Origin of the sequence: Nitrosospira sp. Nsp14 (assembly GCF_900113575.1) — a bacterium.
Lineage (GTDB): Bacteria > Pseudomonadota > Gammaproteobacteria > Burkholderiales > Nitrosomonadaceae > Nitrosospira.
In genome coordinates this window covers 57,672-115,342 of record NZ_FOPV01000005.1, presented here as the reverse complement: position 1 = coordinate 115,342, position 57,671 = coordinate 57,672, and the positions used below count along the sequence as shown (strand labels likewise).

Sequence of the window (57,671 nt, the reverse complement as noted above, 5' to 3'; positions counted from 1 at the left end):
ACACCGACGTGCCCCGCGTACTCATCGGCAGCAGTGAACCATGGCAGCGCATATGACTTCAGCCAACGCCATTCGCCCTGCGCGTTCTTTACCCGCACACGGTGCTGCAGGCGGCTCCGCTTCCGCACCGCCTGCTCCAGCGCCGCGATATAGCCGGGCGCGTCGTCGGGGTGGAGAAAGGATTGCCACCCGTTCGGCATGAGTTCGCAGGCGGACATACCGAATGTGTCGAGGAAGACCTGGTTGAGGTAAACCACATGACACTGGGCGTCCACCTGCCAGATCAGCGCGGGCGATGCCTCCGCCAGGGCTCGGAACCGTGCCTCGCTCTCGCGCAGGTTCTGTTCGGCGCGCTGGCGCTTGGTAATGTCGATCACATACCCGACGCTCTCGCCCGCGTCGAGCTGCTTTGCGGTAAACAACCCCCACCAGCGCGAGCCGTCGTCGCGGCGGAACTCCTGCTCGTAGGAAACGGTTTGCCCGGTTGACTTGAATTCGCGGATGGCACGCAAAGCCAGCTCCCGCCATTCCGGCGGCGTCACAATATTACAGTGGCCCAAACCCGCGCGCTCATCGTGCTGGTCGAACCGGCTCATTTTCAGGAAAGCATCGTTGGCTTCGGTAATCCCGCCGCCACCGTCGAAAAAAATAACGCCAATGGTGTCGATCTCGAGCGCCCGCCGGAAGCGTTCCTCGCTCTCGCGCAGCGCCTCTTCCGCCTGCTTGCGCTTCTTCACATGCATGGTTACGTCGATGCCGTGTCCAAGAACGCGCTCGCAGGTGCCGTTCTCGTCCAGCAGCGGCAAATAGACGAGATCGATGTAATGCTCTTCGGCCGGACTCCCATCGCCGGGGCTTAACTTCACCGGAAGCTCGAAGCCGACGAACGGTTTGCAGGTGGACATGACTTGGGTGAGCCGGTCCTGGAAACCGCATTCCGCTGTCTCCGGCAGCGCCTCAAAGGCCGGACGGCCGATCAATTCGCGCCTGCCGACAAGCTGGTAATACGCATCATTGGCGAATTCGAAAATGAAATCCGGGCCCCGCAGCACGTGCAGGAACGAGGGCGCGGTACGAAATACCTCTTCCAGCAACTCGATCCGCTTCGCCTGCAGCGCCTCCTTAAGTTGGACCCGCTCGGCCTCGCGCCGGCGCGCATTGACCAGGTCCGTTGTGTCGACGACAGTCACGAGCACGCCGCCCGGGGGGGTCTCATCGAACCCCGGTTGGCCGGGCAACGCGCCTGGAACGGGGCTGTATGTGAGCCGTAAAAAACATTCTTCCGGCGCTCCCTTGCGGTTCAGCACCAGCCGTTGCTCATCGAACAGGTGGGACTCGCGGCGCATCATGACGCCTTCGATGATGGGAGCGGTAAAATCCCAGCCCTCCGGCCAGGATATGCGCACCGGCTGACCAAGGGCGTTGGGATGCTTCACGCCCATCGTATCGCGGAAGCGGTCATTATAGATCTGGATGAACTCAGGGCCCCATAGCAGTATGGTTGCCGACGGCAGCAAAAGGATGATATTGACTGCGAGCTTAAGGTGCGGCGGCCAGCTTTCTATTGGACCCAGACCGGATTCAGCCCAGTCATGTGCAAAAATCTGCTCGCCCATTTCACTGCCGCGCAGCCAGCCGGGTATCTCAGGCAGGCTCATGGATTATGGCTACCTCCATTTTTTTTAATAGGTGCTGGCATTTGCCCTTTATAACATTTCCCGATATCGGAAGCCAACTGTCGCGTAGCTTGCAAAATACAAGCATGAGCATTTGTCGGCATGTGAACGGCGGAAGGCATGCGGATAAACTATAAAGAGGTTATAAACCCGCCTCGTTGACGAAGATCAAAGCAAGAAATAACAAAAATTGCGGCGGCTGTCCTCAAGTCCGCTCTTTGGCGCCAGCTGTTCCCGCTTCCGGTTACCGGCAACAAACGACCACGAGGGGAAAATGATGGAAGATGACGAGAATAACCCACAGCGTCCGGTTGTATCCGATTCCTCCAGCGTGCTGGACGCCAGCCGATGCATGAAAGGCGAGCTTGAGCAGACCAGGGGATCGCTTGAAGAAAGAACGAGCCAACTCGAGCGCTCTCTCTCCGTGCTGCGCGCGGCGATTGAATCAACTTCCGATGCGATTCTGTTCACCGACGAAACTGGGCACATCCTCCTCTTCAACGAGCGTTATCTGCAGATGTGGGGCATATCCCGCGAAGTTGCGGAACATGCTGCACAGCATCGGCAACTGCTTGAGTCCCACTGTGAATGCTTGAAGGATCCGCAACAATTCCTGCAGAATACCGCTGAAATTTACGCGGCGTGGCCGGAGGGAAGCCACGATTTGATGGCGCTTGCCGACGGCAGGGTTTTTGAGCGGTATTCCAGGGCGCAGTATATCGGGGGCAAGCGCTTCGGCCGTGGCTGGAGCTTCCGCGACGTGACCGCGCGCGCACGCACAGCGGAGGCCCTGCGGGAAACCGGCCAGCGGATGTCCTTCATGGCCGACGCGATGCCGCAAAAGATTTTTACCGCACGCGCCGATGGCTCGTTCGACTATCTCAACCGGCAATGGCAGGATTACACCGGGCTGACTTTACGGGAACTTACGGACTGGGGATGGACCCGGCTGATCCATGCCGACGACGTGGACGAGACCTTGCAGGGCTGGCTGCATTCGGTTGGCACGGCGGAGCCGTATCAAATGGAATGCCGCTTCCGGCAGGCAACCGGCGACTACCGCTGGCATCTGCTTCGTGCTCAAGCGCGGCGGGACGTTAACGGAGCAGTCTCGATGTGGGTGGGTTCGAATACCGATATCGATGCGCTCAAGCGCGCGGACAACGAAAGACAGCAGCTGCTCGAGCGCGAGCGAATCGCGCGAGGCGAGGCCGAGCGCGCCAGCCGCATCAAGGATGAGTTTCTCGCCACCCTTTCTCATGAGCTCAGGACGCCACTCAACGCAATTCTCGGATGGTCGCAGCTGATTTTGCAGGGAACAATGCGTCCGGAGAACATACAGCGGGGTCTGGAGATCATCGAGAGGAATGCGCGCGCGCAGAACGAGCTTATCGAGGATCTCCTCGAAATGAGCAGTATTGTATTAGGAAAATTCAGGCTCGACGTGCACCAACTGGATCTGGCTGCCGTGGCCGAGGCAGCGGTTGAATCGATTCTGCCGGCTGTGGAGGCAAAGGGGATTCACCTTCGAAAAACAATCGATCCGGCGGCTGGACTGGTTACTGGCGATAACAGCCGCTTGCAGCAGGTCATCTGGAACATCCTTTCCAATGCAGTCAAATTCACCCCAAAAGGTGGCACGATAGAGGTGGTCGTCGAAAGGGTGGCGTCGCATCTCGAACTGACGGTCAAGGACTCTGGCGCGGGCATCAAGCAGGAGTTCCTGGCGGATGTATTCGACCGGTTTCGCCAGGCGGATTCCTCGCTCACGCGCAGCTACGGGGGACTGGGACTCGGCCTTGCCATCGTCAAACAACTTGTGACGCTGCATGGAGGAAACGTCCGGGCAGAAAGTCCGGGCGAAGGAAAGGGTGCATCTTTTATCGTCAGCCTCCCGCTCGCCCCGGTTAGCAACCAGAAAATGGCCGCGTCTTTGGCGGCTCCCATGCCTTTCGATCCGGATGGGGGCGAAATGACCCTTAGGGGATTGAAAGTGCTTGTGATCGAAGATGAGCCGGATGCACGCGAACTCATTAAAGAGGCGCTCACTCAATCCGAAGCCGACGTGTTCACCGCTGCAAGCGCCGCGGAAGGACTTGAAGTCCTCAAGAATCGGAGGCCGGATGTGCTCATAAGCGACATCGGCATGCCCGAAGAGGATGGATACCAATTCGTTCGCGCGGTACGCAGCCTGCCCGCAGCTCAGGGAGGCCGGACCCCGGCTATCGCGCTGACTGCGTGCGCTCATTCCACAGACCGCACCAAAGCCTTGCTCGCTGGATTTCAACGGCATTTATCCAAACCGGTGGAATCGCACGAGTTGATCGCGACAGTCGGAAGCCTGATCGGATGGACCGGTAGCGAGAAGACAGAGGAAGATGCCCATTCATAACCAACACAAACGACGGGGCAGGCATAACCGGCGGCTGTGATTCGGCTATCTCTGCATACATGGGGAAGCGCGGTATAAGCTGCGCGGACAGTGACTGCGGAATAAAGCCACACGGCTGCCGAACGTGGCACAATAATTTCATTTCACGCCTGACTGGCCGACTCGAGTATGCCCCGGTGGATCCTGATCGCCTTTTTTGCAATGCTGTCGGGAATCGCGGCCGTACTGCTCGCTGCGCTTGCCGTGGGCGAACTTCTTTCCGGCGCAGCGCCCACCCCGGTCAGCACCTTATCCCTATCCCTGGGCGCCGATTTTCCGGTCGAATCGGTGCGGGTCCCCCGCCATGACAATTCCCGCGACGAAGACGCCAGCGTTCATGCCTGGCTGGTTCGGGGGGAACCTGGGGCCGGCGTGATATTGCTGGTGCACTCGATTCGAAGCAACCGGGTGGAGATGCTGAGCCGTGCCAGGTTTCTCAACGAGCATGGCTATGGCGTTCTGCTCATCGATCTGCAGGCACATGGCGAAACGCCCGGCGAGCGGATCACGTTCGGGGTGCGCGAGTCGGAGGACGTGCAGGCCGCGGTGAATTATCTACGCAACGCATTTCCCCGTGAGCGTATGGGGGCCATAGGCGTTTCCCTCGGCGCAGCCGCCATCGTGCTGGCAAAAACGCCATTGAGACTGGATGCGGTGGTGCTTGAATCGCTCCATCCCACGATTGAGGAAGCCGTCCAAAACAGGATGAAGCTGCATGTTGGCGAAGCCGGGTCCATCCTTTCGCCGCTTCTGCTGTGGCAGTTATCGTTCCGGCTTGGCATTCCCGTTACCGAACTGAATCCCATCGGCCATATAGGCAACCTCAATGCGCCAGTTCTGCTGGTCTCCGGTTCCATCGATCAGCATACGCGCATGGCGGAAACCGAACGCTTGTTTGCCGCCGCCCGCGAGCCCAAGGAGATATGGATTGTCCCGGGCGGGGGCCACTTCAACATGCATGCCTACGCCGGCAGGGAATACGAACGCCGCATCATCGACTTCCTTGCCTGGCATCTGCGCGAGCGCAACGCTGCGCACTGATTTCGCACTTGCCCCCCGAGCGGGTCGCTCAGCAGGTCGCGTTGATTCGAACAGATCGGAACAATTGAAGCCAGGAATGTGGAAACACGAGCCGCGAGGGGAGCCTGTCCCTGAGTGGCCGGCGCCGCCAATAAACAGGCTTTCAGGCGTTTTATTGAGTTGTACTGCGTCGTACTGGGTTGTACTGGTTAATCTGGAGACGTATGATATCGTGTTCGCATCACCGTGGACGCTCTTTTGTTCCGGCTGTGCGTCCCCGGTGCATTCATTCCTGGGCTTCGCTATTGTTTTCCCGGCAAGAACTGCCGTAAACAAAACGTATCTCGCCACGGACCCTCTTATTGATTTTTGTGTGTGAACGTACGGAATGGGCGAGTCGATCCGGCTAGCATATTCGGAAAGTAAATTGGCAAAGGGCATGGAACCGTTTCTTGCAGCCCTATCCTGGCCCCACAACGAATACTTTTCGTGCTGTCCTCCGCTGTCGTTGTTTTTGAACCGACAAAAGGAACATATATGGCAATGATAGAAGACAACGAAGAGAAGCTGCTTCGCTGCGTTGCGCTGCAAACCGCTACCGTTATTCTCCAGGCGCGGCAACGGGCCGAGCATGATCTCCGTCAGGCCAAAAAGGAGCTGGAGGAAAAAGCAAAGCAGCTCGATCACTCTTTGTCGATCCTGCGCGCCACCATCGAGACCACCGCCGATGGCATCCTGGTAACCGACGAGCACGGCATGGTCCTGCGCTTCAATGAGCGCTATTTACAGATGTGGCAGATACCGCGCGAAGCGACGGGTTTTCGCGAGCATTGGCATCTGCTGACTTTCTGCTGCAAGCAAGTGAAGGACCCGCACAGTTTCCTGGCGAAGGCAGCGGAAATCTATACGGCCTGGCCTGCCGATACCTACGATGTGCTGGAACTTATTGACGGTACCGTGCTGGAGCGGTTCTCGAAGATGCAGTTCATCGAGGAGCAGAGTGTCGGCCGCGTCTGGAGCTTCAGGGATATCACCGCGCGCCGGCGCGCAGAGGAAGCGGTACGCGAAAGCATCGACCGCCTGCGTTTCATGGCGGATACGATGCCCCTGAAGATATGCACCACCCGGGCTGACGGCGAAGTGGATTACGTCAACCAGCAATGGACGGATTATACCGGTTTGCCCAGCGAGCGGATGATGGGCTGGCAATGGACTCAGCTTATCCATCCAGAGGATCTGGATGAGAATATCAAGCGCTGGCGCTGCGCGCTTGACACGGGAAAACCGTTTCAGATGGAACATCGCATCCGTCAGATCGACGGCCGCTATCGCTGGCACCTGACCCGGGCCCAGGCGAAGCGCGACCCGCGCGGCCATGTATCGATGTGGGTGGCGTCGCATACCGATATCGACGGCATCAAGCGGGGGGATGAAGAAAAAAAGCAGTTGCTCGAGAACGAGCGCGAGGCGCGTGCCGAAGCCGAGCGCGCAAGCCAGCTCAAGGACGAATTCCTGGCGACGCTGTCACACGAACTGAGAACCCCGCTGAATGCGATACTTGGATGGTCCCAGCTTGTGCTGCAGGGAACCATGAGCCCGGATAACGTGCAGCGGGCGTTGGAAACCATTGAACGAAATGCGCGCGCCCAAAACAAGCTGATCGCGGATCTGCTCGAGATGAGCAGTATTATCTCGGGGAAAGTCAGGCTCGACATGCAGCGGCTGGACCTCTCAACAGTGGTCGAGGCGGCGGTCGAGTCCATTGCTCCGGCCGCTCAGGCCAAGGGGATAAGCCTCGTGAAGAGCATCGGCTCCCCCGCGGGACCGGTCTCGGGGGACAACAACCGCCTGCAGCAGATCATCTGGAACCTATTATCCAACGCGGTCAAGTTCACGCCGCGCAATGGCAATGTCGATATCATCGTCGAGCGGGTCGAATCCCATTTGCAGCTCACCGTGAAAGACACCGGCCCCGGCATTCGACCCGACTTTCTGCCCTATGTTTTTGATCGTTTCCGCCAGGGGGACTCGTCGCTTACCCGCCAGCATGGCGGCCTCGGCCTGGGGCTTTCCATTGTCAAACAGCTTGCAGGGCTGCACGGCGGGACGGTTCATGCGGAAAGCGCCGGCGAAGGCCAGGGCGCATCGTTCTTCCTATCCCTTCCACTCGCGCCCGTCATCGACGCCAAGTCACATCTTCTCGGCGCAGCCTCCAGGTCGCTGCCCCCTCACATGGAGCAGATTACGCTTCCCGGGGTGAAAATTCTCGTTATCGATGATGAAGAAGATTCGCGTGGGCTCATCCATGAAGTGTTGACAAGATACGAAGCCGAAGTGCTGTGCGCGGCAAGCGCCGCGGAAGCGTTGGAAATTTTGAAAAACCAGACGCCGGACTTGATCGTCAGCGACATCGGGATGCCGGAAAAGGATGGTTATCAGCTTATTCGCGAAGTGAGAAATCTGGGTGCTGCCCGCGGCGGCAATATACCGGCCATCGCGCTCACCGCTTTTGCGCGGCCCGAGGACAGGATGAAAGCGATGATCGCGGGCTATCAGACGCACCTCCCAAAGCCCGTCGAAGCGCACGAGCTGATCGCCACCATCAGAACGCTGACACGGTGGATGCACAAGCCGGCTAAATAGCCGTAATAAACACGATCAACAGCTGACTGCGAATTCAGTCCTCGATGGCTCCAGTTGCGCAAGGAATCGCATCATAAGCTGCCTTAGAGGTGCCTTGTTTGAGGTGCCTCATAACCGATAAGCAAGCTGCGCCGAGGCCGCTTTCTCGAATTAGGAAGGCGGATAACGCCTCTTTCGGCTGGAGGCGAAGAAGTTCTTCCGGGACCGCCTATCTCCGGCGAAGGATTTCGTCCGCGCGCACATGAGGCGCACGTGGCTCTGCTGCGCGAAAGCAACTTGCCCAAGGCTTCCTGGGATACTGCCGCCCAGTTTGAGCGTGGGGTGCGCACGACTGCGGCTGCACGACTTCACGACGGCCTTGAACCGTCACTGAGCGGCCATATATTAAATTTATATTACATTACAAGGAATGTGGATATAATCCCCAAGCCGATTTTTTTGAGGCAGGAATGGCACCCATGACAATACCGACAGAACCTATCGGCAGCATTCCCCGGCCCCCGGAACTGCTCGAGGCATTGGCGACTAACGATGCCTTCGACCCTAAATTGGACGATCTTTATAAAGACGCGATACGTGACACGATCGCAAGATTCGAAGCAACCGGATCGCCCGTGATCACCGATGGTGAACAGAAAAAGTACCATAACTTCTGGACTTATTCCGTACACGGGCTCCCGAACACGGCGCCCGATGGCTTCACCATCCCGTTCCAAGCGGGCCATAGCCGGCGCATGCCGAAACTTGTATCCGGTCCATTCCGCTACCGGGTTTACGCCGATCAATATCTGGATGTCGCCATGGGTTATGCGCGGGTACCGGTCAAGCAGGCGGTGATCTCGCCATCGGCGTTGAGTCTGCTGTATCCCGCCGACGAGGTCCCCGGCTATTCGCGCGCGGAATTTATCGACGATTTGCTGAATGAACATGAAAGCGAGGTTCGCCGCTGTCTTGAGCGGGGCGCGCACAAAGTCCAGATTGACTTTACCGAGGGCAGGCTGGCGATAAAGCTCGACCCCAGCGGCAAGCTCTTGAACAGCTTCATCGATTTGAACAATCTGGCGCTCTCGCGTTTCAACCCTGAGGAATTGATGCGGATCGGCGTGCATACCTGCCCTGGCGCGGACTGTGACTCCACCCACAGCGCCGATGTCGACTACGCCGAATTGCTGCCGTGCCTGTTCCAGCTGAAAGCGCGGAATTTTTATATTGCGCTTTCTTCAGAACAGGATCGGGTGCGCGTGCTGAAGATCATCCGCGCCCATATGAAGCCGGAGCAGCGGATTTTTATCGGCGTCATCAACCCGATCGACCCACGGACCGAGACTCCTGAAGAAATCCGGGATCGGGTGCTGGAGGCGGCTGAGCATATTCCTGCTGACCGGCTGGGCACGACCGACGACTGCGGGTTTTCGCCCTTTTGCGACGACACTTCCACCAGTCGCGACACGGCGTTCAAAAAGATAGCGGCGCGCGTACAGGGGACCGCACTGGCATGGAAGATAATCTCCGGTCAATCGGTCGTGGAGACATCAAGCTCGACCTGACGATGGAATATGGCTTGGAGCGTCAGAACAACCATGTCAGAACAACCACGACAGCCAAGCCCGGCAATGACCGGATCAAGAGGTACTCAAAGGTACTGAAAGGTAAGGCGACGACGACAAGTCGCGGCCAGGCGCAGGTGGCAGGTGTATCGCGCCCGGTGGTCCCAGAGTATCGAGAATGCGCAGCCGGCGCCAATCTGCCGGATTACCGCGTTGTGGCCGCCGGCCGAATCAAGGAAGAACGGCGTCGAGCGCCTGGCCGATATCCGTTATGATGTCGTCGACATGCTCTATCCCGACGGATAGCCTGACCAATCCTTCGGTAACCCCGGAGGCTTTCAGCTCGTCAGCGTTCAGTTGCCGGTGCGTCGTAGAGGCAGGATGGCATGCAAGAGATTTGGCATCGCCGATATTTACCAGGCGCAGGATCATCTTCAGCGCGTCTATAAACTGCCCGCCTGAAACTGCTCCGCCTCTGATGCCAAAGCTCAGTATGCCCGAGGCTTTCCCCCTGCTGATGCGGTTGCACAGGCCGTGATATCTGCTATTGGGCAAGCCCGCATAATTGACCCATTCCACCTTGGGGTGGCCTTCCAGGTACTGCGCCACTTTCAGCGCATTCTCGCAATGCCTTTCCATCCTCAAGCCGAGCGTTTCCAGGCCCTGGAGCAATAGAAATGCGCTGTGCGGCGATAAGGCCGCCCCGGTATTGCGCAGCGGCACGACCCGGCAGCGGCCAATAAACGCCGCAGGGCCGAAGGCCTCGGTGTAGACGACGCCATGGTAGGAGGGGTCGGGCTCGTTCATCAGGGGGAAGCGTGCCTTGTGTTTCACCCAGTCGAATTTCCCTGAATCCACGATCATTCCTCCTATCGTGGTGCCATGGCCGCCAATATATTTGGTCAGCGAATGCACCACGATATCGGCCCCGAGCTGGAACGGCCGGCACAGGTAGGGCGTGGAAACGGTGCTGTCGACGATCAGCGGCACGCCATTGCGATGGGCGATCTCCGCCAGCTTGCCGATATCGGCGATATTCCCGGAGGGGTTGCCGATCGATTCACAAAAAATCGCCCGGGTATTGCCGTCGATCTGCCTCTCGATGTCCTCGTAGTCATCGTTTGCCACCATGCGCACATCGATGCCTTGCCGCGGAAAGGTATGCGCAAACAGATTGTACGTGCCGCCATAGAGCTGGCTGGTGCTGACGATATTTTCGCCGGCGCTGGTGATGCATTGTATGGAATAGGTGATGGCGGCCATTCCCGAGGCGACGGCAACTGCGCCTACACCGCCCTCCATCTCGGCGATGCGTCGCTCCAGCACCGCGCTGGTCGGATTCATGATTCGGGTATAGATATTTCCCTCGACCTTCAGGTCGAACAGGTCAGCGCCATGCTGGGTATTATCAAACGTATAGGAAGTGGTCTGATAAATGGGAACGGCGGCTGCCTTGGTGGTGGGTTCGGATTGATAACCGTGGTGCAGGGCCAGCGATTCCAGTTTCATTCGGTCCTCCTTGCTCAGGTTCGTGTGGGGTTTACAGTCGATAATGTAAGGCATACCGAGGCGCAAAGTCGAGGACGGCCAAACTGGAAATGTTAAAGGAACCGCTGAACAAATCCTCGCTGAGCGCGCTGCTGTTAAGATCGGGATGATCATAAGGCGCGCGACGCTGGTCGTAGCCGGGACTACGATGCCGAGGAGCGCAACGCCATGGCTCCCCGGAGCGTTGCCCGAGGGGTCCCGCGAAGCGGGGATCGGGCAGCGGCGGGGATGCCAGACCGCGCCAAAGTGCACGTAGGACGCCAACAGCCCGCTACGGGATCGCAATCTTCCTTTGGAAGACACTGCTTTGCCCTTCGCGGTCTCCCCCGATGTTACCGCAACCCTGATGGGACGTGGCTTTGCGGGCGGTCTGCCTTGTCAGGCTCCGAGCGAAGGGGAACGCCCCCAGAGCGTGGCCCGAGGGGCCCTGCGAAGCGAGGGATCGGGTAGCGGTGGGGATGTCGCGACCGCGCAAAGAACCTATTAGGGGGTTTGCACCCCGCTACGGGGTCGCATCTTCCTTCGGAAGACACTGCTCGGCCCTTCGCGGTCGGCACCATTCGCGTCGTCGCCTTTCGCGCATCCCATCCTGCAAAACCACGTCGCGCCAGCGGAGATTTGTTCAGCGGTTCCTTACAGACGCGTCGGGCTGATTGTTCGGACTGTTTTGTTCAATCGGGGGCTTACCGGTCCCGCAGCGCAGAGCGTTCCGCCTCGCGTGCTTGCCGTGCGTGAAACGCCTCCATTCGCGCAGCTTGCTCAACCCCCTTGGTAGCAGCGCTTTACTTGGTAGCAGCCCCTTAAAGAGCCGCTTAAAGCGGCGTGAGAAAAGACATGCCGCTGGCGCCCACTGCGGTTCCCTGCTCCAGGCGTTTCGCAAACCGGTTTCCTTGCGTTTCGCTATTATCGCCCATCACCCGCGCCACCCTGCTGTTGTGGAAACTTGCCAACTGCTTGTGGAACGGTATGATCCGCGCGGCGCCGTTCTCCGACGCTTCGCCGTACAACTTCCGGTGCAGTCCAGGCAGTCCATGCCAGGGCGCGGCGGGGCGTGCATGATGCGCGTTGTGGTAGCCAAAATTGAGGCAGATGAGGTTCAGCCATGGATGCGCAACCGAAACCGGATTGCTGAATGTATGCAGATGCTCATACGTCCGATCGCCACCATGTTTTACTGCTCGGATGTCCTCGCCCCCAGACAGGACGACCTCGTAATTGTGCTGGAACGCATCCATGAAGCGCAGCACTGTCAGGAACATGGCGTAGGCGAAGAGGTAGCACAAATAGGCCTCCGCCGAATATACAAATAGCGCCGCCAGCAGGCTAAAACGGACGAGAATGATTCCGGCCGTGCGCAGCCTTTGATTTTTCTTTTCCTCAAGGATAAAAGGAGCGACCATGAGCGCGGCATGCATTATGAATTCCACTGCCGGGACATACAGCCATTCGAGCGCCTGGACAATCCTGAGCTGGAACGGATGGCGGGCGAGATAGGGCCGGTAGTCGAAGCGAATGACGTCGACGTGCTCGACATGGTGACGCATATGCTGCGCGCGCAGCTCGGCATAGGTTCCATAGCAGCCGCCGGTAAGCCAGTTCAACAGGCTTCCCGTCAGGCCATTATGGCGCGGCGACTTGAACAGCGCATTGTGCGCACAGTCGTGGATCAGGTACGAGGCGATGACCATGCCGTGCGCCAGCGCGACAGTACCGACCGCCATCAAAACGGGGTTTAGCGACAGAACGAGCGTGGCGCCGCCAAAATAGGCCAGGTGGCAATAGATCAACACCGATAGGTTCGGGAGCAGGCTGCCCTGGTAGCGAAAATACCCATTTTCAATTCTGCTGAACATGATTTAAGCTTTTCCTCTGCGGTGCCGCGGTATAGATACGGTTGCATCGATATAGAAGATACATGCAATAATACATGTAATATTACGATTAATAAAGACGTATAATTTTCCCCACACCGATTGCGGCCACTGTTCGATGCCATGTCCTCCCGTGCAGAGGAAGCAGAACCAGAAATGAATACACCTTGCCCATACCCTGATACCAGGCGCCGAGATTTTATTGACCTGATCAACGATACCGACCAGTACTGGGTAGAGGTGATGGGCGACAGGCTCTTCCACGACCTGAATTACTACGACCTATTTACTCGCATGTGGCTGAGACTGAACAACGATCGCGGCAGCCCCGGTGGCACAGTTGAAGCTTTTCGCAAATCCGAGCTGTACCAGCTCATGCCGAATGTCAGTCAGCGTACGGCAATCAAATACATTCAGATCGCGATCGATCAGGGCTTGCTCATTGAGCGGATGGACCCTGGCGACCTGCGTTCCAGGCGCGTCACCATGTCGGCCGATCTCAAGCGGCGGATCGAGCTGTTCCTGGACTACTCCATCTCGGTATTCGAGACGTTTCCCTTGGCGGCATCGCGGGTATTGCCGGGCACATCGCAGGCTGAAGCCGAACCACCCGCTGGCGGAGCCCCACATGACGCCTGACGAGCTTGAAAAGCTTCACGACCGGCAGCAAGACCAGGCAGCGCATGCGGCAGCAAGCCTGAAGCTGCCCCCGCACGCCGATATTTCAGACTTCGTCGACCTCTCCAGGCAGACCATGGGAGCGGTGATAAAAGGCTTCGGCTCGGTGGCGAATGAGGCCGGAAGCTGGGTGGACTCGCTGCCGCTGCCGTTGCAATTGATGACGCAGCCAAAGCTGACGGTCGATCTGACATTGGCGACCCTGGCCTCGGACGCCCCCTTCGGCCTGAGTCTGGCTTCGCTCTGCAAGCTGGCGAGGAACGGCTTCGTTTACCTGAATCTGCGGGATTACGATTCCGATTTGCGTGATGGGCTGAAAGGTCATATCGCGCAGCAGGCCAAGCTCGAACAACTGCTGGGCGCGGGCGGCGTATACATCGGCAGCGCCGTGCGCAAGGGCATATTCGACGCGGCAATTGCCAAACAGCGAGAGAGAAACGCCCCCTACACACGCAGTAGCGGCAGTAGCAGTGGCAGCAGCGGCGAGGCAAATCATTACGAGGCCTATCGCGAAGAGGCAGCGCAGTCGTTGAAGCAGATTGCTGCCAGCTATTCCCGGCTGCCGGATGACGAACCGAACGTACAAAACGCATATTTCCGGGGCAGGCGGCCCGACGCCGAGGCCGTTTTCTGGCATTACGCCTACCTGCGCGCGGTGGAAGGCTATCTCCCGTATGACATCAACCGGCAACTCACGGAGGCGTTCGATCACGCCCCCCGCTCCATGGAAGGCTTCACCGAGTTCATGCGGCTGGCGCGAATTTTCCACCTCAACTTCACCGCGCCGATCACGGCTTCGTTCGGCACCACCTACAACATCACCCCTGGCGAGTACAAGGAGCTGATCAGGCTGCGCATCTATCCGGATGACCCTGTGCAGCGCGACCCCGAGTATGACGAAATAATAGATCAGTTCCTGTATTGCCTGATGGACCGAAAATCGCCTTTGAATGCGCGCAGCGTCGCGAGCCTGAAACTTCGGCTCAGCAGCGATCCCGGAAAAATCGTATTTGACGACGCCATGGTCGATTCGCTGATCGATGTTCTCCAGCGCAACCGCCTCAAGCTCAAGTCTGCGGCGGAAATCCTGCAGCAGCTGGGGTCGGCATCTTATGTTGACGGCAAGCAGGCCGAACTGGAGGACCTGATCAGCCAATACAACGCGATCGAGTCCGAGTCGATCGAGCTTATCGCAAAGGAAAAAAAGCTGGCGAAGGTGTTTACCGCCGGGGCATCGGGAATGGCGGCGTTGCCCGGTCCGCTGGCCTATTTCGGGTTGGGCGTGAGCCTGCCGTGGCTGGCGGCCGCGGCCGCGTTCGGGCCGCTCACAGCGCTGCTCGCCAATCAGTTCACCCCGGCGATCGCCGAGTCCGTGATCAAAAAAGTCAAATTGCCCCGAAAGCTCGACAAGATGCTCTACCGGGTACACAAAATCATCAACTGACCGCGCGGGTCACACAAGATCACTAAGAGTCACTGAGCACAAGGTCACTGAGGACCAATTGGCAGCGCCCGCTACTTCCCTCTCACCCATCGCGCGGGCTAAACGATAACGATTCGGGCGGCCGGTCAGCACGGCCCAAGACGTGCGACCCAGGACGCGCTCCCGGCTGTTCCCATTATATCAAATCCTCCTCTGTGCCGTAGCGTACAGAAAAAAATCAGTGGGTGTTTAACGATAGAACGGTGCCGGTGCCCCTTGTTCCCCTTGTTCCCCTTGTTCCCCTTGTTCCCCTTGTTCCGTAGGCGAATATCGCGCGCACCAGGCATCGTCGCATCAAGATCAGAATCTGCGGCACGTGGCGTGCGGCAAGACGATTACAAACAATCATCTAAAAAAGGATATATCGTGGATACAACTTCCGTCTGGCGCGCCACCGCGCCCATAGCCGCTTTTGAGATGTTGCAAGAGGAGATCGCTACCGATGTGGTGATTGTCGGCGGCGGCATCACTGGGGTGACGCTTGCTTTAAATCTGGCCGAGCAGGGGATTCCCGTCGTATTGCTGGAAACGCACGAGGTGGGCTGCGGCAGTACAGGCAATTCGACCGGCAACCTGTATGAGACCGTCAGCCGCGGTATCCGCGGCATTGTCGAGCGATGGGACAAAGATGTGGCCCATGCTGTAACGGTAGCCCGGCGGGAGGCGGTCGATCAGATCGAGCGCCGGGTCCAGAAATATGGAATCGGCTGCGGTTTCCGCCGCTGCCCGCTATACCGTTATGCGACGGCGCCGGATGCGACCGAACACATTGAAAACGAATACCAGGGCTCGCTTGACGCAGGGATGGCGGTGCATTATGAAGACACTCTCCCGACTCCCTTCCACCCTCCGCGTGGGCGCGTGATGGTTCTGGATAACCAGGCCCAGTTCCATCCACAAGCTTACGTTCGAGAGCTGGCCCGCCAGGCGGCCGGCCACGGCGGCCGCATCTTCGAATATTCGCAGGTGCTTGAGGTCGATGCGGATCGAAGGGTCATCCGCACTGCTGACGGCAAGGTCACCGCTAAGGAAATCGTATTAGCTACTCACTCCCCCATCGGGCTGCACCTGGTGCAGGCCAAGATGGTGGTGAACCGCGAATATGGACTTGCCACGCGCATCGCCAGGAATTCGTTTCCGACGGGGATCTTCTGGGGCAGCGGAGTGGACAGGATTTCTGCGCGCAGCCTCGACGTCGAGAATGAAACCTTTCTTGTCTGTGTCGGGGAGGAGCACAAGACCGGGCAGGAAGACGCCAACATCAACCTCGACCGGCTTGAAGCGGCAACTGCGGCGCACTTCGACGTGCGCGAGATCGCCTTCCGCTGGTCGGCGCAGAATTACAGCCCCTCCGACGGCTTGCCCTACGTCGGCAAGGACGCTACCGAATGCTTCATTGCCACCGGCTTCCAGACTGACGGCCTTACGTGGGGCACGGTCGCGGCCTCGATCATCGCCGACGAGATAATAGGCCGCGACAACCTCTTCGCACCGATGGTCAAGGCGAGCCGGTTTTCGCCGATAAAAGGTGCGAAGGGCTTCGTGGAAGAAAATGTGACGGTAATGAAATCTTTCATCAAGGACTATGTCACTGACCGACCGGAGATCCCGCTGTCGCAGCTCATGCCCGGTAGCGGCGCAATCGTGAAGATCGGGGGCGAGTCGCTCGCTACCTACAGAGACCCTGACGGGACCCTGGTGACCGTGTCGCCCGTCTGCACTCATATGAAGTGCAAGGTGCACTGGAACAGCGTGGAAAAGAGTTGGGATTGCCCCTGCCATGGCAGCCGCTTTGCGCTCGATGGAACGGTGATCGAGGGCCCTGCGATCGAACCGCTGCAACGCCATTTCCCGCAAAATATCGACTAAACGTTCCACTTGGACCGGCCGCGCTGACCGAATCGATGGTACGACCGCCCGCGCAGACAGCTTGGCGACTTCTCAACCGGGCAACGTGGACTGGGTAGCTTAGGGCCCGGCGGCTCTCAGGTCTGGGGATGCTGGGTATGCGCAGCGGCCGCATTCAGGTCGCCGCTCCGCTGCATGTCTTTTAGCGCCTGCAGCAGCATTTGCTCGAGCACCCTGGCGAAAGCCTGCTTGTGGTGAAAGGTTTCCACCGCTTCGGGCACTGCCATGTTGCCGATAGCGGTATGTACCGCGTGCTTGATGCCGGTCCGGCTGGCCGATTTGCCTCGGGCCGTAACGAACACCGACATCTCATAGGTATCCGTGATGGTCTTGCCCAACATCCATAGTGGCAGCCCACTGTGAGCTGTTTCCACGGCCACCGTTTCGGGGTCGGCGATATTGTTGAGCACAATTCTTATTTCCCCCTCGCCACCCTCCTCCACGGGCGTTATCACGCGCGAATTCACCAGTATCCTGTTGGCATAGTCCTTGAGCGGCACGTCCCCCTTGGGGAAAGGTTCGCCATTGCGTTGAAACTCGACCGCAAGATGCAGGCGCAGGGGTGTGGAGCGCGGCTGGACTTCCTTATAGCTGACTTTCGGGTAAGAAGCGCCTAAAAACGACTTTACGGGCGGGCGCGTGCCGCAACCCGCGAGGACAACCAGAGCGATGCAGGTAACGAGCATCGGGGACAGGCCAAGATTCATTCATGCTCCTATAGATTGGCATCCTGCTGCATCAACAGGCAAAACCGGCGAAACGGATGCAAAGGCCTGTGACAGATAGGGAACAGGCTTCAAGCAAGCGTAACGGTCAGCCCCTGGGGCCCCGCCAAGCGCGACAAAAGGGCGACAAAGGCTGAAGCAGGCCGGAACTCCACGAGCTGAGGCATACCAGCACTTTTAAGATTAGTCATTTATTCCGGATGCTGCAAGCCGTGCGGAAAAGAGAGAGAAACAGGCGGCCTGCGTTGTATCCCACCATTGTCAGCAGGCAGGGGCTCCGCACATTCAGGCGGGGACCGCGGAGGATGCTTTTTCGGTGGTTCAGGACCCGCCAGCCTTGCGCCAGATCTTGGGCACAAGATGCAGTATGATCAAAGCCAGGAGCGTACTTAAAACGGCGGAGGCTCCGCGCCCCAGTCCCGCTGTCATGCCGATCGCGGCAGTCAGCCACAATCCGGCCGCTGTCGTCAGACCTTTCACTGTTTGCTCGCTGGTGCTTTTCAGTATGGTCCCGGCTCCCAGGAACCCCACGCCGGTGATAATTCCTTGAATGACACGCGTCAGATCAGCGTCGGCCATGTTCATTTGCTGGGGAATGAGCACGAAAAGCGCGGCGCCCATCGCAACCAGCATGTGCGTACGCGCCCCTGCCGACTTGCCGCTGCGCTCGCGCTCCCATCCCAACAGCCCGCCCAGTGCCGCGGCCACCCCAAGGCGCAGCATGAGGCGGGTAAATTCGGTAGTGTCCGGCAGGTCGGAAAATTCCGCCATTACCATATTGCCGATTTCCTGCCACAATTCATTCATAAGCACCTCCTTGCCAGCATCTCCCAGTGGAACGCCATATCCGGTATCCGGTTGGAAAATCTCACCCAGGGATTCCGGACTCGAGGCCGACGGTCGCGCATATCCGTCCCCCGCGGTTGCAGGACATACTGCCACCGTGAGGGAAAAGCGGCAGATTCGCATTTCCAACCAACTTATTCCCCACGTCCATCATCGCGGCAACGTTTAGCCAGCCTCCGCCTCCCTGATCCTCCGCGATCCTCCCCGATCCGATCCATTTCTACTGAGATGGGCCGGTGCCGCCTCACCTCTTCTTATCTCGCCTGGTGCTATCCATCCACATTTTGCGGAGGACCTTCCGGTTGCTGCCTATTTATTCTAGATCATCCCTACCTCTTCATTGTTCCCCCACGCCTTTTTACCTGCGCCCCTTTTCATCTGCGCTTCACTTTACCGCTGAGCTGTCGTTAACCAGAGTTGTATCAAATATTCAAGACCAACTCGACAGGGGATACACAAATGAAAGCCGCATCCGCATTTTTGATCGGAAGCACAGTGCTCTCGCTGCTTGCGCCGCTGCCTGCGTTCACCGCCACGCCACAGGCCATTGATCAGGGAACGAACTGGAATGCCACTGCACGCAAAGATTTCTACAGCCGCGACCAGGGTTCGCGCATCATGCCGCTGCGCTGGATCGCAGCCTTGAAACAACCGGGCGGCCAGCCTTTCATGGCCGATAGCCTTGGCCGCTACGGCTATTTGCCCAACGAGGAAAGCCGTCCTGCCGGACTGCCGGTTGGCTTTACCGTTGCGAGCGGAAGCAATGGCCAGGAAATCGGCATGAATTGCTCCGCCTGCCATACCCGCGAGATCGAGGTCGAGGGCGTTCCCTACCGGATCGATGGCGGTCCCGGCATCGTCGATTTCCAGAGCTTCCTTGCCGACCTGGACAAGGCGGTCAATACCGTGCTCACAGATCAGCAGGCATTCGCCGATTTTGCCCGCGCTGTGTTGGGGCCGACGCCAGGCGCGGAGGAAAAAGCGAAGTTGCGCAAAGCGGTGCAGGCTTGGCACCTGCCCTATCATACCCTGATGAAAGGCGCCCTGCCGGCTCAGCCTTGGGGGCCGGCGCGGCTGGATGCCGTATCCATGATTTTCAACCGTCTCACCGGCCTCGATATCGGGCCGCCGCCCACCTACATGATCCCGGAGAATATCAAACCCGCCACCGCTCCGGTCCGCTACCCCTTCCTCTGGAACGCTCCGATCCAGGACAAGACCCAATGGCCCGGCTTCGCCGATAATGGCAATAATATTTTAGGCTTGGCGCGCAATCTCGGGGAGGTTTATGGGGTATTCGGCGTGTTTCATCCGAAAAAAGATTCCTGGCGGCTGCTGGGGATCGATTACCTGCATCAGAACTCCGCCAATTTCCAGGGACTGAATGCGCTGGAAGATCTTGTCCGCAAAATTGGGGCGCCCAAGTGGCCATGGAAAATAGACCAGGCCCTCGCCACCAAGGGCAAGGCGATTTTTGCACGCAAGACCGAACAGGGCGGTTGCGCCGATTGTCACGGAATCCAGCCCGGCGAGACCCGTTTCCCCGACCAGAAGACCTGGGCTACACCCATCCAGGACGTCGGCACCGACTCGCGTGAATACAGCGTGCTAAGCTGGACCGTCAAGACGGGCGTGCTCGAAGGCGCGAAGATACCGTTCCTTGCCGAGCCGCTCAAACCGGTCGATACTGCTTTCAACGTGCTGGGAACATCGGTGATCGGCTCCATTCTTCAGCATTACGTGCCGATACTGCTGAAAGCGGATGACGCTCAGGCACAGAAAAAAGTCGGGCAACTGGGCGCGCAAGCGGAGGCATCGTCAGCCTTTCCTCCCGAAACGGCATCGCTTAAAGGCGCTTTCCGCGCGCCAGCAGCCGTGGTGAAGGGAGCACCTTCGTATGCCTACGAAGCGCGCGTGCTTGAAGGTATCTGGGCGGCGGCGCCCTATCTGCACAACGGCTCGGTGCCGACCCTGGCAGAGTTGCTGAAGCCGGCAGCCGAACGTGTTCGTTCCTTCAAGGTCGGCCCCGCCTACGATCTGGTTAACGTGGGCCTCGCCGTCCAGCAGAGCAAGTTTGACTATACCCTGGAGACCACGGATTGCAGCGACCGCAATTCCGGCAACAGCCGCTGCGGGCATGAGTTCGGTACCACCCTCTCAGCCGAGGAGAAGAAAGCCTTGCTCGAATACCTCAAGACGCTTTAAACCCCTTGTTCCGGCAGCTCCAGCCTTGTTACGGCGCGGGAGCCGCCGGGATTTCACGCTTCAACCGGCACCACCCCGAAAATCCGCCTCGATATTTCGCCGCCGGCATTCCGCTCCAAAAGTCCGCCCAACAGCGGGCCAGCCGGTATCCTGCTTTGGCTCATTATCCGGGAAGTATTACGAACTGCAGGACAGCGCTGAGCAACCGGCCTTATTGCGCGCCCACTCGGGCCGCCGGTTCGCGAGTTCATCATGCTCGGGCTGTTCGTCGTACGGGTTTCGCAATACGTCCATGAGCCGCTCGATCACGGTGGCGTCATCCCGCTCCAGCGCCTCGATCGCCTGCTGCGCCAGGTAGTTGCGCAGCACATATTTGGGATTGGCAAGCCGCATGCGTTCGTAACGCGCGCTCGTTGACACCGCGACCCGCCCATCCAGCACACCCTGTCCATCCAGGCGGGTCCGGGCGACGTATCGGCGCAGCCAGGAGCCGAGCCGGGCTCGGTGCTCGGGCGCAAGAGCCTGCGCCTCATCATAGAACGCGCCCCGCAGCATGCCCGCCAGGGCGGCTTCGCCGCCTGCCCTGTCAATCGTTTCAAATGCGCCGTCCACAGGAATGTTCATCAGCCCACGGAAGAAAAGCGTCATGTCCGTTTCCACCTGCTGCAGCAATTCGAACAAGTCCGCCAGCAAGGCTTCATCGCCCTCGTGTCCCAGCGCAACCAGCCCCAGCTTATCCCCAAGCATGCTGCGCCAGGTTTGCTCGTACGTTGTGGCAAAAACCGTCAGCCCATGCTCCAGTGCCGCCTCATCAGCGATGAGCGGCGCGAGCGCGTTCGCAAGCCGGATAAGATTCCACTGCGCAATCCGCGGCTGGTTGCCAAAGCAATAACGGCGTCCGTGCGCGTCCGTGGTATTAGGGGTCCAATGCAGGTCGAATCCCTCGAGCCAGCCATAGGGTCCGTAGTCGATGGTCAGCCCCAGGATCGACATGTTGTCGGTGTTCATCACGCCATGGACAAAGCCGACCCGCATCCAGTGCGCGATCAGTACGCCGGTGCGGCGGCAGATTTCCTCGAACCATCGCGCATATGTTGCCCGATCTAACGACGGCGATGGAACAATGGAATCCGCCATAGCCCGAGGAAGGCGCAACTCGGCAAAGTGCTCGGAAATCACGTGATCGGCGAGTCTCTTGAGCAATTCCAGCTCGCCGTGAGCGGCAAATATCTCGAAGTTCCCGAAACGCACGAACGAAGGGGCCACCCGGCAGACGACTGCGCCCGGCTCGGCCTGCGGATTGCCGTTATAAAACATGTCACGCACCACCGCCTCCCCGGTGGCGACGAGACTCAACGCCCGTGTCGTCGGCACGCCTAGGTAATGCATGGCTTCGCTGCAGAGAAATTCCCGAACCGACGAGCGCAATACCGCGCGGCCGTCTGCGGTACGCGAGTACGGTGTTCTGCCCGCGCCCTTGAGCTGCAACTCGCGGTGAATGCCGTCCGGGCATAGCACTTCCCCCAGGGTAATCGCCCGCCCATCGCCGAGCTGGCCCGCCCATTGGCCGAACTGATGCCCGCCGTAACGCGCGGCGTAGGGCTGCATGCCGGGCAGGATGCCGTTGCCGGCGAGCACCTGGGCCTCCAGGCCAGTGGAACAATTCGGACGCGCGATGCCGAGCATTTCACCGACGGGGTCGGCCCAGGCCAGCAGCCTCGGTGCTTTCACCGGCGTGGGTTCGACGTGTGTATAGCAGGCATTGCTGACCTGCCGGGAACCATTGCCCGTCTCGGGATCTCCCGGCAACCCTCGGACAAACCGGTTGTCGAATTTCACATCACCCAGGTCGACGAGGTTCGTGCTGGTGCTAGGCTGTAGATTGCTCTGGCTCATTTATTTTCCGGACAGTTCAGAATAAGAATGCAAGGCAATAGTTGACAAGCATAACAGATGAAAATTCAACCAAAGACGCTAGAGTAGACATAAGCAAGTAGAGGAAGGCAACATGCCCAAACTTTCAGAGTACGTAAGAATGGCTGCGGACGAGTATGTGCGGGAACATGGAAACATCGAGCCCAGCGCACGGTGGGTCGCGGATTTCTTTCACGAGTGTGGCGTGCAGGACGAGTACCCGCGGCAAGACCTGGTCGCCTTCGCAGCGATGGTGCAAAAAGAATTAATCAAGCGAGAGGAGCAAGCAGTAAAAAAAACGCGCCTGCAGCTCGACAAGATGATCCACGGGCTGAAGTCGCCGCGCAAATCCTAGAGCACTCGTTCCTCAGGGTCCAAGGCAGCACAATGCCGGTTTGCGCACCATCCCCGACTCGAGTGTGGAGTGCAAAGAGTGCAAGAACGTCATGGCGCGAGCGCGACGCGATCTCGGAACGGGGCGTACATACCACCCAATACTGCTGAATGTCGGATCCTGCTTTTTGCCGTCTACGCAGAAAACCCTATATTTAACCCTATATTTCCCTGTTCTTTTACTCGGCTCCCAAGCATCCCGAAGCCCTTACTGAGGGGGCGGTGGCGGCGGATTCCCGGGCGGGGGTGGCGGCGGCATGGAACCGGATGACGGCTGCTGAGTCTGGAAGTCGTATCCGCCGTATCCGCGGTTCATCCCGTTATCCATTATCTGGCCGGAAACGGGAACGCGATGGCCTTTACCATACATGCACTGGGTATAACCGATGTCGTAGCGCTGCTGCTCCATACTCCCCGAGCCCCTGGCCGTGCCCGATCCGATCAGTGTACCCCCCAGCAGGCCGCTACCGGCCCCGATCGCTGCGCCGCTTGCCCCGCCCATTAATGCGCCCGCCGCTGCGCCCACCGCGGTGCCGAGGGCGGCCGTTCCCACCCCGCTTCGCATGGAGGCCCGGTTTGGCGTGGTCTTTATTTGTTCGGTGGCATACTGCTGGCAGGAGGCATCGTCCGCACGGAACTGGTCGAAGGATTTACCCGAACCAGGCAGCGCCATGATGCTCGGACCGCTGGGTATGGTCGCGCAGGAGGCGAGCAGCAGGACCAGCAAAACAGGCGCTCCACGATGAAAAACTGCGTTACGAACAACTGGCATTGTTTTCCCTTGATTTATTGATCTGCAGGCTGGGGAGGGACCGGGATCCAGCCTTCAGAGCATTGCTTCACGTAGGGGTAGTACCCTTCCGGATTCCGGCAATAGTACCAATAATTGGCAGGTTTCTGCTGACGCGGTGCTTCCTGCCGTTGAATATAAACCGCGGGTGGATACCCATACGGGGCGCCGTAACCGTAGCCTCCATATCCTCCATATCCCCCGTAATAACCCGGGTATCCCCAACCACCGTAATAGCCCGGGTATCCCCAACCACCGTAATACCCCGGGCCCCAACCACCGTAATACCCCGGGCCGAAGCCATACCCCAGGCCGAAACCGTATCCACCCCAGCCGGAGCCTCCGCCCCAGCCGTAGCCATATCCTGGATAGTAGCCCCCTATACCGTAATAAAGGCCCACGCTGGTATGGTGATGATGACCACCGTGGTGGTGATGCCCATCGTGATGATGATGCCCGCCTCCATCGTGGCCACCATGATGCCCACCGTCACCCCCATGCCCATCGGCCCACAAAGGACCAGCGGAGACCAGTCCGATCATGGAAAGGATGAGGCACGCCGGTTTGATCACGCAGACTCCTGTGTTTACGGCTTTTGCCGTGGGTGGCTCATGCTGCCCCGTTGTATGATTTTGGCGTGATTTCGAGAAAAAAGTTCGAATTCTGGCCTGAAATATGCTATTAAACGATGGTGATCCCCTGCAAATAAAGAGGAAAAAGCCGCGGCCGGGCACACGAGTTACGCCTTCGGTCGCCTGGCCCCCTATCCTTGCTATCCCTGCCCTGGAATTATCATGTACATGACCCAGCTTTTGCTGCCGCTGTGGAGCAACAGCGGCGAAAGGTTCCCGAATGCGCTATTCGAACAGGTTCGGGGCGAACTTGTCAGCCAGTTTGGTGGACTAACCGCCTACACCCGCACTCCAGCGCGCGGCCTGTGGCAGGAGAAGGATGGCGGCACCGTACATGATGACATCATCGTGTATGAAGTCATGGTGGAGGATCTGGACGAAGACTGGTGGAGCCGCTTTCGCGAGGAGCTGGAGCGGCGCTTCAGCCAGGAAACGCTGGTGATACGGGTGCAGGAGATTTGGCTGCTATAGCAGTTGCGCAGTTGCCTAGCCGCTGCCGTTCCGTCAGCTCCGTCTCGAGCCGCATTGTCGAGCCGCGCCTCACCGCGCACCGCCCTCACGGGCGAGAGCAGCGGAGCTGCAAGTTTTCACCTGAAGCGTCGGCCGTGTTTTTACCTGGAGCATTCAATCTTAGGGGAAGCGCACCATGATCTCTTCTTCGTTGCCCTCTTCTTCCATTTCCTCCTCGTCAGTGGACTCCTCTTCGCTGTTCGACAAATATTCCGCGATCCGAAGCCGAACGCTCGCGCTGATCGAGCCATTGATCGATGAGGATTGCTGCGTACAATCGATGCCGGAAACCAGTCCCGTCAAGTGGCACCTCGGCCATGTGGCATGGTTCTTCGAAACCTTTGTGCTGCAGCATTATGAAAAGCCGTTCAAGCCATATCACCCGGCTTTCGGCACCATGTTCAGCTCATACAACAAGTCGGGCCAGACCCATCCCGACCCCAAGCGCGGCCTGTTCACCCGACCATCCCTAGGGGAGACACGCGATTACTGCCGCAATGTCGATGACCGGATGCAGCAGGTGTTGAAGCGGCCGCAAAATGTCGCCGACGGCGATGCGAGGAATAAAACGCGGGAAGAAATGCTGCGCATGCTCACCATCCTGGGGATGAACCACGAGCAGCAGCATCAGGAGCTTATTCTGGCCGATGTCAAGCATCTTCTCTCCCAGAGTCCGCTCAATCCGCGCTACGCGCAAGGGGGACCGGCGTGGTCAGCGGTCCAGGCTTCCCCTCCCCCCGCTCCCCCTCCGCTGCAGTGGCGCGACTTCGCGGGCGGTCTGGTGGAGATCGGCTCCGATGGCAACGGATTCAGCTACGATAATGAATCGCCGCGCCACCGGCAGTACCTTGAGCCCTATCAGCTTGCTTCACGCCTCATCACAAATGGTGAGTATCTCGAATTCATGAATGCGGGCGGTTATGATGACCCCAGCTGCTGGCTTTCGGAGGGATGGGACTGGATAAAGGAGAACGGGCAGCGGCACCCGCTCTACTGGCGACGCCAGGGCGACGAATGGCAGGAGTTCACCCTTGGTGGGCTCATGCCGCTGGTTCGGAACCTCCCCGTCATCCATGTTTCCTTGTTCGAAGCCGACGCCTATGCACGCTGGGCCAGCGCGCGCCTGCCGAGCGAAGCCGAATGGGAGCATGCCGCGTCCCAGCAGGAAATAGATGGATGCTTCGCGGACAATAATCGTTTCCACCCTTGCCCCGCCCGTCTCGATCCAGCCAATTCAGGCGCGCTACTTGATCAGCTGTATGGAGATGCCTGGGAATGGACGCAGTCGAGTTATTCGCCCTATCCGGGCTACAACCCGGCCAAGCCCAACGAAAACGAACCGATGTCGGTGGTTTGGGATGAAGCGGTAGGCGAGTACAACAGCCGCTCCATGGTCAACCAGTATGTGCTGCGCGGCGGCTCCTGCGCCATTCCACGGGAGCGCATTCGCGCCAGCTTCCGCAACTTTTTTCCGGCCAGCACCTGCTGGCAGTTCGCAGGCCTACGCCTGGCGCGGGATCTGAAAAAATAACGCGGCTGAGCCTGATTGGGCAACGTGGGTAGGAATCATTCCGCCCCGGTTCGCCCGTCCGCTCTTTGGCAGCGGATCCGGCTATGCTTGATCGCGCCGCGCCTTCGCCGCCTGCATCATGTCGCGCGCGGCAAGGCCGGTGGCCAGCGCAACAAACACCGCCGCCAGCGATTTTCCGGAAAGGCGCTTTTCGAAGCCGGGCGTGAAACGCTGGGGAATCAGGTGATAATCGATAAGGTAGGCACCAGCCGTCACTGCCGCCGAGTCCAGTATCGGCTTTAGAATAGCTGCTTCGGTCCGCGCCGGTGTTGCCTGCTGCGGGCGGGCGCTTTCGTTCCAGTTTTCCGGATGATGCCAGCTCTGGCGCTTTTCGCCCTTGCCCAGCAGCTTCTCGTAAAATAACGCCCAGAATATCGCCGAGGCATGATTCAGCAAAAATCCGGTAAGTGTGTATTTTAGCGATGGCTGGTCCTGACGCGCGGCCTCGTCGCCCCAGATGATGTGGCTGGTGGCGTTGAGAGGCGCGGCATAAGAACCGTCTTCGCGCTTTCCTGCCAACGAAGCGGCTGCGGCGGCCGCCAGCCCGCCAATCGTTCCTGAAGTCACGGCGCGCGCCAGCAGGCTCTGCGGAGCCGCGTCTGAAGCGGCTGTTTGTCCTGATGATTGTTTCATGGTGGTCTCCTTGCAAAGGGGTTTTTGTCAGGCCGCCCACGGGTGTGTATGCATGCAGGCACGGCAGCGAACTTCTAACGCATGGTTGCTTCCCGATCCGGCGGAAGGACAATCTCCTGCCTGCGGTCCGGCTGCGGCTGCAGTTGTGGCTGCAGCTGCAGCTGGGTCTGGGCGGCGGAAGCAGAAGGGCCAGGCTGGGTCACGAGCCGACGTTCCTGCGGGTTCACGAACTGGATGTTCAGTTCGCGGAAGCGCTCCAGAATCCGCCAGTTGAAGGCGCGCTGCACCGGCCACCGCCCCCTGTCCACAGTGCGTATCTGCCCGAGGATGGTAATCATCGCGCCATCGACCTGATCCACGCCCCAAATTTCCAGGTCCGCCAGGATCAGCTCCTTCAGTTGCGGATCGGCGCGCATTTCCTTGCCCACCGCGCGGATGGCAGCAAACACCTCCTCCACGTCCGAGTCCGCCTTCACGCTGACCCGGACGGCGGCATTGCCGAGGCCGCGATTCGTGTTGGTCACGGTTGAAACGGAACTGAACGGCACCACGTGAAGCGAGCCATCCGGCGCGCGTAGCCGCACCGTCCTCACGGACAGATATTCCACCGATCCCGAAACATCTGCGACGGTTATGAAATCGCCCACCTGGATGGCATTTTCCATCAGCAGGAAAATCCCAGTGATAAAGTCCTGCACCAGCTTTTGGGAGCCAAAGCCCAACGCTACGCCAAGGATGCTGGCTCCGGCGAGCAAGGGCCCGATATTGATGCCCAACTGGTGCAGCGCGGCCAGCACTACGACCGTTGCAATGGCGAAGAACAGGCAGGCGCGCAACATGGGTACCAGCGTGCGCAAGCGCGCGGCGCGGGCGATGTCGCCCTCCTCCGACCACTGGTCGACGCGGCTGCATATTGCCTTGTTCAACGCTTTCCACGCCACCAGCGCCAGCATGCACGTCACCGCGATGGTGGCAAGCGCCGAGGCTAGGCGGCGGCCTACCGATCCCTCTCCGAACCAGGCGTGTGTATCCACGCCCCATACCTGCAACAGCAGGATAAAGGCGACGAGGCCGATTATTGACGAGACTGCGCGGTATACCAGCATGTGATATGTGCTTTTCGGTGCCGCCGCCTCAGACCCGGGGTCATCCGCGCGACGCGCCTGCCCGAACTGCTGCTGTTTGTTCTCGTGGTTGCTGATGAATGCGCGATCGATCGCCCCCAGAACGAAGATCGACACCAGGCTGGCTCCAACGATGACGGCCGCCGACCAGCCGAACACATGCAGTACGTGCTGGAATCCGTTTTCAGTTCCGGCGGACCACAGCAGCCAGGCGGCGACGATGAGGAACGTCGCGACAAAAAGCCAGCTGTCGGCGAGCATGCTGCGCCAACCGAACAGTTCCGGGCTGTCCGCGGCCGTCCCGCGTATGGCGGCCGCAGTTGCTTCCCGGCTGTGAAAAACCATGACCAACAGTATTACGTGCACGGCCAGCGCAACCAGCTTGGTCAGCGTGTCATGCGTATTTCTTGTCGCGCCTGTTTCCAGGGAAATGTCGGCAATGGCGGTGCCGAACACGGCGACAATCACAATCCATCGCAGCCAGCGGTTCAGGAAAATCGCTGTGCCGTCACTGATGTGCATCAGGCGCAGCCCTTGGCCAAGCGGCGAAGCCATGAGCTGGATCACGCTTAGCACAAAGCGCGTTGTTGCGTAAGCGCTGACAGCCAGAAGAGTCGGACCGTAAAAAGGCTCGGCGCGTCCGCCAGCCGCGTTCAGGAGCACAATTGCCACCACGAAAAAGACCACCAGCGGAATGAGCCCCAGGACCCAGTGGGTGAGCGCGTAAGGCAGGCGGCGCAACAGGCTCCAATGCCGGTCAGCGGCGCGTGCCTGGGAGACGGGTTCAGCGCGATGGCGTCGTTCCGCCGATGTGGAATGAGCGGCGTCCGTTTTTTTCTGGTCGATGGCCGTCTTCCGCGCCGCGGCGCGCTCCTCGATCAGCTTGCGCGGCCGTCCCAGCGCGCCGCGCAGCAGCCATTCGGCAAGCAATGCCCCTGCGAGCGTGACGATGACCTGCCACAGCGCATCCAGCACAACCGCGCGGCGTTCCGGCACGCCCAGGTTATACCGCCACCATTCACCCACTGTTTTTACTTGCAGAAACATGCGTCCGGTCAAGCGCAGTTGATCGCCTATCGCATTCAGCCGCTTCCCGATCAGGTCGAACACCTGCGCAACCAGACCATTCTTGGTCAGCTCAATTGGCAATGCCTGCTCTTCGGTGGGCGCTACAGCCGGCGCCGGCAGCGTGGATTCAGCCCTGGGGTCAGCCGTCGCGCCAACCGTCGGGCCAGCCGTAGCTTGCGCGATCGCGGCGAGCGTTTCTTCGAGCTCAACCCGCTTCTTTTCGTCCTGGAGAATCGCCAGCGTGCGTTTTGCTTGTGCAGGCGTGACAGATGGTGCGGTGGCCGACGCCTCTCCGGCGGCGCGCTCACCGCCACCGGCGCCAAGGACATCCGGAGATATGGCGATTGCAAGCGACAAAACCAGTGACAACTGGGCCAGTGTCGCGGATGGGTTTATTCGATAAAACATCGGCAACTGGAGAAGAAAGGAAATAGCCACGCAGGGCAGCTAGTGGCGTCAAGAATTAAGCCGACCTATCAATCCGACTTATTAGTCCGACTTATTAGTCCGACTTATTAGTCCGACTTATTAGTCCGACTTATTAGTCCGACTTATTAGTCCGACTTAAGCCGGACTTAAGACGACAGCAGATTCTCCATAAAATAATGGACGAGCACGGCTTGCATGATGCGCCGTTGGACGCATATAGTCAGTGCGCCGGCATACATTGAACTCGAGGCATCGCGCGTCCTGCCACTTCCACCAATGCTTCATCCCGACGCATGGATGCCGGGCAGGCAATTGACGCCCCCGGGACGCTTTGTACGATATGGTACAGACCTTGCGTTACATTTGTTGGAAGCTGGACCCTTATGGATGTGGTGCAGATCGGGCTTGAGGCTTGAGTGGGTCGGAGGTTACCACTCCGGCGCGCCACACCGCGCAACGTGATTGCAACAATAAATTATGGAACGAGAAGAAGATCCCCTTTGGTACAAGGATGCCGTCATATACCAGCTGCATGTCAAGACCTTCTTCGACAGCAACGGTGATGGCATTGGCGATTTTACCGGCTTGATCTCCAAGCTCGACTATCTGCAGGAGCTGGGCGTGACTGCGCTCTGGCTCCTGCCTTTCTATCCGTCGCCGGGGCGCGACGACGGCTACGACATCTCCGATTACCACAACGTGCACCCGGATGTCGGTGACATGGCGGACTTCCACCGCTTCATCAACGAGGCCCATCGTCGGGGGCTCCGCGTGATCACCGAACTGGTAATCAACCACACCTCGGACCAGCATCCCTGGTTTCAGGCCGCGCGGCGTGCCCCGTCGGGCTCCGCCAAACGCGACTACTACGTCTGGAGCGGCGACAACACCAAATACAGCGGCGCACGCAGCATCTTCACCGATACAGAGGGTTCCAACTGGCAGTGGGACGAGGAAGCGCAAGCCTATTATTGGCACCGCTTTTTTTACCACCAACCGGACCTGAATTTCGACAACCCCCACGTCTTTAACGCCATCATGCATGTGATGCGCTTCTGGCTCGACGCAGGCGTGGACGGCATGCGGCTGGATGCGATGCCGTACCTGTGCGAGCGCGAAGGCACCAACTGCGAGAACCTGCCGGAGACCCACGCGGTGATCAGGCGCATGCGGGCTGAACTGGATGCGCACTACCCCGACCGCATGTTACTGGCGGAAGCCAATCAGTGGCCGGAGGATGTGCGCGAATATTTTGGCGACGGCGACGAATGCCATATGGCCTTTCACTTTCCGCTGATGCCGCGGATGTACATGGCCATCGCCCGGGAGGATCGCCATCCGATCGTGGAGATCATGGAGCAGACCCCGGACATACCGGAGAACTGCCAGTGGGCGGTATTTCTTCGCAACCATGACGAGCTTACCCTCGAGATGGTCACCGACCGCGAGCGGGATTACCTGCATCAGACCTATGCGGTCGACCCCCAGGCGCGCCTCCACCTCGGCATCCGCCGCCGGCTTTCTCCCCTGCTTGAAAATGACCGGCACCGCATAGAGTTGATGAACCTCCTGCTCATGTCCATGCCGGGTTCGCCCATTGTCTATTATGGCGACGAGATCGGCATGGGCGATGACCTTCAGCTGGGCGACCGCAACGGCGTGCGCACTCCCATGCAATGGCTGGGTGGAGCCAACGGCGGATTTTCCACGGCCGATCCCGAGCAGCTGTTTCTGCCGCCTATTGCCGATCCGGTCTACGGTTTCGCCGCTGTGAATGTGGAAAGACAGCGCCGCAACGCATATTCACTGCTCAACTGGACAAAACGTGTCATAGCCATTCGTAAGGCTCATCGCACCTTTGGACGCGGTACGCTGCGTTTTCTGCGCCCCGGCAATCGCAAGATCCTCGCCTATCTACGCGAATACGAGGGCGAAACCATTCTGTGCGTGGCCAACCTCGCGCGGGTGCCTCAGGCGGTGGAACTGGATTTGAGCCAGTACAAAGGCCGGGTGCCGGCTGAATTGATGGGGCGTAGTGCATTTCCCCCCATCGACGTCCTGCCGTACCAGCTCACCCTGAGCGGCCACGGCTTCTACGCCTTTCGCCTCGCCACCGACGTGATGGCGCCAGCATGGCACGAGGAGCGCCAGGTGTTGCCGGATCTCGCCGTGCTGGTACTGGTGGATAGCGGATGGGGCACCCTGGCGGGGGACCACGCGGAAAACGGGCCGAGGAACCAGCTCATGGCCGAACGGGCGCGGACGCAGCTTGAGCGTGAAATTCTGCCGGGCTTCTTTCGCTCTCAGCCATGGTTCGCGAACAGGACAGACGTGGAAAAATTCGAGCTGGGCGAAACGCATGAATGGGTGATCGAGCGGGGCGGCTGGCTTCTGGCCATTGTCATCCTGACGCTCGCCAACGGCGAGAAATATCGCTACGCCATGCCGCTGGCGCTGGCGTGGGAGGACGAAGGAGAGAGCCGCCTGACTACCCTGCTGCCTGCTACCTTGGCCAAGGTACGGCGTCGTGCCCGTTTGGGCGTGCTGTTTGACGCATTCTGGGATGACGCTTTCTGCCAAGCCGTGATCTCCAATATGGAGGCGGGTTTGTCGCTTGCGTTCGAGCGGGGACAGGTGCGCTTCCATGGGACCAGCGCGTTTCCCGGGATTTTCCGGGAAGGGAACGCAATGAACGTGACCAGAACGGTGTCCGAACGCGGCCGCCTGCTGGTGAATATGGGCGATCGGCTGATATTGAAGGGTTACCGCTGGCTGCTCGCCGGTGTGCATCCCGAGCTGGAAATGTCGCGATTCCTGACCGAGAAGACAAACTTCACCCACATCGCGCAACTGGCTGGCACGGTCGAGTATGTTAACGCCGAGGGCGAGTGCTCGACCCTCGCCATTCTCGAGCGTTATGCCGAGAACCAGGGCAGCGCCTGGGCCCATGCCCAGGACTACCTCGCGCGGTACCTGGACGACTGCCGCACACGCCAAATGCGCCCCATCGACGCGCGCCATGCCGTCTACACGGCACTTGCAAAAACCTTGGGACTGCGCACGGCCGAGTTTCATCAGGCGCTCGCGAGGCCGGACCCGGCCGGGGCGTTCGGGATGGAACCCGTCACTCCAGGTGACATCGCTGAGTGGGTGAGCAACATGCGTGCACAGATGGATCTGATGTACACGTTGCTGCAAGCGGAATTGCCGCGACTGCCGGAGGCGGCGCGAGCGGCCGCCCAAGACCTCCTTGCGGCCCGCCCACGGTTCTACCGGCGCATGACGCGCGCCGCTGTGGCCGACATGGATGCGATGAAGGCGCGCTGCCACGGCGACTACAATTTGCGCCAGGTATGGCTGTCTAACAATGATTTTCTGATCACCAACTACGGCGGCGGGCTGGAACGCGCTTGGCGGGAACGCCGCTGGAAGCATACCCCGCTGCGCGATGTTGCCGGAATGCTCTTTTCGTTTTCGGAAGCGGCTGCAGCCGCGCTCGCGCACGTGACGGCGGAATATCCGGATGCAGGCCCCGCGCTGCGAGAGCAGACGGATAATTGGCAGGCGCTCGCAACTGACGCTTTCTTCAAGAGCTACCGTCGTGCGATGAAGGAACACCCTTTGTTTCCTTCCAGCCCGGCGACAGTGGAAACACTGGTTACACTGTTCCTGGTCGAAAAGACGGTTGCCGCAGCGAGCCATGCGCTTGCGCAACAATTGGCCACCGTGGACATTCCCATGCGGCAGCTGATCCGGCTGATGCGGCCAAAAAGATAGAAGGGCGCATGACGACCCGGACACATCACATGCCCTTTGGGACACAAGTTCTGGAAAAAGATACAGGCCGGGGAGTCTGTTTCCGCCTTTGGGCGCCCGATTGCCCGCAGGTCGGCCTGTGCATCCCGGAAGGCGAAGCGGATGGGGAGCAGGTGCTGGCGATGGACCCGCAAGGCGACGGATGGTTTGAATTGACCGTGCCCTATGCCGCGGCCGGAACGCGCTACAGATTCGAGATAAACCGCCAGGAAAATGCGAAGGCAGGGAAGGCAAAAGGGAACACAAACGGAAAAATCAGGGTCCCGGATCCCGCCTCGCGCTTCAATCCCGACGATGTGCATGGGGCAAGCGAAGTGATCGATCCCGCTGCCTTCGCCTGGCAAGACGGGGCATGGCGTGGACGCCCGTGGGAAGAGGCGGTCATTTATGAATTACATGTCGGCACGTTCTCGCCCGAGGGAACTTTCAACGGCGTGATGCAGCGGCTGGATTACCTCGTCGAACTAGGCATCACCGCCATCGAACTCATGCCCGTGGCGGATTTTCCGGGCGCGCGCAACTGGGGATACGACGGTGTCCTGCCCTACGCCCCCGACAGCCGCTACGGGCGCCCCGATGACCTCAAAGCCCTGGTGCAGGCGGCGCACACGCGCGGCCTGATGGTCCTGCTCGATGTGGTCTATAACCACTTCGGGCCGGAGGGGAATTATCTCCACCTCTACGCCAGCCCATTCTTCACCGAACGGCATCACACACCCTGGGGCGCGGCGATCAATTTCGATGGCCGCGGCAGTCGCGAGGTGCGCGAGTTTTTCATCCACAACGCGCTCTACTGGCTCCATGAGTACCACTTGGACGGCCTGCGCCTGGATGCGGTGCATGCAATCCTGGATAATTCCAGCCCTCATTTTCTGGTCGAGCTGGCCGACCGCGTGCGCGCCGGAATTGATCCCGGGCGTCATGCGCATCTGATTCTCGAAAACGACGCCAACCAGGCGCGCTATTTGGGCAATCCGCAACTGGGGCGGTACGCGGCGCAGTGGAACGACGACATCCACCATACGCTGCATGTGCTCGCCACCGACGAAAAGGATGGCTACTATGTCGACTACGCCGCCGATCCGGTTCGCCAACTGGCGCGTTGCCTGGCCGAGGGGTTCGCCTATCAGGGAGAATTATCCACCTATCGCGACGCCCCACGCGGCGAGCCCAGCGCTCACCTGCCGCCGCGGGCCTTCATATCGTTCCTGCAATGTCACGACCAGGTGGGGAACCGCGCGTTCGGCGAGCGCATCACGCAGATTGGTGGCGCCCCGGCCATCCGTGCCGCGGCCGCCATCTACCTGCTCGCCCCGGACATACCAATGCTGTTCATGGGCGAGGAATTCGCCGCCCCTTCCCCCTTCCTGTTCTTCTGCGATTTTGGCGACGAATTGCGGGAAGCGGTAACGCAAGGCCGGCGGCGCGAGTTCGCCAGGTTCACGCGCTTTGCCCAGCCGGAAACGCAGGCTTCGATACCCGACCCCAATGCCATCGAGACTTTTCACAGGTCGAAACTCGACTGGAACTGCATCCAGAATGAACCGCACGCGGATTGGCTGGATTATTACCGCACCCTGCTGGAATTGAGGAAGGAATTCATCGTACCCCGCCTGGCGGGAATGAACGCCTATTCCGGGCGCTTCCATGTGTTCGGTGCCGACTGCCTGCGAGTGGACTGGCGCCTGGGCGACGGCTCCGCCTTGCGGCTGCTGTCGAATTTTTCCAATCAGGTCATACGTACCGTCGTACCCGCCGGCACGACCATATTTGCCTCCACAGGCGAAGCCGCCGCAGGCATGCTCGGCCCTTGCGACGTGGTATGGACGCTGCACGTGCCGAGCCCTGTCCATGCGCCCGCGCGCACCACCCCAGGACACGTTTGAACACCCCATGTCCATCAATGCCCTCCACAAATCGAGCCTTCATCCAAAAACTCTCAGTCAGGCCACATCCATGGGAACAGCATGAGCAATCCGCTTGATCGGCTAAGCGAACTCTACGGCATACTGCCGGGTTACAACGACATCTGGGGGAATACGCACCGGACCTCGGATCCCGCCAGGCGCGCGCTCCTCAAAGCCATGGACGTGGCGGCGGAGAGCGAAGAAGAGATCGCTGCATCCCTGCTCGTTTTCGAGCGGCGCAGATGGAAACAGCCTCTGCCGCCGGTGCAGGTGCTGCGCGAAACCGTGCCGGCGGCGCAACCCCGCCCCTGCCATATCGCGGTCGCGCTCCCCGTGAGCGAGGACCGGAAGTCCTATCGCTGGCATCTGCGCAGGGAGTCCGGCGGCGAGGACCGGGGCGAATTCATTCCGGAGAAGATGGAAGAGCTCGAGCGCGGCAATCTGGACGGACAGGCGTTTGTGCGCCGGGCCTTGCCGCTGCCTCTCACGCTGGAGCCGGGCTATCACAGGCTGGCCATCGAACGCATGGACGGCGCCGGTGCCGTGGGCGAGATGCAGCTCATCATCGCTCCTGCCACCTGCTACCAGCCGCCCGCCATCCAGGGCGAAGGCCGCGCCTGGGGTTTTGCGCTTCAGCTCTACGGGATGCGCTCGGAACGCAACTACGGCATGGGCGATTTCCGCGATTTGTGGCGCCTGGTGGGTTTCTGCGCGGAAACAGGCGGCAGCACGGTGTTGCTCAACCCGCTCCATGCCCTGTTTCCCGATGCCCCGGAACACGCCAGTCCCTACAGCCCGTCCAGCCGATCCTGGTTCAATTCGCTCTATCTGGACGTTGAGGCGATGGCCGATTTTGACGAGTGCGAAGAAGCGCGCGCGCTGGTGCTGGCGCCGCAAACCCAGGCGCAGTTGCGCGCGCTGCGCGCCACCGATCAGGTGGATTACCGCGGCGTCGCCGAGATGAAAACCAGGGTCTTCGATTGCCTCTACCGGCATTTCCGCAGCCTTCACCTGGACCGGAACACCGAGCGGGGGGAGGCTTTTCGCGCGTTTCAGTCCGAGCATGGCGACAGTCTGCGCAAACAGGCTTTGTTCGAAGCGCTGCAGGCGCACTTTCGTGCCCTGGATGACACCATATGGGGCTGGCCCGCATGGCCGGAAGCCTGGCGCGACCCGGATGCGCCGGAGGTGGCGCAGTTCTGCCACGATCATCTCGACCGTGTGGAATACTTCGAATACCTGCAGTGGCAGGCGCACGCACAGCTGGAAGCGGTCGCCGCGCATTCGCAGGACGCGGGACTAGGCGTGGGCGTGATGGTGGATCTGGCGATCGGCGTGGCGGAAGGGGGAGGCGCCACCTGGACCGACAGGCGTCTGTACGCGCTTGATGCGAGCGTAGGGGCACCTCCCGATGACTTCAACCGTCTCGGCCAGAATTGGGGATTGCCGCCCTGGATTCCCCATCAGCTGACTGCCCACGCCTACGCACCCTACATCGAAATGCTGCGCGCCAATATGCGGTACGCCGGAGCCCTGCGCAAGGACCACATCATGGGTCTGTTCCGCCTGTTCTGGGTAGCGAAGGGATTGCCCGCGAGCGAAGGCGCGTACGTGCGGTATCCGTTCGAGGATATGCTTGGCATACTGGCGCTGGAGAGTCAGCGCAACCGCTGCCTGGTGGTAGGCGAAGACCTCGGAACGGTACCGGACGAGGTGCGTGCGGCGCTTCATCCCATGAATGTCATGTCGACACGCCTGCTGTATTTCGAGCGGCGCGATGACGGCAGGCTGAAGCCTCCGCAGGAATATCCGGTCAATGCCGTGGCGGCGGTGACCACCCATGACCTCCCCACTCTTGCCGGCTACTGGCAAGGAATCGACATCGATCTTCGGGACCGCCAGCACCTGTTCCCGGACGAAGAGGCCCGCAATCGCCAGATCGTGGAGCGGGCTGCGGACCGTGCGCAGCTGCTGGTGGCACTGCAAAGCCAGGGCGTGCTGCCCGTACCGTCCGAAGGCACCGGCCTGCATCAGGTCAGTTTCCCGGAAATGACGGCGGAGCTCGCGGCAGCCGTGTACACCTATCTCGCGCAGGCACCGTCGAAGCTGCTGCTGATGCAGATGGAAGACGGTTTTGGCGTGCGCGAGCAGCCGAATCTCCCCGGCGCGGCCGACCTTGCTGCCTACCCCTGCTGGCGGCTCAAGCTCCCACTCAATCTTGAGGAGTGGCGTCAGAGTCCCTATTTGCAAGGCATTCTCCAGGCGTTCCGGCGTGAACGTCCTCCCATGCGCCCGCTGGGCGGCGGGAGGGGTCTGGGCCAGCCCGGGGTCAGGCTGTCGATTCCCCGCGCTACCTACCGGCTGCAACTGAATCGCGACTTTACCCTGAGGCACGCGGCGCAGCTGATTCCCTACCTGGACGACCTTGGCATCAGCCACTGCTATCTCTCCCCCATTCTCAAGGCGCGCCCCGGCAGCCGTCATGGCTACGATATCACCGACCACAACCGCCTTAACCCGGAGATCGCGACGCGCGAAGGGTTTGCGGCGTTCGCACGCTCCTTGAAACGGCGCGGGATGGGCCAGATCCTGGATGTGGTGCCGAACCACATGTTCGTCGGTGGCGCGGATAATGACTGGTGGCTGGACGTGCTCGAAAACGGGCCGGTATCCCGGTTTGCTGGCTACTTCGATATCGACTGGTATGTCATGGGCGAGCACGTGCCTGGGCGCGTGCTGCTGCCGGTGCTCGGCGACCATTATGGGGACGTACTGGAGAAGGGGCAGTTCAAGTTCGCATATGACGAGAAGGAAGGGTCATTCAGCGTGTTCTATTATGAGCACCGCTTCCCGGTGGACCCGCGCGAATACCCGCGCGTGCTGGGGTTTGGCCTGGAACGCCTGAAGACGCGGCTGGATGAGCAGCATCCTGATTTTCTCGAGCTGCAATCCCTGATGACCGCCTTCAGTCACCTGCCGGCGCGCGACAATATCAACCCCGAGGGGGTTGCGGAGCGAGCACGCGACAAGGAAATACACAAGCGCCATCTGGCTGCGCTGTTCGTCCGCAGCGCGGATATTGCCCAGTTCGTGCGCGAGAATACCGCTACTTTCAACGGCGAGACGCCCGAAGGGGCCAGGAGCCCCAGTCTCCTGCACGACTTGCTCGAAGCGCAGGCCTACCGGCTGGCGTACTGGCGCGCAGCTGCGGACGAAATCAACTACCGCCGCTTCTTCGACGTAAATGAGCTGGCGGCGCTGCGCATGGATAACCCCGAGGTGTTCGAGAATACTCATCGGCTGCTGCGTGAGTTTCTTGCGGCCGGCCTCGTCGACGGGTTGCGCATTGACCATCCCGACGGCTTGTATGCACCCAGGGAATATTTCGGTCGCCTGCAGGCCATGGCGGCTGCGCTGTCTTCACGCGAAGCGCCGAATGTCGGAGATGACGGGGATACTGGGGGCAGCGTCCTGCCGCTGTACATCGTGGTGGAAAAGATTCTCGCTTCGCATGAGTATCTCCCTCCCTCCTGGCCGGTGCATGGCAGCACAGGCTACGACTTTGCCGCCATGTGCACCGGCCTGTTCGTCGACGCCAGCGCCACCAACCGCTTCACCCGCATTTATCACGGTTTCATCAGGGCACGGCTCGACTTTGACGCCATGGGGCGCACGAACAAGCATCTGATCATGAAGCGCGCACTGGCAGGCGAACTGCACGTGCTGGCCACGCAACTTGCGCGCATCGCCAGGGGCGGTCTGCACACCTGCGACTTTACGTTCAATAGCCAGCGCAGCGCTTTGGCTCAGGTCGTGGCCAACTTTCCCGTCTACCGCACCTACGTCGCCGGCTGCGAGAGCGCCGCGGAAGATGTCCGCTATGTGAACTGGGCCGTCGGTGCGGCGAAGAAGCGCAGCAGGGACCCCGATCCCAGTATTTTCGATTTCATTCAGGATGTGCTGCTGGCGCGGGAGGCCAGGGGCAAGGGCGAGGCTTACGAAAACGCGGTATGCGCCTTCGCCATGAAATTCCAGCAGTACACCAGCCCAGTCATGGCCAAGGCGATGGAGGACACCACCTTCTATCAATACAACCGGCTGGTGTCGCTGAACGAAGTCGGCAGCGAGCCGCACCGGTTCGGCGTCTCGGTCCCGGCATTCCACAAGGGCAACCAGGCGCGCGCCGCGCGCTGGCCCCATGCCCTGCTGTCCACCTCCAGCCACGACAACAAGCGCTCGGAAGACGTGCGCGCGCGCATTAGCGTGCTGTCCGAAATACCCGATCAATGGAACCTCGTCCTTGCCCGCTGGCGCAAGCTGAACCGGCGCAATCGTCGCAAGCTGGACGAGATCGCCGCGCCCAGCCGCAATGACGAGTACCTGCTATATCAGACTCTGCTTGGCATATGGCCGTTTGAGCAGCCCGATGAAGCGGCATTGGCGCAATTGCGCGAGCGCGTCGCCGCCTACATGCTCAAGGCCGGGCGCGAGGCAAAAGTGCACAGCTCCTGGATCAACCCGGCCAGCGAGTATGAGGCTGCCACCCAGGATTTCGTGCGCGCGCTGCTCTCCTCCCAGCCGACCAACCTGTTCCTGCCTGACTTTGTACCATTCCAGCAGAAGATCGCGCGGCGGGGGGCCTATAACAGCCTGTCGCAAGTGCTGCTCAAGCTCACCTCGCCCGGGGTGCCGGACATCTACCAGGGCAACGAAATGTGGGACTTCAGCCTGGTGGACCCCGACAACCGGCGTCGGGTGGATTACGTTGCGCGGCGCGCGGCCCTGCGCGCGGTCAGGTCCCTGCATGACAGCGAGGGCGCCGCTGCCTGCGCCCGGCGGCTGCTGGAGAACCTTCCGGACGGCCGCATCAAACTCTACGTGACCTGGAAAACGCTTTCGTTCCGGCGCGAGAACGAGAAGCTTTTCCGTGACGGAAACTATCTCCCCTTGAAAACCGGAGGGCAGCGGACAGAGCACGTTTGTGCCTTCGCGCGGCATGGCGGAAACGACACCCTGCTGGTCGCCGTGCCGCGGCTGATCGACGGGCTCCTGAGGGAGGAAGGAGAAAACGGCGGCATTCCAGTCGGTGAGGGTGTGTGGGGCGACAGCTGGCTTGAGTTGCCGCCGGACGTTGACTATCTTGGCCCGATGCACGCGCAGTGGATCAATGTATTGACCGACGAGATCGTGTCCATCCGGACCCTGGAAGGGGAGAAACGGGGAATCGAACTGGCCGGGCTTTTCCGGACATTCCCCTATGCGCTTCTGCGACCGCATGAGGCGGAGGGATGAGGAGCTCGGTCGTCACACATCAGGTGTGAAAAAACGCGCCTCACACATGGCGGTCGGGATGCCGGTGGGGGCTTGCATAAGGTTTAGTGCGTGGCGAAGCCTACCTACGAAGCGCATGTAGGCAGGAAGGGGTGGGCATTGAGAGCGAAGGAAGCGAAAGCGCGTGATTACTGAATATTTTCGCGGACGCGAAAAAGCGTAGTTCAGGGGCAGGAAAGTCCCGGCCCCTGGCTGGAATTTACTTCAATTCTTCAACGGCAAGCCGGTGGTAGCGGTGTGCAAACTCAAGGGGCACACGCCGGATGACGTTCATTGCACGGTCTGAAGTGAGTTTGTCCGGGAGCATAGATGGGGCTGACATTTACCTCACCCGCCATATACCCGGTTTTGTACCCGGTTCTGAAATTCCGTATTGGAGTTGACCCATTTTCGTTGACGGTTATGGACCTGATTCCCAGGCGTTTTTTGTGGTTTGCTGGGGCTTATTGACACTGGACATCAGATTCAGGAATAGAGGTCGGCGATCTCCTTTCGAAGTTAACAGGTGATAGGTATCCCAGCGCGCTATGACGTCGCCTGGGGTTGTGCCAGCCCTCGACCCAGGTAAACACTGCCAAGCGGGCTTCGGTACGAGTTTTTGCTTATTTTATCAATAACATAAGATCGTTAACTTATTGTTCCATTTTGTCACGCCTTTGTAACTTTGTAATTTTCAGTTTCTACTCTACAAATAGAAAAAGGGCTGAAATTCAGATCGTTAAATTCTGTATGAAGTAACGGTGGGATCATCCATCCAAAGATAATCAGTCGAAACTTCGACCTCCTCGAAAGAGAGACCCGGGACATTTTACGGCATCCAGACTAACCAACTTTGCCGTAACTAAGGGAGAGCATTCTTTATGATTGATAAGGCGATAATCGACACTGAAAAGCCTATGGTGACATTCCCGGAGGGATTCGGTGGCAAGCTGATTGTGCTGGTTGGGCTATGGACTCTGCGCACACTAGCGACAGACCGGGCACTTCGCCAGTCCATTAAAGAACTCGCCGTTGACATGGATAAACAATGGGATATCAGCCGAATCGAACGGCTGGACAGTGCTGCGGCTTTTCTGCTCTGGCAGGCCTGGGGCGAAAAACTGCCCGCGAATCTGATCATGCGCCCGGAACAGCGGCGCTTATTCAAATATTGCCACGACCGTAAAATTCCGACGCCCCACCCCATGCTACCGGATTTTGCCACGGTGTTGCGCTATGGGCAGGTGCCGCTTCAGGGATTTTATCAACACATGCGTGCCTGGCTGACCTTGCTCGGCGGGTTGACTCCTGATTTTGTTTATTTGTTTCGGAATCCCCGCGCCATACCCTATAGGGAAATCTCGTTAACGATTTATAAGGCCGGTGTCAGCGCCCTGGGCGTCACTGCCCTGGTCGGCCTCTTGGTCGGCATCTCGATGAGTTATCTGTCTTCATTGCAACTGCAACGGTTCGGCGCGGAAATTTACATTATCGACCTGCTCGGGCTGAGCATCATACGGGAACTGGGGCCGATGCTTACGGCTATTTTGGTCGCTGGCCGCTCCGGTTCTGCCATGACCGCCGAAATCGGTATCATGCGCGTTACTCAGGAGCTCGACGCTTTGGCGGCGTTGGGTATTTCTCATTCATTGCGGCTGGTTGTGCCGAAAGTGATCGCGTTGGCCATAGCCTTGCCGTTGCTGATCGTCTGGACCGATGTGATGGCCTTGATCGGCGGCATGATCTCGGCGCAACTGACACTGGATATCGGTTACCAGCAATTTCTCGATCGTCTGCCCAAGGCGGTGCCCATCGTTAATTTTTATATCGGTCTAGCCAAGGGGGTTACGTTTGGCATGATGATCGCCATGATCGCCTGTCATTACGGCTTTCTGATCAAGCCCAACACCGAGAGTCTGGGAGATGGAACCACACATTCCGTAGTAACGACAATCACTGTGGTGATTTTGATGGATGCCATATTTTCCATTCTGTTCAAAAATGTGGGGATTCCGTGAAAAAATCTTACGCCGTGGAGCTTGAGCATATTTGGACTTATTTCGGCGAACAATTGATTCATCAGGATATAAGTTTTCGTCTTGAAAACGGCGAAATACTCGGACTGGTGGGTGCATCCGGCAGCGGTAAAACCACTTTGCTGCGCGAGATAATTGGTCTGGAAACACCCAGCCGGGGCAGCCTAAAAGTATTGGGTGAGCCGATCCAGGAAGCCTGCGCTACCGAATGCAGGGAGCGACGCAATCATACCGGCGTATTATTTCAGAACGGGGCATTGTTCAGCGCATTGAACATTTTTGACAATATCGCATTTCCGCTGCGGGAAGTGGATATCGACGACGAGGAACTGATCTCGCAAATGGTGTACATGAAGCTGGCGATGGTAGGACTGAACGCCCGTGACGCCACGCTCAAACCGTCCGAATTGTCCGGCGGTATGGTCAAACGTGCAGCCTTGGCCCGGGCCCTGATTCTGGAGCCGGAATTATTATTATTGGACGAGCCGACTTCAGGACTCGATCCCCTGGCTAGCGAGGCTTTCGTCACCCTGTTGCGGCAACTGCATCAGGAGCTTGATTTCACAGTGGTCATGATCACGCACGACTTGGATATCTTGCGGGATTTATGCCTCAAAGTAGGGGTACTGGCAGACCATCGGCTGGTCGCGTTCGACACACTGGATAAGGTGCTCGCCTGCGATCATCCTTTTGTTCAGGAATTCTTTCATAACAACCGCGCACAACGGATATTCAGTTCATTGGAGGCAGGTCATGGGTAAAGACAGCCATGCTTTAGTGACCGGATTGTTCATGGTAACGCTAATCGTCAGCATTGTCGTCATTGTCATCTGGCTCAGTGATGTCGAGCGTCAAACGCAAACCTATGTGGCCGCGACCCGCGGCTCGGTGACCGGGCTCAGGACCGGTTCCACCGTTTATTACCGTGGTATCGACGTTGGCAAGGTCAGCGCAGTGCGTTTCGACACAAATGATCCCAGCATGATCGTCGTACCAATGGAAGTGGATGACAGGGTGCAATTAAACCACGGCGTTTATGCGACATTGGAGTTTCAGGGCGTGACCGGATTGACGCAAATAGCCCTCAAAGATAGCGGCGACAATCCTGAACCGCTGCCGAGCGGCAGCTCTCCGGACACCCGCATTCCGATCAAGCCCTCCTTTATCGATCGGTTGTCGGTTGCAGGTGAGGATACGGTCAATGAAACCCATGAACTCATGCTCAGGCTGAATCAGCTCCTGGACAAAAATAATATCCAGCAAATGAAACAGATTCTGAGCAATATTGAAGCCGCCACGAGCCGGTTCAGCGCATTGCAGAACAGCGCCGACAAAGCGCTGGCCCAAGTGCCGGCATTAACGGCGGATGCACGGCACGCGCTGTCCGAGGTGAATGAACTGACCGATGAATTCAAGCAGTTAAGCCAACAAATGCGGCAAGAACTGACAGTGCTTTCCAGGCAATCGGGCGACCTGATGCAAACTGGCGCTTCCGTAGGTCAGCAACTGCTGCAAACAACCATGCCGAGAGCCAACACCCTCATGCTGCAGATGCAGGCCGCCGTACATCGTTTCGATCGCGTGGCGACGATGCTTGAAGCCGATCCGCAAGCGTTTCTGCTGGGGGCCGAACCCTTGTCACCAGGACCCGGCGAGCCGGGTTTCAAGGCATCGCAATGAAACGATCACCTTGCTTGATAGCGATAACATTGATGGCAACGGTTTCCGCCTGCAGCATCGGTGCCAACCACGGCTTGCCGGTAAGTCACGATCTAGGCCCGATTGCAATATCTACCGCCCGGGATGCTGCAGTTACGCTCGATGCTCCTGTCTGGCTGTGGGATGAGCGGATACGCTACCGCCTGCTTTACAAAGACGCAACCGCCATCCGTTATTACAATCTGGATCGCTGGGAAGCGCCGTTCCCAGCTTTATTGGAACGTCGCCTGACTATAAACGGCAAACGGCCGTTCACGGTACAGATAAATCTGACGCAGTTCGAACAACAATTTGAAACCTCTAATCAGGCGCGCGTTGTCATGAGCCTGATGGTTAGCGTCTTCGCAACGAAAGACCATCGGCTGATCGCCGATCGCTCGTTTAATCTGTCGCAAAACACTGCTTCGCCGGATGCAACCGGGGCAATCGCGGGCTTCGTCACATTGACCGAGCAGGCTAAAACTGACATTCAAGCCTGGCTGGAGACTTTGTCCGATGCGGAGAGCGCTGAACTGCCGCCTTGACCCGACTTGTGTAATAGAGGGCGCTGTTGCAAAAAGGAGCGGGCCAGTTCCAACAGGTACGATTCCTTCTGCATGATAATCGCCTTGTAGCGGCTCTGGAAGACATGCCCCACCCGTCCATGCCAGCGATTAAAACGCTGGGTGTAAACTCCGTTTAATTGCCGCATGCCGTGCTGCATCGCATACGTTAATGCGAAACCCGGTTTAGAGTTGGCTCGCAACGGATCAGTCCGGACGCAAAAGGATGAGAGAAGTCGCGATACTCAGTCTAGACGGGGGGCTATTTGTCCGTTAAGGTATGAACAGATCCGAAGGGCTGCTCAGACATTGATCGAGGAAGGAGTTCGCGATGAAGGAACGCAAACCCGTAGCCGTCGTGGCTGGAGCGGGACCAGGCAACGGTGCCGCGCTCGCCCGGCGCTTCGCGGACGGCGGGTACGCCGTCGCGCTGCTCGCGCGCAACGGCGCGAAGATCGCTGGCCTCGCTGAGCAGATCGATGGCGCCGTCGCCTATGCGTGCGACGTGAGCGATCCTGCCTCTGTTGGCACGGTATTCGACACGATCACGGCAGACTTTGGCGCCGTGGACGTCCTGCTCTTCAACGCAGGCTCCGGCGTGTTCAAATCGGTCGAGGAGATCACGGCCGCCGAGTTCGAGGCCGCATGGCGTGTCAACGCCTATGGCTCACTGCTCTGCTCCCAAGCCGTCATCCCAGCGATGAAAGCACGGGGTTCGGGCACCATCCTCTTCACCGGGGCGACGGCATCGCTGCGGGGCGGAAAGAGGACGGCGGCGTTCGCGCCGGCAAAGGCCGCGCAGCGCAGTCTGGCTGAATCGATGGCTCGCACGCTTTGGCCGGCGGGAATCCATGTTGGGTTGCTGATAGTGGACGGCGTGGTCGACCTTCCCGGAACGCGGCAGGCGATGCCCGACAAAGAGGACGACTTCTTCGTGGACCCCGCAGGGGTGGCGGAGACGGCCTGGTTCCTGGCGCATCAGGACCGCCGGGCGTGGAGCTTCGAGGTCGAGGCACGTCCCTTCGGCGAGCGCTGGTAGCCGGCCGGCACAGAAACTGACAACGAAAGGCTTCCCATGGCGCACTGGGCACGACACCACGCTGCTACGCCGATTTCGCGCGGAAACCGCCAGCGCCTGGGGGCGTCCGTCCCCGCTGCCGATTGGGGAGATACGCCGTGACCCTATCCTGATCTCACGAACCGCTCGCTCGCCGGCCATACGGCGATGGTCACCGGCGGCGCCATCGGCATCGGCGACCTCGATGCCCACAAGGCCACAGACCGCCGCCATGCTGTCGGGTGATGGTGTCCACCTCGGCGCCGCACTCAACGACTACCGCGAAGCAACCGCCATCACTTCCTTGCATGGGAAAAAAACGCGGTCGTCGGGCTCATACCCGCCCGACCCGTGCTTCGCTATGCATCACCGCACAAAAAAACTACGAAAGGGAGCGCGCGAATTATGCCTTAGGCGCAACTGCGTGGAGTTGGGAATAGATAACGCTTGCCCAATCCCTGCAAGCTTTCTTGCTAACGAGATTGTGCGAGACCAGTTTTTTTTCACAGCCTGACATGCAAAGTGCGCTGGCGTACCGAAAATATTTAAATCATTTCCTAAAATGGTGTCGTGTTTTCGCGAAACGTGTAAGAAACGTGAAAGCGTGAAAACGTGACCTCCGTCATGCAAGTTTTAAAGGCTCAAGTCACGAGTTCCTTAAATCCTTCATAGGAGAACCATCATGGCTCGATATTTAATTGCCTGGCTGCTAGGCGTACCAGCGATTGTTTTATTGTTTATTTATCTCTTGTAAGCCGGGCGTAGGGCAAGCCTAAGCCCTCCCGTAAACTACTGAAGCGCGAAAAGCGTAAACCCAGCCATCCGGCTGGGTTTACGCTTCAGGGTGCCGCAAAAGATGGTTTAATGTACGCAGGCTTATGAAGCCTGCCGCTGCAGCAGCACGAACGACCGCTGCACGACCGACAGGGTAGCGCCGGCTTCGAGCGCGGCCCCATCTTCCGACCATCCTTCCGCCGTATCGAACACTTTCAGCCAGCGCATGCCCCAGCGGTTGGGCGGCAGGATGAAATCCACGTCTTCGAAGTGCGCGTTGAAGATCAGGTAGAAGCTGTCGTCCGTGACCGGTTCACCCCGAGCATTGGGGTTGGGAAAATTTTCCCCGTTGATGAAAATCCCCAGGCTGTGCACCACCCCTCCCTCCCATAACTGCTCGCTCGCCTGCTCGCCGCGCGGATCGAACCAGGCGATGTCGTCCTTGCCCTCGCCGTGAATGGCCTGCCCCTGGAACCAGCGGCGGCGGCGAAAGACGGGGTGAGCGCGGCGGAACTGAATCAGGCGGCGGACGAAGTCCCGCAGGTTCTTGTCTACATTGTCCCAGTCCAGCCAGGAGATTTCGTTATCCTGGCAGTAGGCATTATTGTTTCCCCGCTGAGTGCGGCCTGCCTCGTCCCCCGCGACCAGCATCGGGACGCCCTGGGACAGCATCAAAGTGGCCAGAAAATTGCGTTGCTGTCGGACCCGCAGGGCGAGCACGCCGGGATCAGTGGTCTCACCCTCGATACCGCAGTTCCAGGAGCGGTTATCGTCGCTGCCATCGCGGTTGTCCTCGCCGTTGGCCTCATTATGTTTCTCGTTGTAGGACACCAGGTCGCGCAGTGTGAAACCGTCGTGCGCGGTGACGAAGTTGATGCTGGCGAACGGACGGCGCGAATTGCCCGCGTAGAGGTCGGGGCTGCCGGTGAAGCGATAGGCGAACTCGGTCAAGGTGGGTTCCCGCGTCCGCCAGAAGTTGCGTATGCAGTCGCGGTACTTGCCGTTCCATTCGGACCAGCCCGACGGGAAGTTGCCAACCTGGTACCCGCCTTCGCCCAGGTCCCAGGGTTCGGCGATCAGCTTCACCTGGTTCGTGACCGGGTCCTGCTGGATGATATCGAAAAAGGCATTCAGCATCTGTACCTCGTGCAGTTCGCGCGCCAGGGCGGAAGCCAGGTCGAAGCGAAAACCGTCCACGTGCATTTCCAGCACCCAGTACCGCAGTGAATCCATGATCAGTTGCAACACGTGGGGCTGGCGCATGTTGAGGCAGTTGCCGGTGCCGGTGTAATCCCGGTAGTAGCGCCGGTCTTCCATCAACTGGTAGTAATAGGCGTTATCAATCCCGCGCAGGCTCAGCACCGGACCCATGTGATTGCCTTCGCCGGTGTGGTTGTAGACCACATCGAGAATGACCTCGATACCGGCCTGGTGCAGCGCTTTTACCATCTGTTTGAACTCCGCGGCGGCGGCGCCCGGCCGCTTGTCGGCGGCATACGCGCCGTGCGGGGCGAAGTAGCAGATGGAGTTATAGCCCCAGTAGTTGCTCAACCCCTGGTCCAACAGGTGCTTGTCGTTCACGAAATAGTGCACCGGCATCAGCTCGACAGCAGTGATGCCGAGTTTCTTCAGGTATTCAATCGACTCGGAATGAGCGAGCCCCGCGTATGTACCGCGCAATTCGCGCGGAATGTCGGGGTGCCGTGCAGTAAAACCCTTTACATGCGTCTCATAGATAATCGTTTCGTTCCAGGGCCGTTGCAACTGACGATCGCCAGTCCAGTCGAAGAATGGCTGGTGGACGATGCAGCGGGGCATGAAGGGGGCGCTGTCCCGACCATTGGATACCTCGGGGTCGGAATTGAAATGATAGGGAAATACAGCTTCGTCCCACGCAATATCGCCATAGACGCCCTTTGCATAGGGGTCGAGCAGGAGCTTCGCGGGATTGCACCGGTTGCCCTGCTCCGGCGCCCATGGGCCGTGCACCCGGAAGCCGTAGCGCTGCCCCGGTTCCACGCCAGGGAGATAGCCATGCCAGCAGTGGCCCGTGACCTCCGGCAATGCCACCCGCGTTTCGCGGCCTGCCTCATCGAAGAGGCACAACTCGACACGCTCGGCCACTTCGGAAAATACCGAAAAGTTCGTCCCCGCGCCATCATAGGTCGCGCCGAGCGGATAGGGGGTGCCAGGCCAGACTTTCACTGGAGCAGCAGGCGCCCGGGCCAAGGATGATTACATCGCATGCTGCAATGATAACAGTCTTCAACGGCCCTGTTGAGTTCGTCCAGCGCCCGATTCCCGCGCGCCCCATCCCGCAAAGCCGCCGTCGCGCCAGCGAAGATTTGTTCAGTGCTTCCCTAGACCTGGGGAGGGTCAGTCTCCCTGGCAAAATGCCTGTGAGCGGCGATTGCCTCCACGAAGTGCGGCAGGACCTCCCCGAAATTGTCCTCCTGGAAGTAAAGCACGCCCGAATCGAGCTCGCCCGACGGAAGCACCAGCTTTACGCCCGCACGCTCGGCCACAGCCCTGCCATTGCCCAGTACCAGGATCGGCTTGCAATGACGGTATTGCTGCCCGATAAATTCGAGTACCGGGCCGGCATTGGCGAAAACCTTCACCATATCCTCGTGCCCACCGGGCACAACCACCGCGTCGAACAGCACGGAGGGCATTGCCTCTGCCGTCGCATCGACCTCGATCTGGTTTCCGTCCGTGCTTTGCACCCGTCCCAGGCGCAGGCCGACAAAACGGGGCACAGCCTCCTCTCTGGCTAGCCCGGCATGGATTGCTCTCGCGCTCTGGCCGTTCACCCCATCCGCTACCAGGATTGCCACCCTGCGCGTGCGGATCGTGCGCTCCCCCGGCCGGGCGAAAAGCGAAAGCGCGGGAGAGGATTCGACCTCGGGCACGACTTTGGTTTGCAGGGCCCGGGGCTGCGCTGGCGGCAGGTCGATTCCCAGTCCCAGTGCGACCGCTTCCGCGAGTTCCTGTGCAACGTTCCTCAGCACGGACACCATGCGCTGCCGTATCGCCGGTGTTTGCACGCGCGTCAGCTCAAAGCGGAAAGCCCGGACGATGTGCGCCTTTTCCACTGGTGTCTGGCTATTCCAGAACAATGTTGCCTGCGTGTAATGGTCTGCGAACCGCTCCGGATTGCCGCGCACCTTGTCCCCACCCATGGGCTCCCGAAAGGAACTGAAACCGGCTGCTCCGGCCTGGAACGGACAGCCACCGCCCAGGGAATTCGGCTCATAGGCGACGCGGCCGCGGTTGATGGTTTGACGGTGCATGCCGTCGCGCTGGTTGTTATGGGCCTGCGCAACCGGCGAATTGATGGGGATTTCATGGAAATTGGGCCCACCGAGGCGGGATATCTGGGTATCCACATACGAGTGGATACGTCCCGCCAGTAGTGGGTCATTGGTGAAATCGAGCCCGGGCACGATGTGCGCGGCGCAGAAGGCCACCTGCTCCGTTTCCGCGAAAAAATTGTCCGGGTTGCGGTTGAGTACCATTTTCCCCACCACCCGGACCGGAACCAGCTCTTCCGGGACGATCTTGGTGGCGTCGAGCACGTCGAAGCTGAATCCTTCCGCCTGGGCCTCGGTAAAAATCTGCACGCCGAGCTCATATTCCGGAAATGCGCCGCATTCAATGGCTTCCCAAAGGTCGCGGCGGTGGAAATCCGGATCGGCTCCGCTGATCTTGACCGCTTCGTCCCAGTCGAGCGAATGCGTCCCGGCTAGCGGACGCCAGTGAAACTTCACGAAATGCGAGCTGCCATCCGCAGCGAGCAGGCGGAAAGTGTGCACGCCGAAACCCTGCATCATGCGGTAGCTGCGCGGAATCGCCCGGTCCGACATGACCCACATCATCATATGGGCCGACTCGGGCATCAGCGAAATGAAATCCCACAAGGTGTCATGTGCGGTGGAGGCTTGCGGCATCCCGAAATGGGGCTCGGGTTTTGCCGCGTGCACCAGGTCCGGAAACTTTATCGCGTCCTGGATAAAAAATACCGGAATATTGTTTCCCACCAGGTCCCAGTTGCCTTCGTCGGTATAGAACTTGACCGCAAAGCCCCGCACGTCGCGCGCGGTATCCGCCGAACCGCGCTCCCCTATCACGGTGGAGAAACGCACAAAAACCGGCGTTCTCTTGCCCTCTTCGGCAAACAGCGACGCCCGCGTGTATCGCTCCAGCGACTCATAACATTCAAAATACCCATGCGCGGCGGAGCCGCGCGCGTGCACGATGCGCTCGGGTATGCGCTCATGGTCGAAATGCGTAATCTTCTCGCGCAGGATGAAATCCTCCAGCAGCGCCGGGCCTCGCAATCCAGCTTTCAATGAATGCTGGTTGTCCGCCACCGGCACCCCCTGATTGGTGGTCAGTGCACGGCCGCTGGAGTCGGCGCGCACCCGGTCGAGCGACTCGTTGGCGGCATTGAAGCCCACTTGCGGCTCCCCCGCGCCAGTCTTGTCGGAGCTGGTGTCTTCCGTCAAGGTGCTGCCGGTCACACTAGGGTCAGGGGGCTCCATTGCCTGCCCTTTTTCCGGCGCAGCAGAAACTTCTCCGTACTCAAGTGCCTTATTAGCATTGTATGGCATGGCCGCGGTGAGTTCCTGCGTCGCGGCCTGCTTGGCGGTAAACTCGTTTGCTGGGGCTCCTTCTGGGCGGGAAGGGCCGCTCACGGTCGAACGATTATCAGAGTCATTAACGGGATCCATGGGATTCTTTTCCTTTTTGACAGATGGATAGATGGATTGAAACTACGAGGCGGATTTGCCACACATAGGCAAATACAACAAGAATGGGGTCTTTTTCCTTCTCATTCCGTGCGGAATCGTACATTCCTAGCTTGCCCTAATTTCATCTGCGTCTTATCTACGTCAACCTGCGGCAATCTGCCCCTATCTCCCATGAATGCTCCGGCGCGCTTTTGATTCCTGATCCATCCGAAGAGACGGACAATTACCAAGGGTCACGTACGGGCGCCCCTTTCCTCCATGTGTTATGTGCCGTGGCGTACGGAACCCCCGCAAGCAGCGGGCATATGCTTCGGTCTCCACGGGTTTCCATGCCGGCACCCATTCCGCGGTCATTTCACACGCTCGGTTTCAAGACCCACTGAAAAGATCAACCACACCAGGGCAACACTTCTCGCCGCGAACGAATGCCGACAATGATTGACATGGCTGCCTGATCATCGGCGGAGGACCGGGAGCGTGCCTGCCCCCCCACCGATTACTCTGGGTTCCTTTGTCCTTGTCCTTGTCCTTCCCTGAGCTGGCTCGGCCATACGAGGACCACCTTTCTGTTCTGGCCTTTTTCCAGCTTCAGATGACGATGCAGCGTCACGGATTCATAAATCGCATCCAGGGAGTATCTGCCCGGAGCAAGCCTGATCAACATATAAGGTCCCTCCGCGGTCGCATCCAGGACGGTATTTCCAGACTTGTCCTTAATGGTGACCTGTACATCGCTGAGGTACTGGGCGCGCCCGTCGCTGGTCTGGGCAAACTCAAGCATCAGTGGCCAAGCGCGCCCTTCCTTCTTCATGGCCTCGGATTCATCCTGTCCGACTCCCCCGGTTACGAATTCCGTTTGGCCCTGCAACTGAATCGCCGGGAGCGAAGGGCTTACAGCGGGGGATTCGGCCGTGGACGCAGCCTCCTGGGCAAAGCTTGGAGCCGCTATCATCGAAGCGGCGGCGATAATCGCCGGAATTAAAGTGCGAAGCATCATTTGAGCTATTTTCAACGGTTGCATGGGATCATTCTCCGCGATTAATTGAGTCATGGGCGGTGGCATGGATCTGGCCGTAGCTGTTCGTGTTCTCCACGATCTGCCCGAGTCAGCAAGACACGTATGATCGGCTCCCGCGTATCAAGGTTTCGGTTTTTCCTTTTTTCGCGCCTGCTCCGGCACATTCGAACTTGGTCCGGACCCGGGTACATCGGATTTGACAATATCAGAGGGGATGCCGCGGCGATCGGTATCTTTCAGTCCATGCCGGGTGTTTTCCGCCGCCTGCCCGATCACGGCACGAGACATCTCGTTTTCGTTCGGCTGGCTCGTGCCCACGGATTTCGTGGTCTGATCGCGCTCGTGCGGCAGGAGCGTCTCCTCCGCCGACACTGCGGGATTGAGGGGTTTCTGCTCGGAATCCGGGCCTGGGAGCTCGACGCGCTCAGTCAGCATGCCGGTTTCCTTGCGCGGTCCTGATTTTGAAGATGGTTTGTTGCGTGAATTGGACATTAGGGTACTCGCTCTGCTCATTAATCGATCTGCTCAATCATTATGTGACAGGAATGATGCTAACAAAAAACATCAAAAAAAAATATTGCCAAAAAAAACATCGCCAGCACTCGCCACCCACTCGCTTAAGCGCCTCGGCAAATACGCGCCCATACGCTGCCATACCCCCTGTACGGCGAGAGAGACGGGGAATTTGGCTATGTTCGGTACCGAACGGCAATCGCCTCCCCTGAATCGCCACCATTCGCCGCTCGTACTATCAACAACCGGAGGTGTCATCATGCAAAACTTGCTTTCCGACTCGTGGAAGGGATTGGCGTGGCGCGGCGCCGTTTCCCTGCTGTTCGGCATCCTCGCGGCGATCTGGCCCGGGCTTACCCTGCTTTGGCTGATGGCCCTGTTCGCGGCTTATGCGTTTATCGGCGGATTTGCATCAGCCAGCGCTGCGATAAAAAACCGGCACACCAACAGCGATTGGTGGTTGCTGCTGCTCCTTGGCCTGATGACGGTGGCCGCAGGTGCGGTTGCGATAATTTATCCAAACCTCACAGCGGTATTCCTGGTGCTTTTGATTGGCGCGACTGCCCTGGCGAGCGGATTGGTCGATATCATCATGGCCATTCGCTTGCGCAAGGTCATCGAGGGTGAAGCGTTATTATTTCTCAATGGCATCGTTTCTGTCGCCTTCGGGGTATTTGTGTTTTTCTTCCCCGGTGCCGGAGCACTGGCCCTGGTGTGGCTGATCAGCATCTACGCCATTTTTTCAGGCGTGCTGCTGCTTGCGCTGGCTTGGCGCGCGCGAGGCTGGGCCGAGGGTCACGGCACACCGCCCAGCACTCTTCCCGCGTAAGCTTGGTTGCCGGAGTCTCACCGGGGTTGCCAGAGCGCTATCGGCACCGGCAAAGCATAAAGGGATAAAGGGAACACCGCAAAAGGGAACTCTATTGGGAAGACGCTCGGTTCGGTATGAGACACGTATATAAGGTTGGGGCGTCAACCGTCAGCGCTGCCAGCCATGCTGGTGCATTTCAGGAACGAACTTCAATAGGAGCAAACCATGAACTGGAAACCCGTAAAAACGTTCGTCATATGCGCTGCTTGCAGCGTTGCATTGATGGGGGGCGCGATGGCCCAGCAGCAAAAGGACAAGCCTGCAGAAAAGGATAAGGGCTCGGAATCCAAAACGAAAGAAGAGAAGGCGTTGATGCCTCCCGCGGTGGCCGGCAAGGTCATCCTTGGTATCGAGGTAATCGAGGCTGATCTCGTTGCCACGGGTTGGCGCGCCTCCAAGCTGATCGGCCTAACCGTACACAACGAGTTCGATGAAAAAATCGGCAAAATCGAGGACGTGATTACCACTCCCAAGGGAGACCTGTCGGTGGCAGTTATCGAGGTAGGAACCTTCCTCGGCCTTGCCAAACACCGGGTCGCCATTCCCATACGCCAGTTCGAACGCCTCGCGCCAAAGGCGATCCTCCCCGGAGCAACGAAGACCGCATTGAAAAACATGCCAAAGTTTGAGTACGGCGCTTACGTTCCGGCTCCATGACTCATCCCGCCAGTTCAAACACATTTTCAATAACGAAGCGCTACGATCGTCCGTCCGGACTGATGGAGCCCGTTGTTGTCCGTTTGAAATTTTAACCAGCGTTACCGAGATCCACACTTTCTTACATGTTTTTATCCGGGAGGCAACGTGAGATCTGATAGTGAAATCAAACAGGACGTGGAGTGGGAACTCAAGTGGGATCGCGAAATCGACGCGACTGATATCGCTGTGGCGGTCAAGGATGGCGTTGTTACCTTATCCGGCTTTGTTCGAAGCTACCTTCACAAACCTCAAGCGGAAATCGACGCCAAACGCGTTCCCGGCGTTAGAGCCGTGGCAAATGATATCGAGGTGCGATTGCCCACCAGCGGCATGAGACCAGACCCCGAGATCGCGCGAGACGCCGTGGCGGCGCTTACGCGGGAGGTGCCGGGTTCAGCGGAGCGCATCAAGGTTATTGTCAAAGATGGGTGGGTCACGCTCGAAGGTACTGCGGAATGGGACTGGGAGCGAAAGAAAGCTGAACACGCGATTCAGCAGCTCCGGGGGGTGACTCGCGTCACCAATCTGATCAGTCTGCAGCCGAAGGCCGAGCCCAGCGACATCAAGCGCAAGATTGAAGATGCATTCAAGCGGAATGCGGAAGTCGATGCGAAGAACATCATCGTAATTTCAAATGGCAGCGAGGTCACCCTGCGCGGAAGCGTCCGGTCCTGGGCTGAACGCAACGAAGCGGAAAGAGTTGCATGGTTGGCGCCGGGCGTAACAAGAGTGATCAATGAGATCACCATAAATCCATAGCTTAGCGACGGGTGCCTGGCAAGGCAAGCATGAGGCAGGAGGCAGGTATCGGCGTGTGAGCGGCGCTGGCCCCTCCTTCGTTTCTTGTTCGATCTAAATAATTTTGGAGGGCAAAATCTTATGGAAGCACTAGCGGCGGGCACAACCGCTCCCGAATTCTCATTACCCAGTACGCCCGACCAGCGGGTCGCGCTCTCCGAATTTCGCGGACGGCCTGTTGTACTGATTTTCTACCCGGCCGACTGGAGCCCGGTGTGCGGCGACGAACTCGCGCTGTTCAACGAGCTTCGCGATGAGTTTGCCAAATTCGACGCCTCGCTGCTGGGGATTTCCGTGGATGGCGCGTGGTGCCATAACGCGTTCGCCAAAGACCGTGGCTACCGAATGACGCTCCTGGCCGATTTCGAACCCAAGGGCGAAGTTGCACGCCAGTATGGTGTCTACCGAAGCAAGGAAGGCGTAAGCGAGCGTGCCCTGTTCGTCATCAAGCCCGATGGTGTGGTCCATTGGAGCCACGTCTCGCCGATTGGCGTTAACCCGGGCGCGGACGGCGTTTTGCGCGCCCTTGAATCACTTTCTGGAGGTGCATCATTAGCCTGCTCGTTCCCGTGGGTCCGAATGATCATATGCAAGGTCCTGAGACCGCGCTGCTTACGTTGGTCGAATATGGCGATTATCAGTGCCCGTACTGCGCAGTCGCGCATGTGAATGTCAGGCTGGTCCAGGATCAGCTTGGCCCCCGCCTCCGCTTCGTATTCCGAAATTTCCCGCTCACCCAGGTTCATCCGCAGGCCCAGCTTGCTGCCGAAGCGGCTGAAGCTGCTGGCGCCCAAGGCAAGTTCTGGGAAATGCATGACGCGCTCTACGAAAATCAGCCAGCGCTGAGTCCTGAGTTGATAGCAGCGCTTGCGCAAGGACTTGGTCTCGACATGGAGCGCTTGAACGAGGATCTGGCATCAGGGCGATTCCGCGAGCGTGTTAAACGCGACTTCATGGGCGGGGTGCGCAGTGGGGTGGCGGGGACCCCGACGTTTTTCATCAATGGGGAGCGTTATGAGGGCGGTTGGGATGAAGCTTCCCTTTTGAATGTACTACGGGCAGCAGCATAAGTTAGACGTATTCGGGAGGCGCTCCGGCTCGCTATGAAACTCCTGCGAACCGGGGGGCCCCGGGTAGGCGGCGCGGCTAGCCCAAGCTGGCGTGCTATTGTGGTAAGTGAACGTTGAAAAGTGAACCTTAAAAGGAGTTAAATCATGAACTTAATCCTCGGAAGAAGCATCATTATTTCTGTACTTTGCAGCCTGGCATTGATTGGGACGGCCTCTGCCCAAAGCGATGACAAGGGCGCTGTAGTACCGCCGGTCCCCGCGGGAAGGGTACCTCTGGGTGTCACCGTAGTTGAGACCGAGCTTGTTGCTACCGGCTGGCGGGCTTCCAAGCTGATCGGTACCAAAGTTCATAATGAGTCCGGCGATAAGATCGGGGAAATCGACGATCTGATCGTGAGCACCGACGGCAAGTTGACGGTGGCGATTGTGGAGGTTGGGGGCTTTCTCGGCGTAGGCAAACACCGGGTTGCGATACCGGTGCGCCAATTCACCCAGATTGCCCCAAAGGCGATACTTCCGGGAGCCACAAAGGAGGCGCTGAAGAAATTGCCTTCCTTTGTGTACGCTCAGTAACGGGCCAGCCGATAACGAGAGCAGCCGGGCAAGTATACATGGGGCTGCTCTCGGCTATAAAGGAACGGCCTCGCGATCCGCCGGTACGAATGCTGCCGCTGCAATGAATTGCCGCTACCAGGGTCAGGGCAGTCTGAGCAGGCTTGCATTCCCGATGAGAAAAGGCATGCTCTGGAATCTGTTTGTAACAGAGGAGAGTTACAGCTATGCTTGAATGAAATCCGAACGGTTGTGTTTTTTATTGCGAATCATCGATGGAATTCAAGGATTATTACAAAATCATGGGTGTGCCGCGGGATGCGTCCCAGGACGACATCAAGCGGGCCTACCGAAAACTGGCGCGCAAGTATCATCCCGACGTCAGCAAGGAACCCCAGGCCGAGGTCCGCTTCAAGGAACTGGGTGAGGCTTATGAAGTGCTCAAGGACCCCGAAAAACGTGTGGCGTACGATCGGCTCGGCAGTGACTGGAAGGCAAACCAGGAATTCCGCCCGCCCCCGGATTGGAACGCAGGGTTCGAGTTTTCGGAACGCGGGTTTGCCGGCGCCGACGCCTCCCAGCACAGCGATT

General features: G+C 59.1%; 42 protein-coding genes and 1 pseudogene (2 of these 43 cut by a window edge). 27 read left to right on the top strand and 16 right to left on the bottom strand.

Going from position 1 to position 57,671, the window contains the following annotated elements:
* Window positions 1-1,658, bottom strand: the 5' portion of a protein-coding gene (locus BM022_RS04875; protein WP_091137345.1) for a hybrid sensor histidine kinase/response regulator. The gene continues 1,141 nt to the left of window position 1, outside the view; the window shows 1,658 of its 2,799 coding nt (coding positions 1-1,658); it begins with the start codon at window positions 1,656-1,658; the stop codon falls past the left edge of the window.
* Window positions 1,659-1,950: 292 nt separating this feature from the next.
* On the opposite strand from BM022_RS04875, the gene BM022_RS04870 reads away from it, so the two are divergent.
* The 5 genes from BM022_RS04870 to BM022_RS15100 all read left to right on the top strand — a co-directional run bounded on the left by BM022_RS04870 (window position 1,951) and on the right by BM022_RS15100 (window position 9,592).
* Window positions 1,951-4,068: a hybrid sensor histidine kinase/response regulator gene (locus tag BM022_RS04870; protein ID WP_091137344.1), complete on the top strand. Its 2,118-nt coding sequence runs from the start codon at window positions 1,951-1,953 to the stop codon at window positions 4,066-4,068.
* A gap of 168 nt (window positions 4,069-4,236) precedes the next feature.
* Entirely contained in the window at window positions 4,237-5,148 is a 912-nt protein-coding gene (locus BM022_RS04865; RefSeq protein ID WP_143079523.1) for an alpha/beta hydrolase, read from the top strand.
* A 516-nt stretch (window positions 5,149-5,664) separates the two neighbouring features.
* The gene (locus tag BM022_RS04860) at window positions 5,665-7,770 is read left to right on the top strand and encodes a PAS domain-containing hybrid sensor histidine kinase/response regulator (RefSeq protein WP_256208937.1); all 2,106 of its coding nucleotides are present in this window, start codon (window positions 5,665-5,667) and stop codon (window positions 7,768-7,770) included.
* Window positions 7,771-8,228: 458 nt separating this feature from the next.
* Window positions 8,229-9,317: a cobalamin-independent methionine synthase II family protein gene (locus BM022_RS04850; protein ID WP_091137340.1), complete on the top strand. Its 1,089-nt coding sequence runs from the start codon at window positions 8,229-8,231 to the stop codon at window positions 9,315-9,317.
* On the top strand, window positions 9,266-9,592 hold the full coding sequence (locus BM022_RS15100; protein ID WP_143079522.1) for a hypothetical protein: 327 nt from the start codon (window positions 9,266-9,268) through the stop codon (window positions 9,590-9,592). The genes BM022_RS04850 and BM022_RS15100 overlap by 52 nt, the downstream gene beginning before the upstream one ends.
* Here the strand turns inward: BM022_RS15100 and BM022_RS04845 are convergent.
* Both BM022_RS04845 and BM022_RS04840 read right to left on the bottom strand, forming a co-directional pair.
* Window positions 9,549-10,826, bottom strand: coding sequence for an O-acetylhomoserine aminocarboxypropyltransferase/cysteine synthase family protein (locus BM022_RS04845; protein ID WP_091137339.1), 1,278 nt, complete (start codon window positions 10,824-10,826; stop codon window positions 9,549-9,551). The genes BM022_RS15100 and BM022_RS04845 overlap by 44 nt on opposite strands.
* Before the next feature lie 851 nt (window positions 10,827-11,677).
* Window positions 11,678-12,718 carry a fatty acid desaturase family protein gene (locus tag BM022_RS04840; RefSeq protein WP_091137337.1) on the bottom strand — a complete coding sequence of 347 codons (1,041 nt, stop codon included), beginning with the start codon at window positions 12,716-12,718 and terminating at the stop codon, window positions 11,678-11,680.
* Between the two features lie 174 nt (window positions 12,719-12,892).
* On the opposite strand from BM022_RS04840, the gene BM022_RS15690 reads away from it, so the two are divergent.
* From BM022_RS15690 to BM022_RS04825, 3 genes are all read left to right on the top strand, one after another.
* Entirely contained in the window at window positions 12,893-13,375 is a 483-nt protein-coding gene (locus tag BM022_RS15690; RefSeq protein ID WP_218146831.1) for a MarR family transcriptional regulator, read from the top strand.
* On the top strand, window positions 13,365-14,858 hold the full coding sequence (locus BM022_RS04830; RefSeq protein ID WP_091137335.1) for a hypothetical protein: 1,494 nt from the start codon (window positions 13,365-13,367) through the stop codon (window positions 14,856-14,858). The genes BM022_RS15690 and BM022_RS04830 overlap by 11 nt, the downstream gene beginning before the upstream one ends.
* Window positions 14,859-15,263: 405 nt before the next feature.
* Window positions 15,264-16,766: an FAD-dependent oxidoreductase gene (locus tag BM022_RS04825; protein WP_091137334.1), complete on the top strand. Its 1,503-nt coding sequence runs from the start codon at window positions 15,264-15,266 to the stop codon at window positions 16,764-16,766.
* A 116-nt stretch (window positions 16,767-16,882) separates the two neighbouring features.
* Here BM022_RS04825 and BM022_RS04820 read toward each other — a convergent pair whose 3' ends face one another.
* Both BM022_RS04820 and BM022_RS04815 read right to left on the bottom strand, forming a co-directional pair.
* Window positions 16,883-17,512 carry a hypothetical protein gene (locus BM022_RS04820; RefSeq protein WP_091137332.1) on the bottom strand — a complete coding sequence of 210 codons (630 nt, stop codon included), beginning with the start codon at window positions 17,510-17,512 and terminating at the stop codon, window positions 16,883-16,885.
* 339 nt (window positions 17,513-17,851) lie between these two features.
* The gene (locus BM022_RS04815; protein ID WP_091137454.1) at window positions 17,852-18,337 is read right to left on the bottom strand and encodes an MgtC/SapB family protein; all 486 of its coding nucleotides are present in this window, start codon (window positions 18,335-18,337) and stop codon (window positions 17,852-17,854) included.
* A 498-nt stretch (window positions 18,338-18,835) separates the two neighbouring features.
* Here BM022_RS04815 and BM022_RS04810 point away from each other — a divergent pair, with 498 nt between their 5' ends.
* A complete protein-coding gene (locus BM022_RS04810; RefSeq protein ID WP_218146830.1) occupies window positions 18,836-20,581 on the top strand; it encodes a di-heme-cytochrome C peroxidase in 1,746 nt (581 codons plus the stop codon).
* 177 nt (window positions 20,582-20,758) lie between these two features.
* Here BM022_RS04810 and BM022_RS04805 read toward each other — a convergent pair whose 3' ends face one another.
* Window positions 20,759-22,477, bottom strand: a complete 1,719-nt coding sequence (locus BM022_RS04805) for a protein adenylyltransferase SelO (RefSeq protein ID WP_177191624.1) — start codon at window positions 22,475-22,477, stop codon at window positions 20,759-20,761.
* Window positions 22,478-22,589: 112 nt separating this feature from the next.
* Between BM022_RS04805 and BM022_RS04800 the strand changes: the two genes are divergently transcribed.
* A complete protein-coding gene (locus BM022_RS04800; RefSeq protein ID WP_091137331.1) occupies window positions 22,590-22,850 on the top strand; it encodes a hypothetical protein in 261 nt (86 codons plus the stop codon).
* 246 nt (window positions 22,851-23,096) lie between these two features.
* On the opposite strand, the gene BM022_RS04795 is transcribed toward BM022_RS04800, so the two are convergent.
* A complete protein-coding gene (locus tag BM022_RS04795) occupies window positions 23,097-23,660 on the bottom strand; it encodes a glycine zipper family protein (RefSeq protein ID WP_091137329.1) in 564 nt (187 codons plus the stop codon).
* A gap of 67 nt (window positions 23,661-23,727) precedes the next feature.
* On the bottom strand, window positions 23,728-24,039 hold the full coding sequence (locus BM022_RS15415; RefSeq protein WP_091137328.1) for a hypothetical protein: 312 nt from the start codon (window positions 24,037-24,039) through the stop codon (window positions 23,728-23,730).
* A gap of 433 nt (window positions 24,040-24,472) precedes the next feature.
* On the opposite strand from BM022_RS15415, the gene BM022_RS04785 reads away from it, so the two are divergent.
* Both BM022_RS04785 and egtB read left to right on the top strand, forming a co-directional pair.
* Entirely contained in the window at window positions 24,473-24,781 is a 309-nt protein-coding gene (locus BM022_RS04785) for a hypothetical protein (RefSeq protein WP_091137326.1), read from the top strand.
* A gap of 175 nt (window positions 24,782-24,956) precedes the next feature.
* Window positions 24,957-26,351 (top strand): ergothioneine biosynthesis protein EgtB, encoded by a 1,395-nt coding sequence (gene egtB / locus BM022_RS04780; protein ID WP_091137325.1) that lies wholly within the window; start codon window positions 24,957-24,959, stop codon window positions 26,349-26,351.
* Between the two features lie 81 nt (window positions 26,352-26,432).
* On the opposite strand, the gene BM022_RS04775 is transcribed toward egtB, so the two are convergent.
* Window positions 26,433-27,023, bottom strand: a complete 591-nt coding sequence (locus tag BM022_RS04775; protein ID WP_091137323.1) for a hypothetical protein — start codon at window positions 27,021-27,023, stop codon at window positions 26,433-26,435.
* A 74-nt stretch (window positions 27,024-27,097) separates the two neighbouring features.
* Window positions 27,098-29,653, bottom strand: coding sequence for a mechanosensitive ion channel family protein (locus BM022_RS04770; RefSeq protein ID WP_143079520.1), 2,556 nt, complete (start codon window positions 29,651-29,653; stop codon window positions 27,098-27,100).
* A gap of 468 nt (window positions 29,654-30,121) precedes the next feature.
* Here BM022_RS04770 and treS point away from each other — a divergent pair, with 468 nt between their 5' ends.
* The 3 genes from treS (at window position 30,122) to BM022_RS04755 (ending at window position 40,659) form a co-directional block, all read left to right on the top strand.
* Window positions 30,122-33,421 carry a maltose alpha-D-glucosyltransferase gene (treS, locus tag BM022_RS04765; protein WP_091137320.1) on the top strand — a complete coding sequence of 1,100 codons (3,300 nt, stop codon included), beginning with the start codon at window positions 30,122-30,124 and terminating at the stop codon, window positions 33,419-33,421.
* Window positions 33,422-33,450: 29 nt separating this feature from the next.
* Window positions 33,451-35,346 (top strand): malto-oligosyltrehalose trehalohydrolase, encoded by a 1,896-nt coding sequence (treZ, locus tag BM022_RS04760; RefSeq protein ID WP_091137319.1) that lies wholly within the window; start codon window positions 33,451-33,453, stop codon window positions 35,344-35,346.
* An 81-nt stretch (window positions 35,347-35,427) separates the two neighbouring features.
* Window positions 35,428-40,659 carry a malto-oligosyltrehalose synthase gene (locus tag BM022_RS04755; protein ID WP_091137317.1) on the top strand — a complete coding sequence of 1,744 codons (5,232 nt, stop codon included), beginning with the start codon at window positions 35,428-35,430 and terminating at the stop codon, window positions 40,657-40,659.
* 238 nt (window positions 40,660-40,897) lie between these two features.
* On the opposite strand, the gene BM022_RS15915 is transcribed toward BM022_RS04755, so the two are convergent.
* Window positions 40,898-41,020: a hypothetical protein gene (locus tag BM022_RS15915; protein ID WP_256208935.1), complete on the bottom strand. Its 123-nt coding sequence runs from the start codon at window positions 41,018-41,020 to the stop codon at window positions 40,898-40,900.
* A 121-nt stretch (window positions 41,021-41,141) separates the two neighbouring features.
* Window positions 41,142-41,285 (bottom strand): annotated as a pseudogene (locus BM022_RS16350) (hypothetical protein); the annotation flags it as partial.
* Window positions 41,286-41,558: 273 nt separating this feature from the next.
* On the opposite strand from BM022_RS16350, the gene BM022_RS04750 reads away from it, so the two are divergent.
* The 5 genes from BM022_RS04750 to BM022_RS04725 all read left to right on the top strand — a co-directional run bounded on the left by BM022_RS04750 (window position 41,559) and on the right by BM022_RS04725 (window position 46,013).
* On the top strand, window positions 41,559-42,695 hold the full coding sequence (locus tag BM022_RS04750; RefSeq protein WP_256208934.1) for an MlaE family ABC transporter permease: 1,137 nt from the start codon (window positions 41,559-41,561) through the stop codon (window positions 42,693-42,695).
* A complete protein-coding gene (locus BM022_RS04745; protein WP_091137316.1) occupies window positions 42,692-43,474 on the top strand; it encodes an ABC transporter ATP-binding protein in 783 nt (260 codons plus the stop codon). The genes BM022_RS04750 and BM022_RS04745 overlap by 4 nt, the downstream gene beginning before the upstream one ends.
* A complete protein-coding gene (locus tag BM022_RS04740; RefSeq protein ID WP_091137315.1) occupies window positions 43,467-44,393 on the top strand; it encodes an MlaD family protein in 927 nt (308 codons plus the stop codon). The genes BM022_RS04745 and BM022_RS04740 overlap by 8 nt, the downstream gene beginning before the upstream one ends.
* The gene (locus BM022_RS04735; protein ID WP_091137314.1) at window positions 44,390-44,956 is read left to right on the top strand and encodes an ABC-type transport auxiliary lipoprotein family protein; all 567 of its coding nucleotides are present in this window, start codon (window positions 44,390-44,392) and stop codon (window positions 44,954-44,956) included. The genes BM022_RS04740 and BM022_RS04735 overlap by 4 nt, the downstream gene beginning before the upstream one ends.
* A gap of 349 nt (window positions 44,957-45,305) precedes the next feature.
* A complete protein-coding gene (locus tag BM022_RS04725; RefSeq protein ID WP_091137312.1) occupies window positions 45,306-46,013 on the top strand; it encodes an SDR family NAD(P)-dependent oxidoreductase in 708 nt (235 codons plus the stop codon).
* 894 nt (window positions 46,014-46,907) lie between these two features.
* On the opposite strand, the gene glgX is transcribed toward BM022_RS04725, so the two are convergent.
* The 4 genes from glgX to BM022_RS04705 form a co-directional block, all read right to left on the bottom strand.
* Entirely contained in the window at window positions 46,908-49,010 is a 2,103-nt protein-coding gene (gene glgX, locus BM022_RS04720; protein ID WP_091137310.1) for a glycogen debranching protein GlgX, read from the bottom strand.
* Window positions 49,011-49,165: 155 nt separating this feature from the next.
* A complete protein-coding gene (locus tag BM022_RS04715) occupies window positions 49,166-51,538 on the bottom strand; it encodes a catalase (RefSeq protein ID WP_091137309.1) in 2,373 nt (790 codons plus the stop codon).
* A gap of 517 nt (window positions 51,539-52,055) precedes the next feature.
* On the bottom strand, window positions 52,056-52,610 hold the full coding sequence (locus tag BM022_RS04710) for a carboxypeptidase-like regulatory domain-containing protein (protein WP_091137307.1): 555 nt from the start codon (window positions 52,608-52,610) through the stop codon (window positions 52,056-52,058).
* 87 nt (window positions 52,611-52,697) lie between these two features.
* Window positions 52,698-53,012 carry a hypothetical protein gene (locus BM022_RS04705; protein ID WP_091137306.1) on the bottom strand — a complete coding sequence of 105 codons (315 nt, stop codon included), beginning with the start codon at window positions 53,010-53,012 and terminating at the stop codon, window positions 52,698-52,700.
* 337 nt (window positions 53,013-53,349) lie between these two features.
* Between BM022_RS04705 and BM022_RS04700 the strand changes: the two genes are divergently transcribed.
* The 7 genes from BM022_RS04700 to BM022_RS04670 form a co-directional block, all read left to right on the top strand.
* Window positions 53,350-53,919, top strand: a complete 570-nt coding sequence (locus tag BM022_RS04700) for an HdeD family acid-resistance protein (RefSeq protein ID WP_091137446.1) — start codon at window positions 53,350-53,352, stop codon at window positions 53,917-53,919.
* A gap of 207 nt (window positions 53,920-54,126) precedes the next feature.
* The gene (locus BM022_RS04695; RefSeq protein WP_218146829.1) at window positions 54,127-54,618 is read left to right on the top strand and encodes a PRC-barrel domain-containing protein; all 492 of its coding nucleotides are present in this window, start codon (window positions 54,127-54,129) and stop codon (window positions 54,616-54,618) included.
* Window positions 54,619-54,765: 147 nt separating this feature from the next.
* Entirely contained in the window at window positions 54,766-55,419 is a 654-nt protein-coding gene (locus BM022_RS04690) for a BON domain-containing protein (protein ID WP_091137304.1), read from the top strand.
* Window positions 55,420-55,539: 120 nt separating this feature from the next.
* Window positions 55,540-56,127: a redoxin domain-containing protein gene (locus tag BM022_RS04685; protein ID WP_143079519.1), complete on the top strand. Its 588-nt coding sequence runs from the start codon at window positions 55,540-55,542 to the stop codon at window positions 56,125-56,127.
* Window positions 56,046-56,528 carry a DsbA family protein gene (locus BM022_RS04680; RefSeq protein WP_091137302.1) on the top strand — a complete coding sequence of 161 codons (483 nt, stop codon included), beginning with the start codon at window positions 56,046-56,048 and terminating at the stop codon, window positions 56,526-56,528. The genes BM022_RS04685 and BM022_RS04680 overlap by 82 nt, the downstream gene beginning before the upstream one ends.
* A 144-nt stretch (window positions 56,529-56,672) precedes the next feature.
* Window positions 56,673-57,101, top strand: coding sequence for a PRC-barrel domain-containing protein (locus BM022_RS04675; protein WP_177191623.1), 429 nt, complete (start codon window positions 56,673-56,675; stop codon window positions 57,099-57,101).
* Between the two features lie 254 nt (window positions 57,102-57,355).
* Window positions 57,356-57,671: the 5' portion of a DnaJ C-terminal domain-containing protein gene (locus tag BM022_RS04670; protein ID WP_091137301.1), read on the top strand. It continues 668 nt past the right edge of the window; 316 of the gene's 984 nt are visible here — the first part of the coding sequence; it begins with the start codon at window positions 57,356-57,358; its stop codon lies beyond the right edge, outside the window.

What these genes read in the sequence shown, in the direction of transcription:
- BM022_RS04740 (WP_091137315.1), top strand. Translation starts at nt 43,467, where the DNA reads ATGGGTAAAGACAGCCATGCTTTAGTGACCGGATTGTTCATGGTAACG.
- BM022_RS04675 (WP_177191623.1), top strand. Translation starts at nt 56,673, where the DNA reads ATGAACTTAATCCTCGGAAGAAGCATCATTATTTCTGTACTTTGCAGC.
- BM022_RS04815 (WP_091137454.1), bottom strand. Translation starts at nt 18,337, where the DNA reads ATGAATGAATTGTGGCAGGAAATCGGCAATATGGTAATGGCGGAATTT.
- BM022_RS04700 (WP_091137446.1), top strand. Translation starts at nt 53,350, where the DNA reads ATGCAAAACTTGCTTTCCGACTCGTGGAAGGGATTGGCGTGGCGCGGC.
- BM022_RS15415 (WP_091137328.1), bottom strand. Translation starts at nt 24,039, where the DNA reads ATGGCTACGGCTGGGGCGGAGGCTCCGGCTGGGGTGGATACGGTTTCG.
- BM022_RS04750 (WP_256208934.1), top strand. Translation starts at nt 41,559, where the DNA reads ATGATTGATAAGGCGATAATCGACACTGAAAAGCCTATGGTGACATTC.
- egtB (WP_091137325.1), top strand. Translation starts at nt 24,957, where the DNA reads ATGATCTCTTCTTCGTTGCCCTCTTCTTCCATTTCCTCCTCGTCAGTG.
- BM022_RS04795 (WP_091137329.1), bottom strand. Translation starts at nt 23,660, where the DNA reads ATGCCAGTTGTTCGTAACGCAGTTTTTCATCGTGGAGCGCCTGTTTTG.
- BM022_RS04870 (WP_091137344.1), top strand. Translation starts at nt 1,951, where the DNA reads ATGATGGAAGATGACGAGAATAACCCACAGCGTCCGGTTGTATCCGAT.
- BM022_RS04850 (WP_091137340.1), top strand. Translation starts at nt 8,229, where the DNA reads ATGACAATACCGACAGAACCTATCGGCAGCATTCCCCGGCCCCCGGAA.
- BM022_RS04685 (WP_143079519.1), top strand. Translation starts at nt 55,540, where the DNA reads ATGGAAGCACTAGCGGCGGGCACAACCGCTCCCGAATTCTCATTACCC.
- BM022_RS04840 (WP_091137337.1), bottom strand. Translation starts at nt 12,718, where the DNA reads ATGTTCAGCAGAATTGAAAATGGGTATTTTCGCTACCAGGGCAGCCTG.
- BM022_RS04800 (WP_091137331.1), top strand. Translation starts at nt 22,590, where the DNA reads ATGCCCAAACTTTCAGAGTACGTAAGAATGGCTGCGGACGAGTATGTG.
- BM022_RS04710 (WP_091137307.1), bottom strand. Translation starts at nt 52,610, where the DNA reads ATGACTCAATTAATCGCGGAGAATGATCCCATGCAACCGTTGAAAATA.
- BM022_RS04755 (WP_091137317.1), top strand. Translation starts at nt 35,428, where the DNA reads ATGAGCAATCCGCTTGATCGGCTAAGCGAACTCTACGGCATACTGCCG.
- BM022_RS04725 (WP_091137312.1), top strand. Translation starts at nt 45,306, where the DNA reads ATGAAGGAACGCAAACCCGTAGCCGTCGTGGCTGGAGCGGGACCAGGC.
- BM022_RS04680 (WP_091137302.1), top strand. Translation starts at nt 56,046, where the DNA reads ATGCAAGGTCCTGAGACCGCGCTGCTTACGTTGGTCGAATATGGCGAT.
- BM022_RS15100 (WP_143079522.1), top strand. Translation starts at nt 9,266, where the DNA reads ATGGAAGATAATCTCCGGTCAATCGGTCGTGGAGACATCAAGCTCGAC.
- BM022_RS15690 (WP_218146831.1), top strand. Translation starts at nt 12,893, where the DNA reads ATGAATACACCTTGCCCATACCCTGATACCAGGCGCCGAGATTTTATT.
- BM022_RS04805 (WP_177191624.1), bottom strand. Translation starts at nt 22,477, where the DNA reads ATGAGCCAGAGCAATCTACAGCCTAGCACCAGCACGAACCTCGTCGAC.
- BM022_RS04865 (WP_143079523.1), top strand. Translation starts at nt 4,237, where the DNA reads ATGCCCCGGTGGATCCTGATCGCCTTTTTTGCAATGCTGTCGGGAATC.
- BM022_RS04820 (WP_091137332.1), bottom strand. Translation starts at nt 17,512, where the DNA reads ATGAATCTTGGCCTGTCCCCGATGCTCGTTACCTGCATCGCTCTGGTT.
- BM022_RS15915 (WP_256208935.1), bottom strand. Translation starts at nt 41,020, where the DNA reads ATGTCAGCCCCATCTATGCTCCCGGACAAACTCACTTCAGACCGTGCA.
- treS (WP_091137320.1), top strand. Translation starts at nt 30,122, where the DNA reads ATGGAACGAGAAGAAGATCCCCTTTGGTACAAGGATGCCGTCATATAC.
- BM022_RS04715 (WP_091137309.1), bottom strand. Translation starts at nt 51,538, where the DNA reads ATGGATCCCGTTAATGACTCTGATAATCGTTCGACCGTGAGCGGCCCT.
- treZ (WP_091137319.1), top strand. Translation starts at nt 33,451, where the DNA reads ATGCCCTTTGGGACACAAGTTCTGGAAAAAGATACAGGCCGGGGAGTC.
- BM022_RS04695 (WP_218146829.1), top strand. Translation starts at nt 54,127, where the DNA reads ATGAACTGGAAACCCGTAAAAACGTTCGTCATATGCGCTGCTTGCAGC.
- BM022_RS04810 (WP_218146830.1), top strand. Translation starts at nt 18,836, where the DNA reads ATGAAAGCCGCATCCGCATTTTTGATCGGAAGCACAGTGCTCTCGCTG.
- BM022_RS04775 (WP_091137323.1), bottom strand. Translation starts at nt 27,023, where the DNA reads ATGAAACAATCATCAGGACAAACAGCCGCTTCAGACGCGGCTCCGCAG.
- BM022_RS04845 (WP_091137339.1), bottom strand. Translation starts at nt 10,826, where the DNA reads ATGAAACTGGAATCGCTGGCCCTGCACCACGGTTATCAATCCGAACCC.
- BM022_RS04860 (WP_256208937.1), top strand. Translation starts at nt 5,665, where the DNA reads ATGGCAATGATAGAAGACAACGAAGAGAAGCTGCTTCGCTGCGTTGCG.
- BM022_RS04705 (WP_091137306.1), bottom strand. Translation starts at nt 53,012, where the DNA reads ATGCTGACTGAGCGCGTCGAGCTCCCAGGCCCGGATTCCGAGCAGAAA.
- BM022_RS04735 (WP_091137314.1), top strand. Translation starts at nt 44,390, where the DNA reads ATGAAACGATCACCTTGCTTGATAGCGATAACATTGATGGCAACGGTT.
- BM022_RS04785 (WP_091137326.1), top strand. Translation starts at nt 24,473, where the DNA reads ATGTACATGACCCAGCTTTTGCTGCCGCTGTGGAGCAACAGCGGCGAA.
- BM022_RS04830 (WP_091137335.1), top strand. Translation starts at nt 13,365, where the DNA reads ATGACGCCTGACGAGCTTGAAAAGCTTCACGACCGGCAGCAAGACCAG.